Below are 57671 nucleotides of genomic sequence, written 5' to 3'. Positions count from 1 at the left end.
AAGTAGCAAAAATGGATTGTGAAATTGCTGTCATCGTTGGTGGCGGTAATATTTGGAGAGGTAAAACAGGAAGCGATTTAGGTATGGATCGCGGTACTGCTGACTATATGGGCATGTTAGCTACAGTTATGAACGCTTTAGCTTTACAAGATAGCCTTGAACAATTAGATTGCGATACTCGAGTATTAACTTCAATCGAAATGAAACAAGTTGCAGAACCATATATTCGTCGTCGTGCTATTCGTCACTTAGAGAAGAAACGTGTTGTTATCTTTGCGGCTGGAATTGGAAATCCTTATTTCTCTACGGATACTACAGCAGCTTTACGTGCAGCTGAAGTCGAAGCTGATGTCATTTTAATGGGTAAAAATAATGTTGATGGCGTATATTCAGCTGACCCTAAAGTAGATAAAAATGCAGTTAAATATGAACATTTAACACATATTCAAATGTTACAAGAAGGATTACAAGTTATGGACTCAACAGCATCATCATTCTGTATGGATAATAATATTCCATTAAATGTGTTCTCAATTATGGAAGAAGGCAACATTAAACGTGCTGTTATGGGCGATAAAATTGGTACATTAATTACAAAATAATACGAGGTGTAAAAAATGAGTGACATTATTAAAGATACTAAATCAAGAATGCAAAAATCAATCGATAGTTTATCTAAAGAATTAGCTAATATTAGTGCAGGAAGAGCCAATTCTAATTTATTAAATGGTGTAAATGTAGATTACTATGGTGCACCAACGCCAGTGCAACAATTAGCAAGTATTAATGTTCCTGAAGCAAGATTACTTGTTATTTCACCATATGATAAATCATCTGTTGCTGATATCGAAAAAGCTATAAACGCTGCTAACCTTGGTGTTAATCCAACTAGTGACGGTGAAGTAATTCGTATTTCTGTACCTGCTTTAACTGAAGAACGTCGTAAAGAATTAGTTAAAGAAGTTAAAAAAATCGGTGAAGACGCAAAAGTTTCTATAAGAAACATCCGTCGTGACGTAAACGACCAAATCAAAAAAGATGAAAAAAATGGTGACATTACTGAAGACGATTTAAGAAGTCAAACAGACGATGTTCAAAAAGCTACTGATAATTCAATTAAAGAAATTGATCAATTAGTAGATGATAAAGAAAAAGACATTATGTCAGTGTAATTAAACTTTAATGCGATAGTTTCATCTTGCCAGATACAATACATCTGGAGATGAAATTGAAAGACAAAATGATGCTATTTTCATTCTAGTCTAAACTGTACCAAGTAAGACTTTGGTACAGTTTTTTTATTTGCTTATTCAATGCTATAAATGAGTATGATAAAATGGTAGATGATTGTTTAAACAACCTATACTATATTACAGAGATGATCAGGCTCGGAGGAAAGACCATGTTTAAAAAGCTTAGAAATAATAACAAGAGTGAAAATAATCAATTTAATGATTTAGATTTACATAATATACCTGAACATGTTGCTATTATTATGGATGGAAATGGGCGTTGGGCTAAAAAACGCAGAATGCCTCGCATAAAAGGACATTATGAAGGTATGCAAACAATCAAGAAAGTCACAAGAGAAGCTAGTGATATCGGTATCAAATATCTTACCTTATACGCTTTCTCCACTGAAAATTGGTCTAGACCTGAAAGTGAAGTAAACTATATTATGAATTTACCAGTTAATTTTCTAAAAACATTTTTACCTGAATTAATTGAAAAGAATGTTAAAGTAGAAACAATTGGTTTTCAAACAGGGTTACCGAAATCAACAATCGAAGCTATTGATCATGCCAAAGAAAAGACAAAAAATAACACAGGATTGAAATTAATTTTTGCAATTAATTACGGTGGTCGTGCTGAAATTGTCCAAAGTATGAAGATGATATTTGATGAACTTCAAGAAAATGGACTTAATAGTAATGATATTAATGAAACGATGATAGATCAGCATTTAATGACCCAAAATTATCCTGATCCAGAATTATTAATTCGAACTTCTGGCGAACAAAGAATAAGTAACTTTTTAATTTGGCAAGTTTCATACAGTGAATTCATTTTTAATGAAAAATTATGGCCAGACTTTGATGGTGAAGAATTGAAAAATTGTTTAAAAATTTACCAATCTCGCCAAAGACGTTTTGGAGGATTGAGTGAGGAGTAAAGTAGTATGAAAGTAAGAACATTGACAGCAATTATTGCTCTATTAATATTCTTGCCCATCCTATTAAAGGGTGGATTAGTATTAATGCTTTTTGCTAATTTATTAGCATTAATTGCATTAAAAGAACTTTTAAATATGAATATGATTAAATTTGTATCAATTCCAGGGATTATTAGTGCTATTGGATTAATTATCATTATGTTGCCACAAGATGCTGGAAATTGGGTACAAGTCATTCAATTGAAAAGTTTAATTGCTATGAGTTTTATAGTGTTAAGTTATACTGTTTTATCTAAAAATAGATTTAGTTTTATGGATGCGGCATTTTGTTTAATGAGTGTTGCATACGTAGGAATAGGCTTTATGTATTTTTATGAAACACGTTCTGAAGGTTTACATTATATATTATTTGCATTCTTGATTGTTTGGTTAACTGACACTGGTGCTTATTTGTTTGGACGTTTAATGGGAAAACACAAATTATGGCCGGTTATTAGTCCTAATAAAACAATTGAAGGATTTATAGGTGGTATTTTCTGTAGTTTATTAGTACCTCTACTCATGCAATTTTTTGTAGACTTCAACTTAAATGTATGGTTACTATTGCTTGTAACTATTATTTTAAGCATGTTTGGTCAATTAGGTGATTTAGTAGAATCAGGATTTAAAAGACATTTTGGTGTTAAAGATTCAGGAAGAATTTTACCAGGTCATGGTGGTATATTAGATAGATTTGATAGCTTTATGTTTGTATTACCATTATTAAACATTCTTTTAATTCAAATTTAATATCATCAATCATTTTCAAATAAATATAATGTTATAATGGGGGAGTTATTGAAATGTATTATCATTTCTTAACTCCTTTTCATAACTTATACATAACTTTTATGGAAAAATTAGAAATTTTGAAATGCTTATCCAAATTTGTATGCTAAATTTGGTAATCGTAATATAATGTTTTTATTATTGTCTTATTATTAATGGAAGTTATAAATTGAAATATTACTTAAAAAATTGAGGTGTAGCGCGTGAGCTATTTAATTACAATATTAGCGTTCATCATAGTATTTGGTGTACTAGTCACTGTTCATGAATATGGACATATGTTCTTTGCTAAAAGAGCAGGCATTATGTGCCCGGAATTTGCTATTGGTATGGGCCCTAAAATATTTAGTTTTAGAAAAGATGAAACGTTATATACGATACGAATTTTACCTGTAGGTGGGTACGTTCGTATGGCAGGAGATGGACTTGAAGAACCACCTGTCGAACCTGGTATGAACGTTAAAATTAAATTAAATGAACAAGATGAAATTACACATATCATCTTAGATGATCAACACAAATTTCAACAAATTGAAGCAATTGAAGTAAAACAATGTGATTTTAAAGATAATTTATTTATTGAAGGAATTACTTCATATGATGAAGAACGTCATCACTTTAATATTGCTAAGAAAGCATATTTTGTTGAAAATGGTAGTTTAATTCAAATTGCCCCAAGAGATCGTCAATTCACACATAAAAAACCTTTACCTAAATTTTTAACATTATTTGCAGGACCATTATTCAATTTTATTTTAGCAATCGTGTTATTTATTGGTTTAGCTTATTATCAGGGTACACCTACAACAACAGTAGGAGATTTGGCAAAAGGTTTACCAGCTGAAAAAGCAGGTCTAAAAGCTGGAGATAAAATTGTACAAGTCGGCAATCATAAGGTTAAAGACTACAATGATATTAAAAAGGTTTTAGATAAAAATAAATCTGCTAAAACAACTATTAAAGTTGATCGAGATGGCAAGACTAAATCAATTGATTTAGAACCTAAGAAAAGAGAAATCAAACAAACTAAAAATAAATCTGAAACCGTTTATCAAATTGGTTTTATACCAGAGAAAGAACACACCGTATTTAAACCTTTAGTTATGGGTGTTGAACAATTCTTCAAAGCAGGCACTTTAATATTTACAGCTGTTGTCGGAATGATAGCTAGTATTTTCACAGGCGGATTTTCATTTGATATGTTAAATGGTCCTGTTGGTATATACCATAATGTGGATTCAGTGGTGAAATCAGGTATCATTAATTTAATTACTTATACAGCACTATTAAGTGTTAACTTAGGGATTATGAATTTATTACCAATACCTGCATTAGATGGCGGACGTATTTTATTTGTTTTCTACGAAGCAATATTTAGAAAACCTATAAACAAAAAAGCAGAAACGACTATTATTGCAGTCGGTGCTATTTTCGTAATTATTATTATGATCTTAGTTACTTGGAATGACATACAACGATATTTCTTATAAATAGGGAGGCAAAGTTACTATGAAACAATCTAAAGTTTTTATACCAACAATGAGAGAAGTACCTGCAGAAGCAGAAGCTTTAAGTCATAGATTACTATTAAAAGCAGGTTTAATTAAACAAAGTACGAGTGGAATTTATAGTTATCTACCACTAGCAACTCGTGTACTTAATAACATTTCTAAGATTATTCGTGAAGAAATGGAAAGCGTTGATGCAGTAGAAATTTTAATGCCAGCGCTACAACAAGCTGAATTATGGGAAGAATCAGGTCGTTGGGGTGCCTATGGTCCTGAATTAATGCGTTTAAAAGACCGTAATGGACGCGAATTTGCATTAGGACCTACACATGAAGAAGTCGTAACATCACTTGTAAGAGATGAATTAAAATCATATAAGCGATTACCGATAACATTATTCCAAATTCAATCTAAATTTAGAGACGAAAAACGTCCTCGTTTTGGCTTACTACGTGGAAGAGAATTTATTATGAAAGATGCATATTCTTTCCATGCTGATGAAGCTTCATTAGATGAAACATATCAAGACATGTATAACGCATATGATCGCATCTTTAAACGTGTAGGTATCAATGCGCGTCCAGTTGTAGCAGATTCTGGTGCTATTGGTGGTAGTCATACTCACGAATTTATGGCATTAAGTGAAATTGGTGAAGATACTATTGTTTATAGTAACGAGACAGACTATGCTGCGAATATTGAGAAAGCTGAAGTCGTATATCATGCCAATCCTAAAGAATCAAGCGGTAAAGCTATGGAAAAAATAGCTACACCAGGTGTTAAAACATCTCAAGAATTAGCAGACTTTTTAAACAGACCGTTAGATGAGATTGTTAAAACAATGATTTTCAAAGTAGATGGCGAATTTATAATGGTGTTGGTTAGAGGGCATCATGAATTAAATGACGTAAAATTAAAAGCTTATTTTGGTACTGATAATATTGAAATGGCTACGCAAGATGAAATTGTCAATTTATTGGGTGCTAGTCCTGGTTCATTAGGTCCAGTTCACGATAAAGATATAAAAATTTACGCAGATCATTTTGTGAAAGATTTATCTGATTTAGTTGTGGGTGCAAATGAAGATGGATATCACTTCGATAATGTACAATTAGACCGTGATTTTAAAGTAGATGAATTTGGAGACTTTAGATTCATTCTCGAAGGAGAAACATTAGCTGATGGTTCTGCTGCACAATTTGCTGAAGGAATTGAAGTAGGACAAGTATTCAAACTCGGTACTAAATATTCTGAAGCAATGAACGCAACGTTCTTAGATAATCAAGGAAAAGCTCAGCCACTTATTATGGGATGTTACGGAATTGGTGTATCAAGAACGTTAAGTGCAATCGTTGAACAACATAATGATGATAATGGAATTATTTGGCCTAAATCAGTAACACCATTTGATTTACATTTAATCACTATTAATCCTAAAAAAGATGACCAACGCGAACTTGGAGACCAATTGTATAATCAATTAATGAAGCAATATGATGTATTATATGACGATAGACAAGAGCGTGCCGGCGTTAAATTTAATGATTCAGATTTAATTGGATTACCTATTCGAGTTGTTGTGGGTAAACTTGCTTCAGAAGGAATTGTTGAAGTAAAACAACGTTCAACAGGAGAAAGTGAAGAAATTCATATTGATCAATTAGAAGATTACATTAAAGATTTATATTTAACATTAAACTAAATTACGATTAATAAATATTGTATAAGAAATATTTACATTATTTAGTATTCGAGCATTGAGTAGGAGTGTGATAACGAATTCAAATTGAGTTCTTATCCACTCCTTTATTTTCTTTTAAAATTTCAAAATGTAATCAATGAAATATAAGTCATTTAAGCGTATAATATAATATAAATTTGCTTTGAACTTCATAGCATAAATCAGTATAATTTGTAGCATTGATATCATATTAATCATGGGAATTTTCGAGAGAATTATATATTTAAGGTGGTTTTCGTATTGGCAATGACAAATCAGGAAAAATTTAAAGTACTTGCTGATCAAATTAAAATTTCTAATCAGTTAGATTCAGAAATCATAGAGCAAGGCGAGTTAACAAGAATTGATGTCTCAAGTAAAAACAGAACATGGGAATTTCATATTACATTGCCGCATTTTTTATCACATGAAGACTACCTACTCTTTAATCATGCAATAGTAGAAGAGTTTAAAGAAATAGCTACTGTAAAATGCTATTTCACAGTAAAAAATACTGATAATCAAGATGAACATGCTATCAAATATTTTGGGCATTGTATTGACCAAACAGCATTGTCACCTAAAGTTAAAGGTCAGTTAAAACAAAAACGTTTGATTATGTCAGGTAACATTTTAAAAGTAATGGTATCTAATGATATCGAGCGTAATCACTTTGATAAAGCATGTAATGGTAGTTTAATAGCAGCATTTAAAAATTGCGGATTTGATATTGATAAAATTGTGTTTGAAACAGATAATACCAATCATGATGATGACTTAGCGTCACTAGAAGCACATATTCAAGAAGAAGATGAACAAAGTGCACGAGAAGCTACTGAAAAATTAGAAAAAATGAAAGCTGAAAAAGCTAAACAACAAGATAATAATGAAAGTGATGTAGATAAGTGTCAAATTGGTAAACCAATTCAAGTTGAAAATCTACGTTCTATAGAGTCTATTATCGAAGAAGAATTTAAAGTGGCTGTAGAAGGTGTTATTTTTGATATCAACTTAAAAGAGTTAAAAAGTGGACGCCACATTGTAGAATTAAAAGTAACAGATTATACCGATTCATTAGTGTTAAAAATGTTTACACGTAAAAATAAAAATGATTTAGATCATTTCAAAGCATTAAGTGTAGGTAAATGGGTACGTGCACAAGGTCGTATCGAAGAAGATACATTTGTCAGAGACCTAGTTATGATGATGTCTGACATAGAAGAAATTAAAAAATCTCCTAAAAAAGATAAAGCTGAAGTAAAAAGAGTTGAATTCCATTTACATACATCAATGAGTCAAATGGATGGTATTCCTAATATTAGCGGATATGTTGACCAAGCCGCTCAATGGGGACATAAAGCTATAGCTGTTACTGACCATAATGTTGTTCAAGCATTTCCAGATGCCCATGCAGCAGCTGAGAAAAATGGTATTAAGATGATATATGGTATGGAAGGTATGTTAGTAGACGATGGCGTTCCAATTGCATATAAACCTACTGATCGAGATTTAAAAGATGCTACCTATGTAGTATTCGACGTTGAGACTACAGGTTTATCAAACCAATACGATAAGATTATTGAATTAGCTGCCGTTAAAGTACACGATGGAGAAATCATTGATAAATTTGAGAGATTCAGTAACCCACATGAAAAACTATCCGAAACAATCATTAACTTGACACATATTACAGATGACATGTTAACAGATGCTCCAGAAATCGAAGAAGTGCTTACAGAATTTAAAGAATGGGTTGGCGACGCAATATTTGTAGCTCACAATGCTTCTTTCGATATGGGATTCATTGACACGGGTTATGAACGATTAGGCTTTGGACCATCAACTAACGGAGTTATTGATACGTTAGAATTATCACGTACAATCAATACAGAATACGGAAAACACGGTTTGAATTTCCTTGCCAAAAAATATGGCGTGGATTTAACACAACATCACAGAGCCATTTATGATACCGAAGCAACTGCTTATATTTTCATTAAAATGGTACAACAAATGAAAGAATTAGGTGTAACTAACCATATTGATATAAATAAAAAGTTAACCAATGAAGATGCTTATAAAAGGGCAAGACCTTCACACGTCACTTTAATCGTACAAAACCAACAAGGATTGAAAAATCTATTTAAAATAGTAAGTGAATCGCTAGTTACTTATTATTACAGAACACCTAGAATCCCTAGATCGTTATTAAATGAATATAGAGAAGGTATACTTGTTGGAACTGCATGCGATGAAGGTGAGTTATTCACTGCAGTAATGCAACGTGATCAATCTGAAGTTGAAAAAATAGCTAAATATTATGACTTTATAGAAGTACAACCTCCTGCATTGTATCAAGATTTAATCGATCGAGAACTTATCAGAGATACTGAAACATTACATGAAATCTATAATCGATTAATAGAAGCGGGTAAAAGTGCGAATATCCCAGTTATTGCGACAGGTAATGCACATTATTTATATGAACATGATGCTATTGCACGTAAAATACTTATTGCTTCACAACCAGGTAATCCGTTAAATCGTTCGACATTACCAGAAGCACATTTTAGAACAACTGATGAAATGTTAGATGAGTTACACTTTTTAGGCGAAGAAAAAGCATATGAACTCGTAGTAACTAATACTAATGCTTTAGCTGACCGAATTGAACGTGTTGTTCCGATTAAAGACAAACTATATACACCGAGAATGGATGGAGCTAACGAGGAAATTCGAGAATTAAGTTATAGCAATGCTAAAAAGTTATACGGCGAAGACCTACCTCAAATAGTTATTGATCGTTTAGAGAAAGAATTAGATAGTATTATAGGTAATGGTTTCTCAGTTATTTATCTAATTTCACAACGTTTAGTTAAAAAATCATTAAATGATGGTTATTTAGTTGGTTCACGTGGATCAGTTGGATCAAGTTTTGTGGCAACGATGACAGAGATTACTGAGGTTAATCCATTGCCACCTCATTACATTTGTACGCACTGTAAAACGAGTGAGTTCTTTGATGACGGTTCTGTTGGTTCAGGATTTGATTTACCTGATAAGAAATGTTCACAATGTGGTAATGATTTAATTAAAGAAGGACAAGATATCCCGTTCGAAACATTCTTAGGATTTAAAGGGGATAAAGTACCCGATATTGACTTGAACTTTAGTGGTGAATACCAACCCAATGCACATAACTATACAAAAGTATTGTTTGGTGAAGATAAAGTTTTCCGTGCAGGTACTATCGGTACAGTTGCTGAAAAAACAGCATTCGGTTTCGTTAAAGGTTATTTAAATGATCAAGGTATTCACAAACGTGGCGCAGAAGTTGACCGTTTAGTTAAAGGTTGTACAGGCGTTAAGAGAACTACAGGTCAACACCCTGGTGGTATTATCGTTGTTCCAGATTATATGGATATTTATGATTTTACACCAATACAATATCCAGCCGATGATCAGAGTTCAGCTTGGATGACAACACACTTCGATTTCCATTCAATTCATGATAATGTATTGAAACTCGATATACTTGGACACGATGATCCTACAATGATACGTATGTTACAAGATTTATCTGGCATTGATCCTCATACGATACCTGTTGATGATAAAGAGACGATGAAAATCTTTAGTAGTCCTGAAAGTTTAGGCGTTACTGAAGAAGAAATTTTATGTAAAACAGGTACGTTTGGCGTCCCTGAATTCGGTACTGGATTCGTAAGACAAATGCTCGAAGATACTAAGCCAACTACTTTCTCTGAGTTAGTTCAAATTTCAGGATTATCTCATGGTACAGACGTTTGGTTAGGTAATGCACAAGAATTAATCCGTGCAGGCATTTGTGATCTATCATCAGTAATTGGTTGTCGTGATGATATTATGGTGTATCTAATGTATGCAGGGTTAGAGCCTTCTATGGCCTTCAAAACGATGGAGTTTGTGCGTAAAGGTCGTGGTTTGACTGATGAAATGGTTGAAGCTATGAAAGAAAATGATGTCCCAGATTGGTATTTAGATTCATGTCGTAAGATTAAATACATGTTCCCTAAAGCCCATGCAGCTGCCTATGTATTAATGGCAGTTCGTATTGCGTATTTCAAAGTGCATCATCCACTATATTATTATGCATCATACTTTACTGTTAGAGCATCTGATTTTGATTTAATTACAATGATTAAAGATAAAGAAAGTATTAAAAATACAGTTAAAGATATGTACTCAAGATATATGGATTTAGGCAAAAAAGAAAAAGACGTGTTAACTGTTCTTGAAATTATGAATGAAATGGCACATCGTGGTTACCGCATGCAGCCTATCAGTCTTGAAAAAAGTCAAGCATTCGATTTCATAATTGAAGATGACAGTTTAATTCCACCGTTTATTGCTGTTCCAGGACTAGGGGAAAACGTTGCTAAGAGAATTGTTGAAGCGCGAGAAGAAGGACCATTTTTATCAAAAGAAGACTTAAATAAAAAAGCAGGTCTATCACAAAAGGTAATTGAATACTTAGATGATTTAGGTTCATTACCAGGCTTACCTGATAAAGCACAATTATCAATTTTCGATATGTAAATTAAAAATAAGAGTTAATTTTAGTAATCAATTTATAGAATAACTATTTCATTTTAATGAACAACCATAGTGATTATGCTGTGATTTGTTTACAAGTGAAACTTATGATATACTTATATTGCTTAAAAAATTAGTAACTCAGGCAAAAGAGTGGGCATATACCCGCTCTTTTCTATTTGCCTAAAAGGGAGGCCTGTATGAGTAAAATAGCTGAACAAGTAGAACCTATTATTCAACCCGTATTAGATGACCTTAACTTTGAACTAGTTGAAATTGAGTATGTTAAAGAAGGTAAAGATCATTTTTTAAGAATTTCTATAGATAAAGATGGCGGTGTTGATTTAAATGATTGTACGTTAGCATCTGAAAAAATCAGCGAAGCAATGGATGAAAACGATCCTATACCTGAAATGTATTACCTTGATGTTGCTTCTCCAGGTGCTGAAAGACCTATTAAAAATGAAAAAGCACTTAAAGATGCAATTACACATCCTATCTTTGTATCACTTTATGCACCTATTGAAAAAGAAAAAGAATGGTTAGGTATTTTAAAAGATGTCAAAGAGGATATTATACTAATAGAAGTTAAAGAAAAATCTAAAACTAAAACGATAGAAATACCACGCAATAAAATTGCAAAAGCACGTCACGCAGTAATGCTTTAACGTGGTGAGGAGGAAAAATCGTGTCAAGTAATGAATTATTATTAGCTACTGAATATTTAGAAAAGGAAAAGAAAATTCCTAGAGAAGTTTTAATTGATGCAATTGAAGCAGCTTTAATTACAGCATATAAGAAAAACTATGATAGTGCTAGAAACGTGAGAGTAGAGTTAAACATGGATGAAGGTACTTTCAAAGTTATAGCAAGAAAAGAAGTTGTTGAAGAAGTATTCGATGGCAGAGAAGAAGTGGATATTAGTACAGCATTAGTTAAAAATCCAGCATATGAAATTGGTGACATTTACGAAGAAGACGTAACACCTCAAGATTTCGGACGCGTAGGTGCTCAAGCTGCAAAACAGGCTGTTATGCAACGCTTAAGAGATGCTGAAAGAGAAATTCTTTATGATGAATTTATCGACAAAGAAGAAGACATTTTAACAGGTGTTATTGATCGTGTTGATCATAGATATGTATACGTAAATTTAGGCCGTATTGAAGCAGTATTATCTGAGGCTGAAAGAAGTCCTAATGAAAGTTACATTCCAAATGAACGAATCAAAGTATTTGTTAATAAAGTTGAACAGACAACTAAAGGACCTCAAATTTATGTTTCAAGAAGCCATCCAGGTTTACTAAAACGTTTATTTGAACAAGAAGTACCTGAAATCTTTGACGGTACAGTTATTGTTAAATCTGTTGCACGTGAAGCTGGCGATCGCTCTAAAATCAGTGTTTATTCTGAAAATCCTGATATTGATGCAGTTGGTGCATGTGTAGGTTCTAAAGGTGCACGTGTAGAAGCGGTTGTTGAAGAACTAGGTGGAGAAAAAATTGATATCGTTCAATGGAATGAAGATCCTAAAGTATTTGTAAGAAATGCGTTAAGTCCATCACAAGTATTAGAAGTCATTGTTGATGAAGAAAATCAATCAACAGTTGTTGTCGTTCCAGATTATCAATTGTCATTAGCTATTGGTAAACGTGGTCAAAATGCACGTTTAGCTGCTAAACTGACTGTATGGAAAATTGATATCAAATCTGAAAGCGATGCACGTGAAGCGGGTATTTATCCTGTTATTGAAACTGAACCTATTGCGGACGAAGTAGTCAATACAGGTGACGAAGATGTTGAATTTGATGATGTGAATTTAGAAGAATCTAATTTAACAACTGCAGAATTAGCTGCTGAGACAGATGAAGAATTAGAAGAAACAGATGACGTTTCTGTTGAAGATAAAGATACAGAAAAATAGGTTGGAGTGATGATGTAACATGAAAAAGAAAAAAATTCCAATGCGTAAATGTATCATATCGAATGAAATGCATCCTAAAAAAGATATGATTAGAGTTGTGATCAATAAAGAAGGCGAAATTTTTGCTGACGCTACTGGTAAGAAACAAGGACGAGGTGCTTATGTTTCAAAAGATGTCCAATTAGTAGAAAACGCACAACAAAAAGAAGTTTTAGAAAAATATTTTAAAGCGTCAAAAGAACAATTAGAACCTGTTTATAAAGAGGTTATTCGTTTAATTTATAGAGAAGAGATTCCAAAATAATGAATGAGAAGATATTTAATTTTTTAGGGCTTGCAATGAGAGCTGGCAAAGTGAAAACGGGTGAATCAGTTATTGTCAATGATATGCAAAAAGGCAATATAAAATTAGTTATATTAGCTAATGATGCTTCTCCTAACACTATGAAATTAATACAAAATAAAACTTCGAGTTATAAAGTGCCATTAAGGGTATTTGGAACTAGAGAAGAGTTAGGGATAGCTATTGGTAAAGGTGAGAGGGTGAACGTAGGTTTAACTGATCAAGGTTTTGCCAAAAAATTGCTATCTATGATAGATGAATATCATGAGGAGTGATTATATGAGTAAACAAAGAATTTACGAATATGCGAAAGAATTAAATCTAAAGAGTAAAGAGATTATAGATGAATTAAAGAGTATGAACGTTGAAGTGTCAAATCACATGCAAGCTTTAGAAGACGACCAAATTAAAGCTTTAGACAAAAAGTTCAAGCCAGAACAAAGCAAAGAAAACACTAAAAATACTCAAAATAATCACAAAAAATCTGAAAACAAACAACAAAACAATCAGAAACAAAATAATAATAAATCAAATAATCAAAGTGGTCAGAATAAAAACAACAAAGGTAAACAACAAAACAACCAAAATAATCAAAATAACAACAATAATAAGAAAAATAATAAGAATAACAAAAATAATAAAAACAATAAAAAGAACAACCAAAAACAAAACAACCAACAACAAGCAGAACCTAAAGAAATGCCATCAAAAATTACGTACCAAGAAGGTATTACAGTTGGCGAATTAGCTGATAAGTTAAATGTTGAATCTTCAGGTATTGTTAAAAAATTATTCTTATTAGGTATTGTTGCAAATATTAATCAATCATTAGATCAAGAGACATTAGAGTTAATTGCAGATGACTATGGTGTTGAAATCGAAGAAGAAGTTGTTATTGAAGAAGAAGACTTATCAATTTATTTCGATGATGAATCAGAAGATCCAGATGCAATTGAGCGTCCAGCAGTAGTAACAATCATGGGACACGTTGACCACGGTAAAACAACATTACTAGACTCAATTCGTCACACTAAAGTAACAGCAGGTGAAGCTGGCGGTATCACTCAACATATTGGTGCTTATCAAATTGAAAATGAAGGTAAAAAAATCACTTTCCTTGATACACCAGGACACGCAGCTTTCACTACTATGCGTGCACGTGGTGCTCAAGTGACAGATATTACAATTTTAGTAGTAGCTGCTGATGATGGTGTTATGCCTCAAACTATTGAAGCAATTAACCATGCGAAAGAAGCCAATGTTCCAACAATTGTAGCAGTTAATAAAATTGACAAACCAACATCAAATCCAGACCGTGTTATGCAAGAATTAACAGAATATGGTTTAATTCCTGAAGACTGGGGTGGCGATACTATCTTTGTACCACTTTCAGCTTTAAGCGGTGATGGTATCGATAATTTATTAGAAATGATTGGTTTAGTAGCAGAAGTACAAGAATTAAAAGCTAACCCAGAAAAACAAGCTGTAGGTACAGTAATTGAAGCAGAATTAGATAAATCACGTGGTCCAGCTGCATCACTATTAGTACAAAACGGTACATTACACCAAGGTGATTCTATCGTAGTTGGTAATACGTATGGACGTATTCGTGCTATGGTAAATGATTTAGGACAACGTATTAAAACTGCTGGTCCATCAACTCCAGTTGAAATTACTGGTATTAACGATGTACCTCAAGCAGGCGATCGCTTTGTAGTATTTAAAGACGAAAAACAAGCTCGTCGTATTGGTGAAGCACGTCATGAAGAAAGTGTTATCCAACAACGTCAAGAAAGTAAAAATGTTACTTTAGATAACTTGTTTGAACAAATGAAACAAGGTGAAATGAAAGACTTAAACGTGATTATTAAAGGTGACGTTCAAGGTTCTGTTGAAGCATTAGCTGCATCATTAATGAAAATTGATGTTGAAGGTGTAAACGTACGTATCATTCACACTGCTGTAGGTGCGATTAATGAATCAGATGTAACATTAGCCAATGCATCAAATGGTATTATCATCGGATTTAACGTTCGTCCTGATTCAGGAGCAAAACGTGCTGCTGAAGCTGATAATGTAGATATGCGTTTACATCGCGTTATCTATAACGTTATCGAAGAAATTGAATCAGCAATGAAAGGTCTACTTGATCCTGAATTTGAAGAACAAGTGATTGGACAAGCAGAAGTACGTCAAACATTTAAAGTATCTAAAGTTGGTACAATTGCAGGTAGTTATGTTACTGACGGTAAGATTACACGTAATGCAGGTGTACGTGTTATCCGTGATGGTATCGTACAATTTGAAGGTGAATTAGATACACTAAAACGTTTTAAAGACGATGCTAAAGAAGTTGCTCAAGGTTATGAATGTGGTATTACAATTGAAAAATACAATGACCTAAAAGAAGGCGACATTATTGAAGCATTCGAAATGGTTGAAATTAAAAGATAATTTATATTAATGATTTATTCGAGGTTGAGACTGGCGACACTTTTTGAAACAACGTTAAGTTTCTAAAAAGAAAATTGCCTTGATCTCACCTCTTATTTTAACTAAAGAAAAATTTAGAAAGGGTGACAAAGATGAGCAATATGAGAGCAGAACGTGTTGGCGAACAAATGAAAAAAGAAATCATGGATATCGTTAACAATAAAGTGAAAGACCCACGTGTTGGTTTTATCACAATTACTGATGTTGAATTAACAAATGATTTATCTCAAGGAAAAGTTTATTTAACAGTTTTAGGCGATAAAAAAGAAGTCGACAACACATTTAAAGCATTAGAAAAAGCTAAAGGCTTTATCAAATCTGAGCTTGGATCACGCATGAGATTACGTATCATTCCAGAATTATCATTTGAATATGATGAATCCATTGAATACGGAAATAAAATCGAACGAATGATTCAAGATTTACACAAACAAGATAAATAAATATAGCATGACAACACTTAGCCTGGGAAACTTTTTTCTCAGGCTAAATACATATAAAATGACTGAATAGATTTTAAATATCTATCAAACGAATCATATTACTAATTAGTAGTGGTATAATAGCCAAGGATATTAATATTGATAATTAAAAAGGTGTGAAACCATGTATAACGGTATATTACCAGTATTTAAAGAAAGAGGCTTAACTAGCCATGATGTAGTATTTAAGTTAAGAAAAATACTTAATACTAAAAAAATAGGTCATACTGGAACATTAGATCCTGAAGTATCAGGCGTATTGCCTATTTGTGTAGGACCGGCTACTCGTGTAAGCGATTATGTTATGGAGATGGGGAAAGCATATGAAGCAACAGTAACCATTGGAAGAAGTACAACTACAGAAGACCAGACAGGAGAAACAGTTGAACATAAATCAATTACTGAAACTGATTTGACTGAACAACAAGTAGATCATGTTATTAAACAATTCGAAGGTACAATTGAACAGATTCCACCTATGTACTCATCCGTTAAAGTTAACGGCAAAAGATTATATGAATATGCACGTAATAATGAAACGGTTGAAAGACCAATAAGACAAGCCACTATAAAAATTATTAAACGTACATCACCATTACGTTTTGATGGGGAAGAATGTCACTTTGATATAGCAGTTAGTTGTGGTAAAGGAACATATATACGAACACTAGCTACTGATATAGGTGCTAAACTAGGGTATCCTGCTCATATGTCATTATTAACTCGTATTGAATCTGGAGGCTTTAATTTAGAACAAAGTTTGTCATTAGAAGATATTAAAAATTTGCATGAGCATGATTCGTTACAAGATAAATTGTTTCCTATAGAATATGGTTTGAAAGGTTTACCACAACAAATGGTTACAGATGATCAAATCAAACAACGCATCCTAAACGGACAAAAATTTTATAAAAAGCAGTTCGAAAACATTAATGATGATCAATTTGTATTTGTAGATAATGCATCACAAAAAGTGTTGGCTATATATATCATACATCCAGATAAACCAGGAGAATTAAAACCTAAAAAAGTATTTAATTAAAGGAGATTTATTATGAAAGTGATAGAAATTACCCATCCAATTCAAGAAAATCAAAGAATAAATGAAAACGTTGCGATGGCGTTTGGTTTCTTTGATGGTATGCATAAAGGGCACGATAAAGTTTTTCAAACTTTAGATGAACAGGCGCAATCACACGGATTGAAAAAAGCAGTTATGACCTTTGATCCGCATCCATCAGTTGTGTTAAATCCAGAACGTAAAAGAACAACTTATTTAACACCACTTTCTGATAAAATTGACATGATTGAAGCACATGGTGTTGATTACTGTATTGTCATCAATTTTTCATCTAGATTTGCTAATGTTACTTCTGAAGAATTTATAGAAGAATATATTATTAAAAATAATGTTAAAGAAGTTATTGCAGGATTTGATTTTACATTTGGAAAATTCGGTAAAGGTAACATGTCAGTGTTAAATGAGGTAGAAGACTTTAACACTACTATAGTTGGTAGACAAGAATTAGGCGAAGAAAAAATATCAACAACTGCTATTAGAGAAGCATTGCAAAATGGAGAACTACAAAAAGCCAATGAAGAATTGGGTTACTTATATAAAATCAAAGGTACTGTAGTTCAAGGTGAAAAACGAGGCCGTACTATTGGTTTTCCAACTGCAAATGTTCATCCTAGCGATGATTACTTATTACCTAAAAAAGGTGTATACGCTGTAAGTATGGAAATCGGAGCAGAACAAAAGCTGTTCCGTGGAGTTGCTAATGTAGGTGTTAAACCAACTTTTCATGACCCAGCGAAAGCCGAAGTAGTTATCGAAGTAAATATTTTCGATTTCGATGAAAATATTTATGGTGAACGTGTAGTTGTTTATTGGCATCATTTCTTAAGACCGGAAATTAAATTTGATGGTATAGATCCATTGGTTGAACAAATGAATGATGATAAAGCGCGTGCAAAATATTTATTATCAGTTGATTTCGGTGATGATGTATCATATAATATATAAAGTTGATTAAAACGAGTTGATTCGTTTTAACCACAACCTTTTTCTTAGTAGGTCGAGACTCCGACGCCTAACTCGGATAAAGGTGTATATACAATAAAGGAGGAAATTGATAATGGCAATTTCACAAGAACGTAAAAATGAATTAATTAAAGAATACCGTACTCACGAATCAGACACTGGATCTCCAGAAGTTCAAATCGCTGTCTTAACTGCTGAAATCTCAGCTTTAAACGAGCATTTACGTGAGCACAAAAAAGACCACCATTCACGTCGTGGATTATTAAAAATGGTAGGTCGTCGTAGACATTTATTAAACTACTTACGTGGTAAAGATATTCAACGTTACCGTGAATTAATTAAATCATTAGGTATCCGTCGTTAATCTTAATAATAAATTAGGAAAGCACCATTCGATTGGTACTTTCCTTTTTTTATTCTCTAACAAATAAGAACTAATATAAATTGAAAGTAATAAGTGATATGATATAAGTAATAGAATTTAGAGAGGAGATTCATAATGTCTCAAGAGAAGAAAGTTTTTAAAACTGAATGGGCTGGCAGATCATTAACAATTGAAACAGGACAGTTAGCCAAACAAGCTAATGGTGCTGTTTTAGTTCGTTATGGTGATACAGTTGTATTATCAACTGCAACTGCTTCTAAAGAGCCACGTGATGGTGACTTTTTCCCATTAACAGTTAATTATGAAGAAAAAATGTATGCTGCAGGTAAAATTCCTGGAGGATTTAAAAAGAGAGAAGGACGTCCAGGTGATGATGCAACTTTAACTGCACGTTTAATTGATAGACCAATTCGTCCATTATTCCCTAAAGGTTACAAACATGATGTGCAAATTATGAACATTGTACTTAGTGCAGACCCAGATTGCTCACCTGAAATGGCTGCAATGATAGGTTCATCTATGGCATTAAGTGTTTCTGATATTCCATTCCAAGGACCAATCGCTGGTGTAAATGTGGGTTATGTTGACGGAAAATATGTTATCAATCCAACTGTTGCAGAGAAAGAAGTATCACGTTTAGACCTAGAAGTTGCAGGTCATAAAGACGCTGTTAACATGGTTGAAGCGGGTGCTAGCGAAATTACTGAAAGCGAAATGCTTGAGGCAATCTTCTTTGGTCATGATGAAATTAAACGCTTAGTTGCATTCCAACAAGAAATTATTGACCATATTCAACCTGAAAAACAAGAATTTATTCCAATTGAAAGAGATGAAGCACTTGTTGAAAAGGTTAAATCTTTAACAGAAGAAAAAGGTTTAAAAGACACTGTATTAACATTTGATAAACAACAACGTGACATTAATTTAGATGCATTAAAAGAAGACATTGTTGCTGAATTTATCGATGAAGAAGATCCTGATAATGAAACTTTAATTAAAGAAGTTTATGCAATCTTAAATGATTTGGTTAAAGAAGAAGTAAGACGTTTAATCGCAGACGAAAAAATTCGTCCTGATGGTCGTAAACCTGATGAAATTCGTCCATTAGAATCTGAAGTTGGTCTTTTACCTAGAGCACATGGATCTGGTTTATTCACTCGTGGACAAACACAAGCATTGTCAGTATTAACATTAGGTGCTTTAGGAGATTATCAATTAATTGATGGCCTAGGACCAGAAGAAGAAAAACGTTTTATGCATCACTATAATTTCCCTAACTTCTCAGTTGGTGAAACGGGTCCAGTAAGAGCACCAGGACGTCGTGAAATTGGTCACGGTGCATTAGGTGAAAGAGCACTTAAGCACATCATACCTGATACTTCAGATTTCCCTTATACAGTAAGAATCGTAAGTGAAGTATTAGAATCTAATGGTTCATCTTCACAAGCGTCTATTTGTGGTTCAACATTAGCTTTAATGGATGCAGGTGTGCCAATTAAAGCACCAGTTGCCGGTATCGCTATGGGACTTGTTACTCGTGAAGATAGTTATACTATTTTAACGGATATTCAAGGTATGGAAGATGCTTTAGGTGACATGGACTTTAAAGTTGCAGGTACTAAAGAAGGTATTACTGCTATCCAAATGGACATTAAAATTGACGGTTTAACTCGTGAAGTGATTGAAGAAGCTTTAGAACAAGCGCGTCAAGGTCGTTTAGCTATTATGGATCATATGTTACAAACTATTGATCAACCTAGAAATGAACTAAGTGCCTATGCACCTAAAGTTGTTACAATGAATATTAACCCATCAAAAATTAGAGATGTCATTGGACCAGGCGGTAAAAAAATCAATGAAATTATTGATGAAACAGGCGTTAAACTTGATATCGAACAAGACGGTCAAATATTTATTGGTGCAGTAGATCAAGAAATGATTAATCGTGCACGTGAAATAATTGAAGAAATTACTCGTGAAGCTGAAGTTGGTCAAGTATACAATGCTAAAGTTAAACGTATCGAAAAATACGGCGCTTTCGTTGAATTATTCCCAGGTAAAGATGCGTTATTACACATCTCACAAATTTCTACTGAACGTATTAATAAAGTAGAAGACGTGTTGAAAATTGGAGACACAATTGAAGTTAAAGTAACTGAAATTGACAAACAAGGTCGTGTCAACGCTTCACATAAAGCTATAAACGAAAAATAATATTGTTTAAATGATTGGAATCTTTATAAAGGGTTCCAATCTTTTTATATTTCGCTAACCTTTTATATTAAAGCAGTGATGACATTGATTAATAGTGTACATCAAGCCCATTTTAACTTATAATAAATGGTGAGTTTATATATGGACGGGGATAAAATATAGGAGGTAACATTTTGAGTTTAATAAAGAAAAAAAATAAAGACATTCGCATCATACCACTTGGTGGTGTAGGAGAAATTGCGAAAAATATGTATATCGTTGAAGTAGACGATGAGATGTTTATGCTTGATGCTGGTTTAATGTTTCCAGAAGATGAAATGTTAGGCGTAGATATCGTAATTCCAGACATTCAATATGTCATTGAAAATAAAGAAAAATTAAAAGGCATTTTCCTAACACATGGACATGAACATGCAATGGGTGCCGTAAGTTATATATTAGAACAAGTTGATGCTCCTGTTTACGGGTCTAAATTAACAATTGCCCTTGTTAAAGAGAGTATGAAATCACGTAATATTAATAAAAAAGTTCGTTACTATTCAGTTAACCATGAATCAGTTATGCGTTTTAAAAATGTGAATATTAGTTTCTTTAATACAACACATAGTATCCCCGATAGTTTAGGTATCTGTATTCACACATCTTATGGTTCAATTGTATACACAGGTGAATTCAAATTTGATCAAAGTTTAAGTGGACAATACTCACCAGACTTTAAACGTATGGCTGAAATTGGAGAAGAAGGAGTCTTTGCTTTAATCAGTGACTCTACTGAAGCTGAAAAACCAGGATACAATACACCTGAAAACGTGATTGAACATCACATGTACGATGCATTTGCTAAAGTAAATGGACGTCTTATTGTATCATGCTATGCTTCAAACTTTATAAGAATACAACAAGTATTAAATATTGCGAGCCAATTAAATCGTAAAGTATCTTTCTTAGGACGTTCACTAGAAAGTTCATTTAATATTGCACGTAAAATGGGTTATTTTGATATTCCGAAAGATTTACTTATTCCAATTAGCGAAGTTGAAAATTATCCTAAAAATGAAGTCATTATTATTGCAACAGGTATGCAAGGTGAACCTGTAGAAGCATTAAGTCAAATGGCTCAACAAAAACATAAAATTATGAACATCGAAAAAGGTGATTCAGTATTTTTAGCAATTACAGCATCAGCTAATATGGAAGTTATTATCGCTAATACATTAAATGAATTAGTACGTGCAGGTGCACATATTATTCCTAATAATAAAAAGATTCATGCATCAAGTCATGGATGTATGGAAGAACTAAAAATGATGATTAATATTATGAAACCAGAATACTTTATACCTGTTCAAGGTGAATTTAAAATGCAAATTGCGCATGCTAAATTAGCAGCTGAAGCAGGTGTTGCACCTGAAAAGATTTTCCTTGTTGAAAAAGGTGATGTTATTAATTATGACGGTACAAATATGGTATTAAATGAAAAAGTACCTTCAGGTAATATATTAATCGATGGTATCGGCGTCGGTGATGTAGGTAATATTGTATTAAGAGATCGCCATTTATTAGCTGAAGACGGAATCTTTATTGCAGTAGTTACACTTGATCCTAAAAATCGCAGAATTGCAGCGGGACCTGAAATACAATCAAGAGGTTTTGTTTACGTTAGAGAAAGCGAAGACTTATTAAAAGAAGCTGAAGAAAAAGTACGTGAAATCGTTGAAGCAGGATTACAAGAAAAACGTATTGAATGGTCAGATATTAAACAAAATATGAGAGACAAAATTAGCAAATTACTTTTCGAAAGTACTAAACGTCGTCCAATGATTATTCCAGTCATTTCAGAAATATAATCATTATAAATATAATTTAAAGAGGTTGGGACATACTCACATTGTTTTTAGTCATTTGAAATATATGACTTTGAACTTCAATAGACTATTGTAAGTATAAGGAATGATTCGAATACATTCTTTATTTTACGAAATGTTTCTATTATGAGTGTAAGTGTCCTTGCCTCTTTCATCTTATTAAAAAAGCCTTAAATTATTGGCACAAAAGTTATTTATTATACATATGAAAGATTATAAAAAGAAGGTGTACCAATTTGCCACAAGCAAAGAAAAAATCGCCGACAAAGAAAAAAACAAATACAACTAGAAAGAAAACAACCACAAAGAAAAAGCAAACTGAGAGTCCATTAAGATATATTATTGCTATCGTTGTGGTTATTTTAATCATTTTAGGTGCTTTTCAATTAGGCATCATAGGACGAATGATTGATAGTTTCTTTAATTATTTTGTCGGAATGAGTCGATATTTAACATATATTTTAATTTTATTAGCAACAGGTTTTATCACATATTCTAAGAAAATACCTAAAACAAGAAGAACAGTAGGTTCAATTACATTACAATTTGCATTACTATTTATAGCTCAGCTATATTATCACTTTAGTAAAGGTATCGTTTCTGAAAGAGAACCAGTATTGTCTTATGTTTATAAATCATATGAACATAATCATTTTCCAAATTTTGGTGGCGGATTGATTGGCTATTATTTACTAGAAATTTGTATTCCGCTCATTTCTATTGTCGGTGTTATCATTATTACGATTTTACTTTTAGCATCAAGCATTATTTTGCTATTAAACTTAAGACATCGTGATGTATCTAAAAAAATATTAGAAGGTATAAAAACTACTACAGTATCAGCTTCTCAAAATTTAAAAGAAAACCGACAAAATAATAAATCTAAAAAAGAAGAAAAAGCTAAAAATAAAGCAGAAAGAATCGAAAAGCGCCATCGTTCACAAGAAAATGATGTAGTAAAAGACGTTACAGATTTACCAGAAGTACAACAAGACAGTGATATACCTATATATGGTCATAGTGATTCTGAGAAAGAGACAGTACAACCAAAACGTAAAAAACGATTATTTGATCATGAAGCAAATGACAATACACCAAGCAATAAAGAACAACAGACGAATAATGATCGTTCTGAAATAGAACATCAAACTCAATCAAAAAATAATGAAAATGATGATAGCCAAAATGAAAATTCTATTTCTGAAGCTGGAGAAGAAATGAATGTTTCTTATGTAGTACCGCCATTATCATTATTAAAGCAACCAGCTCAGAAACAATCAACGTCAAAAGCAGAAGTTAAACGTAAAGGTCAAGTTTTAGAATCTACAATGAAAAACTTCGGTGTTGATGCAAAAGTTACTCAAATTAAAATCGGACCAGCCGTTACACAATATGAAGTTCAACCAGCACAAGGAGTGAAAGTAAATAAAATCGTTAATTTGCATAATGATATTGCTTTAGCTTTAGCTGCAAAGGATGTACGTATTGAAGCACCTATACCAGGACGTTCAGCTGTAGGTATTGAAGTGCCAAATGATAAGATCTCTTTAGTTGCATTGAAAGAAGTATTAGAAGAAAAATTCCCTTCTAATGATAAATTAGAAGTCGGATTGGGTAGAGATATCTCAGGAGATCCAATTACTATTCAATTAAACGAAATGCCCCATTTATTAGTTGCGGGTTCTACCGGAAGTGGTAAGTCTGTTTGCATTAATGGAATAATTACTAGTTTGTTATTAAATGCTAAGCCACATGAAGTTAAACTTATGTTGATTGATCCTAAAATGGTAGAATTAAATGTGTACAATGGTATTCCGCATTTATTAATACCAGTTGTAACTAACCCACATAAAGCGGCACAAGCTTTAGAAAAGATTGTAGCGGAAATGGAAAGACGTTATGATTTATTCCAACATTCTTCTACAAGAAATATAGAAGGATATAATCAATATATTAGAAATCAAAATAAAGAATTAGATGAAAAACAAGCAGAATTACCTTATATTGTTGTAATTGTAGATGAATTAGCTGATTTAATGATGGTTGCTGGTAAAGAAGTAGAAAATGCTATTCAACGTATCACCCAAATGGCACGTGCAGCAGGTATTCATTTAATTGTTGCTACACAAAGACCGTCCGTAGATGTTATTACTGGTATAATTAAAAATAATATTCCATCAAGAATTGCCTTTGCTGTAAGTTCACAAACAGACTCAAGAACGATTATAGGTTCTGGAGGAGCTGAAAAATTACTAGGTAAAGGTGATATGCTATACGTTGGAAATGGTGATTCAACTAAAACAAGAATACAGGGTGCATTCTTAAGTGACCAAGAAGTACAGGATGTAGTCAACTATGTAGTGGAACAACAACAAGCTAATTATGTTAAAGAAATGGAACCTGATGCACCAGTAGATAAGTCAGAAATGAAAAGTGAAGATGCGTTATATGATGAAGCCTACTTATTTGTTATAGAAAAACAAAAAGCAAGTACATCTTTATTACAAAGACAGTTTAGAATTGGGTATAACCGAGCATCAAGACTCATGGATGATCTTGAGAGAAATCAAGTTATAGGTCCTCAAAAGGGAAGTAAACCAAGACAAATTTTAGTTGATATTGATAAAGATGAGGTGTAATTATGTCGGAAATGAATGCTAAATATAGAGTAAAACAATACATTTTAAATAAAATTAAATCTGGAGAGTTAGAGTATGGAAGTAAATTACCAAGTAATTTATCAATTGCTCGTGAACTTCAAATAAAAACAGATGATGTTTATGATGGGATAAATGAACTTATCACTGAACAAGTGATAGTTGATAATTTTGAAGAGGGTACAAGTGTGAAATCACTGCCCCCTTTCTTTTATCCCTTAAATGAATTGATTAGTATAACTGAAATGATTAAAAGTGCTGGTTTTAAATCTGGGACTGAATATTTAAATTTTGATGAACAACCAGCAACCATTTTAGATGCTAAACGTTTAGGAATTGGCGAAAAACAACCAGTTACTATTATAGAAAGATTAAAAACTGCCAATCACCAACCGGTTGTGTATTGTTTAGATAAAATTGCGAAGGACTATTTAACATGTACGGGTTACCAAGAAAGTAATGGTTCAATGTTAAATGCAATTAAAGATGCAACAGGTCATATAGTAACTTATGCAGAAACTGATTTAGAAGCGGTTAATTATGAACCTCATATATCAGAATTACTTAATGCCTCACCACATGAAGGATTAATGTTACTCAAAGTAACACATTATGATGAAGAAAAGAATCCGATTTTATATTCTTTAAATTATATGAAAAGTAGTTTAGTGAAATTTAGAATTACAAAAGAAAAATAATGATAAAGTCATTGGAGGTAAAGTAGTTGGATAAAGAAAAGCAAAATAATAAAAATAAACATATTCATGTGATGCCAACTGAAAAATTTAAAACTACAACGATAACATTTAAATTTATGGCACCACTTGATTATGAAACAATTACTGAACGATCAGTGCTTAGTAAAGTACTAGTAAGAGCTTCTCAAAAGTGGCAAGACGATAAGGCTTTGAATCGTCGATTGTCTGAACTTTATGGCGCTTATGTGAATAGTTTTGTTTCTAAATTTAAAGATAAACATGTTATTACAATTTCCCTTGAAATCGTAAATGAACGCTATCTCAAAGACCAAACCCCATTATTTGAACAAGGGTTAGATTTATTAAATGAATTAATATGGAATCCATTAATACATAATCAACAATTTGACGAAAAATTTGTTAAACAAGAAAAATCACTACTTAGTAAAAAAATAGAAGCTATGATTGATAATAAAGCGCAATATTCATTCTTAAAATTGTTAGAAAATATGTTTGAAAATGAAGCTTATCAATATTTAGCAACAGGTCAAATTGAACAAATATCTAAAGTGACTCCAAATTCCTTATATAATACATATCAATCAATGATTCAAAATGATTATTGTGCTGTTTATGTTGTAGGTAATGTTAATCAACAACAAGTTATTGACCAAATCAATACTAAATTTAATATTGAGCCATTTATTTTTGAGACAACTTCAAATGATAATAAACAATTAGAAAATGCTAGCAACATACCGAATCCAATTGTTGAGACTGATGATGTTGATCAAGCAAAGCTAAATTTAGGATATCGTTTCCCAACGCATTATGGTAAAAATAATTACTATGCTTTTATAGTGTTTAATATTATGTTTGGCGGAGATCCTTCATCTGTACTATTTAACGAGGTACGTGAAAGACAAAGTTTAGCTTATTCTATTCATTCACAAATTGATGGTAAAAATGGTTATCTATTTGTGCTTAGTGGTGTATCAGCAGATAAATATGAAGTTGCTAAACAAACAAATTTAGAAGAGTTCGATAAATTTAAAAAAGGTGAATTTGAAGAAGGTAAAATTGAATTAGCTAAAAAAATCATTACGTCCCAAAGACACGAATCTACAGATAGACCCAAAAGTATTATAGAAATATTACATAATCAGATTCTGTTAGATGAACCACAAACTGACGAAGACTTTTTGAATAACATAAATCAAGTTACTAAGAAAGATATCGTAGATCTTGTAAATGAAGCAGTTTTAGATTCGATTTATGTATTAACGAAAGGGGGGAATGAGTAGTGAAACAACATTACTATGAGGTCATAGATGAAAAAGTTTATGAACATGAATTACAAAATGGCTTACGTTTATTTGTCATTCCTAAACCTGGATTTCAAAAAACATTTGTAACGTATACTACTCAATTTGGCTCACTAGATAGTCGTTTTAAACCTCTTGGCCAGAATGAATTTGTGACAGTCCCTGATGGCGTAGCACATTTTTTAGAACATAAATTGTTTGAAAAAGAAGAGGAAGATTTATTTACTGCTTTTGCTGAAGACAATGCACAAGCGAATGCATTTACAAGTTTTGATCGTACAAGTTACTTATTTAGTGCTACTGATCACTTAGAAAATAATATTAAACGATTACTGACTATGGTTGAGACGCCTTATTTTACAAAAGAAACTGTAGATAAAGAAAAAGGTATTATTGCAGAAGAAATCAAAATGTATCAAGAACAACCTGGCTATAAATTAATGTTTAATACATTAAGAGCGATGTATACAAATCATCCAATTAGAGTGGATATTGCGGGTAGTGTTGAAAGTATTTATGACATTACTAAAGATGACTTATATTTATGTTATGAAACATTCTACCACCCATCTAATATGGTACTTTTTGTTGTAGGTGACGTAGATCCAGAATATATTGTTGATATTGTAGAGGAACATGAAAATCAGCGAGATAAAACAAATCAACCTGAAATCGAACGTGCTAAAATTGATGAACCTCAATCTGTGAATCAACATTTTGTAACTGAAGAAATGAAACTACAATCCCCTAAATTGATGCTTGGATTTAAAAATCAACCATTAGAAGAATCTCCTGAAAAATATGTACAACGTGATTTAGAAATGACATTTTTCTATGAACTTATTTTTGGAGAAGAGACTGAATTTTATCAAGAATTACTTAATAATGATTTAATTGATGAAACATTTGGATATCAATTTGTTTTAGAACCGACGTATAGTTTTTCTATAATTACAAGTGCCACAACTAATCCAGATCAATTAAAACAATTGCTTTTAAATCAATTGAAACAAAATCAAGGTAATCTCTCAGATATTGAAGCTTTTGAATTACTGAAAAAACAATTTATCGGCGAATTTATTTCGAGTCTTAATTCTCCTGAGTACATTGCGAATCAATACGCAAAGCTATACTTTGAAGGAGTTAGTGTCTTTGATATGTTAGATATTGTTGAAAATATTACGCTTGAAAGTGTCAACGAGACATCACAACTATATTTAAATTTAGATGAAATCGTTGATAGTCGCTTGGAGATTAAACCATAATGAGAGCTCTAGTATTAGGTGGTTCAGGTTCAATAGGAACAGCAATTGTTGAACAATTATTAATTGATGGATATGAAGTCGATCTACAATTTAACACGTCCGATGAGACCCAATTAAAGGCACAGTATCAAAATAAAAAAGTTAATTTAATTCAATGCGATTTATCAGGTAATGTTAATTTAGACCATTTATTTGGGCATATTCAGCAACTTGATTGTATTATTTATGCTGCAGGAAATGCATTATACGGTATGCTTCAAGACATGACTGATGAACAAATTGACATGACTTATCAGATTCACGTCCACCAACTCATCAGAATAAGTCGTTATTTTGTAGATACATTGAGACAAAGTGAAAATGGAAGAATCATTGTTATTTCTTCAATTTGGGGAGAAACTGGTGCGAGTATGGAAACAATTTATGCGACAATGAAAAGTGCTCAGCTAGGGTTCGTAAAATCATTAAGTCAAGAATTATCACAAACATCAGTGACTGTTAATGCAATTACGCCAGGTTTTGTATCAGGTAATATGAGTGACAAATGGTCTGAAGATGAACTCAACCAAATTTTAGATGAACTTCCTCAACACCGTATGATTGCACCTAATGAAATAGCTTATGCTTGTTCATATTTATATCATCCTATGGCTAAAAGTATTACTGGCACCATTCAAAAAGTTAACGGTGGTTGGTATTTGTAATAACTACTTGAAAGCTCCAAATTTTTGCATGAACTTTGTAGTACATGATATTGAATTCGATGTTATAATGTGAGTATTATTAATCAAAGTATAGTCTATTTTATAGTTGTGTTTAAACAAGGGGTGGATTCTCGTGTCAGTGGCTGAGAGAAGAAAAGAATGGTATCTAGAATACGAAATTACAATGAATCGTGCTGGTTTGCTAGGAGACGTTTCGAGTTTATTAGGGATGTTAGGCATTAGTATCGTTACTATTAATGGCGTTGATCAAGGTAAACGTGGATTATTAATTAAAACTGATAAATTAGAAAAATTTCAACGATTCGAACAAATCGTTAAAGAAATTAATGAAATCGATATAACTAAATTACGTGTACCTGAATTGCGAGACAGATTAGCTGTTAGACACGGTCGTTATATCGAACAGGATGCCGATGATAAAAAGACATTTCGTTTTGAACGTGAAGATTTAGGTTTACTTGTTGACTTCTTAGCAGAATTATTCAAAGAAGAAGGACATAAATTAATCGGAATTCGTGGTATGCCACGAGTTGGTAAAACGGAATCAATCGTTGCAGGTAGTGTTTGTGCCCATAAACGATGGTTATTTATCAGCTCAACATTAATTAAACAAACAGTTAGAAGTTCATTAATTAAAGGCGAATATGATTCGAACCATGTTTATATTATAGACGGAGCAGTTACAGCTCGAGAATCTAATACGAAACACCAAGATTTAGTTAGAGAGATAATGACACTTCCTTCAGTGAAAGTAGTGGAGCATCCAGATTTATTTGTTGAATCATGTGACTATAGCATGGATGATTTTGACTATATTATTGAATTACGTGAAAATAAAGATCAGGAAATTCAATATGAAGAAATGAAGAAACAAACAGCTCAAACTAAAAGTAAAAATAATTTAGATTTTGGTGATCCATTTGGTGGAGGATTTGGATTTTTTGAATAGGATTTAAGGAGGCATATTTTTGAAAACGATAGGCGAAGTATTAAAAGGTAGACGTGAAAGATTAGGAATGACTCTTAATGAATTGGAGCAACGAACGCAACTTAAACGTCATACACTAGAACAAATAGAAAACAATGAATTTAATCAATTACCTAATAGTAATTATGCTGAAGGTTTCATTCGAAAGTATGCCAATGTTGTTAATATTGAACCCAACCAACTAATCCAAGCACATCAAGATGAAATACCCCAACATCATATTCAATTAGACGACATGATAACTTCGTTCGCTAATAAAGAAGCGCCTCCTTATCGAAGTAAATCTATGGAACCATTGCAAGTTGCAGCTATTATTGTTTTAGTTACATTAGTAACATTAGCTTTATGGATTTTAGCAGTATTATTATTTTAAAGAAAAATGTATTAAGAAATGAGGTTGAAAAATGAATATACCGAATCAGATTACGGTATTCAGAGTTATACTTATACCAGTGTTTATCTTATTTGCTTTAGTTAATTTTGGTTTTGGGAAAATGTCATTTTTAGGCGGATATGATATAAAAATAGAACTATTTATCGGAGCAATTATTTTCATTATTGCATCATTAAGTGATTTTGCCGATGGATATTTAGCACGTAAATGGCAGTTAGTAACTAATATGGGTAAATTTTTAGATCCTTTAGCTGATAAATTATTAGTTGCTAGTGCATTGATTGTATTAGTTCAATTAGATTTAACTAACTCTGTTGTAGCAATTATAATAATTGCACGAGAATTTGCAGTTACAGGTCTTAGATTACTACAAATTGAACAAGGCTTTGTAAGTGCTGCAGGGCAACTAGGTAAAATTAAAACTGCAGTAACAATGGTTGCTATTATTTGGATTTTATTAGGTGATCCATTAGCAACTTGGATTGGTTTCCCAATTGGACAAGTTTTATTATATATCGGTGTATTCTTTACAATTCTTTCTGGTATTGAATACTTCTACAAAGGCAGAGATGTATTTAAACATTAAATAATTAACGAGTTGAAATGGTATCGTTTCAACTCGTTTTTTTATATTTTACAACAGATTCAGTATCTTGTTTGATGTGGAATCCTCATTCTTAGATTTTACTATTATAAACGTTTATAATAGTGATATTGCATACATTCGAGAATTAAAGGGGAGTAATGTGTTATGAATATTTCGATTATAGCTGTTGGATCAGAACTACTGTTAGGACAAATTGCAAATACTAATGGACAATATTTGTCTAAATTATTTAATGGTGTTGGAAAAAATGTTGTAGAACATACAGTTATTGGTGACAACCCAGAGCGTTTAGAATATATTATTCGTCAAGGTTTAGAACGTTTTGACATGCTTGTTCTGACAGGCGGCTTAGGACCTACAAAAGATGACTTAACGAAACATACAGTCGCAAAAGTTTTAAACAAAGATTTAGTTACTGATGAAGCCTCATTAGATTATATTAAAAGTTATTTTGAAGACCAAGGTCAAGAAATGACACCTAATAATAAACAGCAAGCATTAGTAATAGAAGATTCAATTGTTCTTCCTAATAGAAATGGAATGGCACCAGGTATGTTAGTTGAAAATGAAGGTAAAAAGGTAGTATTATTACCCGGACCGCCAAAAGAAATGAAACCTATGGCTAAAAATGAATTACTACCATATATTCTTGATGATGATAAAGTTATTTTTTCAGAACAACTTAAATTTGCTGGCATTGGCGAATCTAAAGTAGAAACAATCTTAATGGATTTAATTGATAAGCAAACAAATCCTACTATTGCGCCACTAGCCGGTTCTCATGAAGTATATATCAGATTAACAGCAAATGCTGAAACCCAACAGCAATGTCGAGATTTAATTCAACCAACAAAAGAAGAAGTATTAAATCGCATTGGCGAATATTATTATGGTTCAGACGATACAACATTAGAAGCGGCTGTAATGAATCACATGGATAGTACATTTTCAATTTATGATGGTGTTACCAATGGAGCATTATATACACGTTTAAAAAATGAAGATACAGAAGATCAATTAAAAGGCGCATTACCAGATTCACCACAATTTGTTGATCATGAACTAGATATAAATGAACAATTATATATGACTGCTAAATATGTAAAAGATTTATTTAAAACAGAGAAGGGTATTACTTTATTGCATAATGAAAAAGATGTTTATTTGGGTATCCTCAATGATGATAAATTAGATATTGAATCATTTAAAATGTCTCAAAATAGAAATTTATTAAGAAGCAGAAGTCAAAATTATGCATTAATAAAATTATTAAAATGGCTAGAACAATAAAATTATATTAGTTTCTGTACTATTTTATAGTACGTTTGTTCGTTTTTGTTTGTGTGTTTTATAAAATAACACGAACAAATATTCGCAAATCGCTTGTAATTTTATTTAAAAGCTTGTATAGTATGAATTAAGATATTAAACAGAAAACATTCGCAATTTAGGAGGTCTCGCTTTGGATAACGAACGTCAAAAAGCTCTAGATACAGTAATAAAAAATATGGAAAAATCATTTGGTAAAGGTGCAGTAATGAAATTAGGCGATAATAAAGGCCGTAGAGTTTCAAGTACATCAAGTGGTTCAGTTACGTTAGATAACGCATTAGGAGTAGGTGGCTATCCTAAAGGAAGAATTATTGAGATATATGGTCCAGAAAGTTCTGGTAAAACAACAGTAGCATTACATGCTATTGCTGAAACACAAAAAAATGGCGGCGTTGCAGCATTTATTGATGCTGAACATGCTTTAGATCCTGTATACGCACAAGCATTAGGTGTGGATATTGATAATTTATATCTTTCACAACCTGACCACGGGGAACAAGGCCTTGAAATTGCAGAAGCTTTTGTTCGTAGTGGTGCAGTAGATATCGTTGTAGTCGATTCAGTAGCTGCATTAACACCTAAAGCTGAAATTGAAGGTGAAATGGGAGACACACACGTTGGTTTACAAGCTAGATTGATGTCACAAGCGTTACGTAAATTATCTGGTGCTATTTCTAAATCTAACACTACAGCTATTTTCATTAACCAAATTCGTGAAAAAGTTGGTGTTATGTTTGGTAACCCAGAAACAACTCCTGGTGGTAGAGCGTTAAAATTCTATAGCTCTGTTCGATTAGAAGTTCGTCGTGCTGAACAATTAAAACAAGGACAAGAAATTGTTGGTAATAGAACTAAGATTAAAGTAGTTAAAAATAAAGTTGCGCCACCATTTAGAGTTGCAGAAGTTGATATCATGTATGGTCAAGGTATCTCTAAAGAAGGAGAACTTATTGATCTTGGTGTTGAAAATGAAATTGTAGATAAATCAGGTGCATGGTATTCATACAATGGAGATAGAATGGGACAAGGTAAAGAAAATGTTAAATCCTACCTTAAAGAAAACCCACAAATTAAAGAAGAAATTGACCAAAAATTACGTCAAAAACTTGGAATTTTTGATGGCGACGTAGAAGAAAAAGAAGAAGAGGCGCCAAAGTCTTTATTTGATGAAGAATAAAATAAATTGGATTTTTCAAAAGCAGTTTCTATAGATATTATATAGAAACTGCTTTTTATTTATCATTAACTGAAATAAATCAAAATAACATTTTGTAAAATAACAACTCAATTTCTTTATAATACTTATAAGTTAGCACTGATATCTTGACACTTCTGAGTGTAAAACCGTACAATTAGTATGTATGATTCTTATATAATTTCATATAATCATATTGATTTTGATATACAGAGCAAACCCTAGATAAAGGAGGTGTTTATGTGAATTTATTAGGCCTCCTACTCATTTTGCTGGGTATAATTCTAGGCGTTGTTGTAGGGTATGTTGTTGCCCGAAATTTATTGCATCAAAAGCAGGTTCAGGCTAGACAGACAGCCGATGATATTGTCAATCAAGCGCACAAAGAAGCCGACAACACTAAGAAAGAAAAATTGCTTGAGGCAAAAGAAGAAAATCAAATTTTACGAGAACAAACTGAAAATGAACTACGTGAAAGACGTGGTGAATTACAAAGACAAGAAACCCGACTTCTTCAAAAAGAAGAGAACTTAGAGCGTAAATCTGATCTATTAGATAAAAAAGATGAGATTTTAGAGCAAAAAGAATCAAAAATTGAAGAAAGACAACAACAAGTAGACGCAAAAGAGAGTAGTGTTCAAACATTAATAATGAAGCATGAACAAGAATTAGAACGCATCTCCGGTCTCACTCAAGAAGAAGCTGTAAATGAGCAACTTCAACGAGTAGAAGAAGAACTGTCACAAGATATTGCTATACTTGTTAAGGAAAAAGAAAGAGAAGCTAAAGAAAAAGTTGATAAAACAGCAAAAGAATTGCTAGCTACTACAGTACAAAGGTTAGCAGCAGATCATACAACTGAATCAACTGTATCAGTTGTAAACTTGCCAAATGATGAAATGAAAGGTCGAATAATCGGTCGTGAAGGACGAAATATTCGTACACTTGAAACACTTACGGGCATCGATTTAATTATCGATGACACTCCAGAAGCTGTCATTTTATCTGGTTTTGACCCTATTAGACGAGAAATCGCTAGAACAGCATTAGTTAACTTAGTTTCTGATGGAAGAATTCATCCTGGTCGTATTGAAGATATGGTCGAAAAAGCTAGAAAAGAAGTAGACGATATTATTAGAGAAGCTGGTGAACAAGCTACATTCGAAATCAATGTTCATAACATGCATCCTGACTTAGTTAAAATACTTGGACGTTTAAATTATCGTACAAGTTATGGACAAAATGTGCTTAAACATTCTATCGAAGTAGCACATTTATCAGGAATGTTAGCAGCAGAACTAGGTGAAGATGTTACGTTAGCGAAACGTGCTGGATTACTTCATGATGTTGGTAAAGCCATCGATCACGAAGTTGAAGGTAGTCACGTTGAAATAGGTGTTGAATTAGCTAAAAAATATGGTGAAAATGAAACAATTATTAATGCTATTCATTCCCATCATGGTGATGTTGAACCAACATCAATTATCTCGATTTTAGTTGCAGCAGCTGACGCATTATCAGCCGCTCGTCCTGGCGCTCGAAAAGAGACATTAGAAAATTACATTCGTCGATTAGAGCGTTTAGAAACACTTTCAGAAAGTTATGATGGTGTTGAAAAAGCATTCGCAATTCAAGCAGGTAGAGAAATTCGTGTAGTAGTTTCACCTGAAGAAATAGATGATTTAAAATCATACCGATTGGCTAGAGATATTAAAACTCAAATTGAGGATGAATTACAATATCCAGGTCATATCAAAGTGACAGTTGTTCGAGAGACTAGAGCAGTAGAATATGCTAAATAAGTTAAACCCCTAATTACTCATTGTGTAGTTAGGGGTTTAATTATTATCAAAATTTGTGATTATATAAAAAAACTGACGATTGATGTTAAATAAATCAATCGTCAGATATTCGTATAATCATAATGTTGTATTAAACATTTTACTTCAATTGTAAATCTGTTTTCTTCAATTCTTGAATAATTTCAGCTGTGTCATAGCAATTAGTAGCGATATTAGCGTATCTTTCTGCTAAACGGTATGCATTGATGTATAATTTTAAACTTTCTTTAGCAATATCTTCTGCATCTTCTGATTTAGATGGGTTAGAACTTACTACTAATTCTGCAAACTTTTCAGGATCGATATTAATAGACATTTATTATTTACAACTCCTAAATATTTTATAAACATATACTAACATAATATATATTGATAAAAAAGCAAAGACAGTTAATATTCAGATAAATAATTTTACAAAGAGTACTTTAAATAAAGTGTTCTATCTATTAAACTTAATGATATGAGAGGATGAACAAGGCATGAGAATATTATTTATTGGAGATATTGTAGGTAAGATTGGCAGAAACGCAATAACTACATATTTACCTAAATTAAAACAAGAATATCGTCCTACTGTATCCATTGTAAATGCTGAAAATGCAGCACATGGTAAAGGACTAACTGAAAAGATATATAAGCAATTGCTTCGTGAGGGTGTCGATTTTATGACTATGGGTAACCATACTTATGGTCAACGTGAAATATACGAATTTATTGATGATGCTAAAAGAATGGTTAGACCGGCCAACTTTCCTGATGAAGCACCTGGAGTAGGGATGCGCTTTATTCAAATTAATGAAATAAAATTAGCTATAATTAATTTGCAAGGAAGAGCGTTCATGCAGGATATAGATGACCCTTTTAAAAAAGCTGACGCACTAATTGAAGAAGCTCAAAAAGTAACGCCATATATATTTGTTGATTTTCATGCTGAAACAACATCAGAAAAAAATGCAATGGGATGGTATTTAGATGGTAGAGTAAGTGCAGTAGTGGGTACACATACTCATATTCAAACATCTGATAACCGTATTTTACCAAGTGGAACAGGCTATATTACTGATGTAGGCATGACAGGTTTTTATGATGGTATATTAGGCATCAATAGAGATGAAGTGATAGAGCGCTTTATTACGAGTTTACCACAACGTCATGTTGTACCAGATAATGGACGCAGTGTTCTTTCTGGTGTTATCATTGATTTAGATAAAAATGGTAAAACAACAAATATTGAAAGAATATTAATTAATGACGATAATCCTATGAAATTATAAAGTAAATGTTTGTGACATTATAGTTACAAAAGACTATCGTCCATTAGTATGAAATTATAAACATGCCACTGTTTACATAGTAATACGGTGGTTATTTTTGTTATCATTTAATATGAATTAAAAACCACAGGAGGCTTATGATATGAAATCACAAATATCATGGAAAGTGGGCGGACAACAAGGTGAAGGAATTGAATCAACTGGAGAAATATTTGCTACTGCAATGAATAGAAAAGGCTATTTCTTATATGGTTATAGACACTTTTCTAGTCGTATAAAAGGTGGACATACTAATAATAAAATTAGAGTCTCTACTTCTCCAGTACATGCTATTAGTGATGATTTAGATATACTTATCGCATTTGACCAAGAAACTATAGAAGTTAATCATCATGAAATGCGCGAAGATAGTATCATTATTGCTGATTCAAAAGCAAAACCAGTAAAACCTGATGATTGTCAGGCACAACTTATAGATTTACCGTTTACTAGTACTGCAAAAGAATTAGGAACTGCATTAATGAAGAACATGGTAGCTATTGGTGCTACATCTGCATTAATGAACCTAGATACATCTACATTTGAAGAATTAATTACAAACATGTTCACTAAAAAAGGTGACAAAGTTGTTGAAATGAATATACAAGCTTTAAATCAAGGTTATCAATTAATGAAAGAATATTTAGAAGATATTCAAGGCGATTTCGAACTTCAAGAAAGTAGTGAAAATCCTCATCTTTATATGATTGGTAATGACGCAATTGGATTAGGTGCAATTTCTGCTGGATCAAGATTTATGTCAGCTTATCCAATTACGCCAGCTTCTGAAATTATGGAGTACATGATTGCTAATTTACCAAAAGTTGGCGGAACAGTTGTTCAAACTGAAGATGAAATTGCTGCTGCGACAATGTCTATCGGTGCTAATTATGCAGGTGTTCGTGGATTTACTGCAAGTGCTGGACCAGGATTATCTCTAATGATGGAATCAATTGGCTTATCTGGTATGACTGAAACACCGTTTGTTGTCATAAATACACAACGTGGAGGTCCTTCTACAGGTTTACCAACTAAACAAGAACAATCTGACTTAATGCAAATGATTTATGGTACTCATGGTGATATTCCAAAAATTGTAGTAGCCCCTACAGATGCGGAAGATGCATTTTATTTAACAATGGAAGCATTTAATTTAGCTGAGGAATATCAATGTCCAGTAATTATTTTAAGTGATTTACAATTATCATTAGGTAAACAAACAGTTAAAGAATTAGACTATGATAAAATCAAAATTAAACGTGGAGAATTAATTCAATCTGATATCGAACGTGAAGAAGATGTCAAATCATATTTCAGAAGATATGCATTAACAGGAAGTGGCATTTCACCTAGACCAATACCTGGTACTAAAGGTGGTATTCACCATGTTACTGGTGTTGAACATAACGAAGAAGGTAAAACAAGCGAAGCTGCACAAAATCGTCAACAACAAATGGACAAACGTATGCGCAAAACTAAAAATCTTCTTATAGAAAAACCAGTAGACTATACTGAAAATCACGAACAAGCTGATATTCTATATATTGGTTTCATTTCAAGTAAAGGTGCTATCGAAGAAGGTGCACAACGATTAAATAATCAAAATATCGCAGTGAATACACTACAAATCAGACAATTACATCCATTCCCAACTGAAACGATTCAAAGTGCGATTGATAAAGCACAAAAAGTTGTTATTGCAGAACATAACTATCAAGGACAATTAGCAAATATTATTAAAATGAACGTGAATATTCAAAATAAATTAGTAAATCAAACTAAATATGATGGTACACCATTCTTACCACATGAAATAGTTGATAAAGGTATCGAAGTTGCAAAAGAAATAAAGGAGTTGGTCTAATTGGCTACATTTAAAGATTTTAGAAATAATGTTAAGCCAAACTGGTGCCCAGGTTGTGGTGATTTCTCTGTTCAAGCTGCTATACAAAAAGCAGCCGCAAATGTAGGGTTAGAACCAGAAGAAGTTGCACTTATTACAGGCATTGGTTGTTCAGGTAGATTATCAGGCTATATAAATGCCTATGGTGTACATGCCATACATGGTCGTGCTTTACCGTTAGCACAAGGCGTTAAAATGGCTAACAGAGATCTTACAGTTATTGCTTCTGGCGGTGACGGTGACGGTTATGCGATTGGTATGGGTCATACTATTCACGCCTTACGTAGAAATATGAACATGACTTATATCGTTATGGATAACCAAATATATGGTTTAACTAAAGGACAAACTTCACCGTCTTCAGCGGTTGGATTTGTGACTAAATCTACACCTAAAGGTAACATTGAAAAAAATGTAGCGCCTTTAGAATTAGCATTATCTTCAGGAGCGACTTTTGTAGCACAAGGTTTTTCAAGTGATATTAAAGGATTAACAAAACTTATCGAAGATGCTATTAATCACGATGGATTTTCATTCGTAAATGTATTCTCACCATGTGTTACTTATAACAAAATTAATACTTATGATTGGTTCAAAGAAAATCTAACAAGTATTGATGACATTGAAAATTATGATACGACGGATAAACAATTAGCTATACAAACAGTTTTAGAACATGAATCTATGTTAAAAGGTATTGTTTATCAAGATACAGAAACACCTTCATATGAATCACAGATTGAAGAAATGGAAGGAACGCCATTAGCTAAGAAAGATATTCATATATCAGAAGACAAGTTTAATGAATTAACTAAACAATTTGTATAGAGAGGATAGCTGTCAATTCCATTAATAGAATGGTATTTGGCAGCTATTTTATTATTAGCTTATAAGCAAACAACATATTAATCTATAGAATTAAATTATAAATTTTCTGTAAATATACATTAAAATACTGTACATTGTGGAATAGATAATAAAGGTCATATAAGGAGAAGGTATATGGACAAATTTATTTCTATGAAAGAATTACAAGAAAATACAATAGAAGATAAAGATTGGCATATTGAAACTGAAGATAATAACAGTGACATTACAATATTAGCTATACACGGTGGAGGTATCGAACCTGCAACTAGTGAGCTTGCTTTTGTGACTGCACAAACCAACGAATATAACTATTTTACCTTTAAGGGAGATAGACGACATGGTAATAATGAGTTACATGTCACATCAATTCACTATGATAATGAAATAGCACAAGACTTAACTCAAAAAAGTCAACGCGCAATCTCATTACATGGTTGTACAGGCCAAGAATCAATCGTTTACATAGGCGGTAAAGATAAACAGTTAATTAAGTTAATAACTTCTGAATTAAAAGATATTGAAGTAGACGTTCAACATGCCCCGCATACGATGTCGGGTAAACAAAAGGAAAATATAGTTAATCAAACTCAAATACAAGCAGGAGTTCAACTTGAAATAACGCATGCATTAAGGAAACATTTTTTTAAAGATGGAAAATTAAATCGTAAAAGCAGAGAAGATCAAGATAATTGGGATGAATTTTTATATACATTTGCAAATGCTTTGGTAAAGGCAGTTGAAGGATTACATGATTAACTTAATAAAAATGTTAAACTAGTATTATAAATAAAGATAAGATGGGAGCTAAATTAAATGGTTGATACATTAATGAGTATTCAAATTATACCTAAAACACCAAATAATGAAGACGTCATTCCTTATGTAGATGAAGCAATTAAGATTATAGATCAATCGGGAATGCACTATCGTGTCGGACCACTTGAAACATCCGTACAAGGAGATATGAATGAATGTCTAATATTAATCCAAAATTTAAACCAACGTATGGTAGAATTAGAATGTCCTAGTATAATTAGTCAAGTTAAGTTTTATCATGTACCAGAAGGTATTGAAATTGAAACATTAACAGGAAAGTATGACGAAGCATAGATTTATGACAATTTTATAATCATTGTGATAATAATCTTACTTTTAGAATTAGATAGACTAAAGTAGAGGCTAAGGCATCAATGTTGTCTTAGCCTTATTCATTGTGAAGTAAATATTGATAAGACGCTTTTTGCACTTTGTGGTTAAATTTAATATAATGTAGAAATGATATATGGGCATATAGAAAGGATTTTTAATAGTGAATGAAGAGCAAAGAAAAGCTGGTTCGATAAATATTTTAGCAGAACGTGATCGTAAAGAAGAAAAGGATTATAGTAAATATTTTGAACAAGTGTATCAACCACCTAGTTTAAAAGAAGCTAAAAAACGTGGTAAACAAGAGATAAAATATAATCGAGACTTTCAAATTGATGAAAAATATCGAGACATGGGTAAAGGACGTTCATTTTTAATTAAAACGTATGGCTGTCAAATGAATGCACATGATACTGAAGTAATGGCGGGGATATTAGAAGCTTTAGGATATAGTGCAACATCAGATATTAACACAGCAGATATTATATTAATTAATACATGTGCGATTCGTGAAAATGCTGAAAATAAAGTATTTAGCGAAATTGGTAATTTAAAACATCTTAAGAAAGAACGACCAGATTGTTTAATAGGTGTATGTGGCTGTATGTCACAAGAAGAATCTGTTGTTAATAAAATTTTAAAATCATACCAAAATGTAGATATGATTTTTGGAACTCATAATATTCATAAACTACCAGAAATATTAGAAGAAGCTTATCTATCTAAAGCAATGGTTGTTGATGTATGGTCTAAAGAAGGAGATGTCATTGAAAATCTTCCTAAAGTTCGTGACGGTCATATTAAAGCATGGGTGAATATTATGTATGGTTGCGATAAATTCTGTACATATTGCATAGTACCTTTTACAAGAGGTAAAGAACGTAGCCGTAGACCAGAAGATATTATTGATGAAGTAAGAGAATTAGCTAGAGAAGGCTATCAAGAAATTACATTGTTAGGACAAAATGTTAATTCTTACGGAAAAGATATAGAGGGACTTGACTATGGATTAGGTGATTTATTAGAGGATATCTCAAAAATTGATATTCCTCGAGTAAGATTCACAACTAGTCATCCTTGGGACTTTACAGATCGCATGATTGAAGTGATTGCTAATGGAGGAAACATTGTACCTCATATTCATTTACCAGTACAATCAGGAAACAATGCTGTGCTAAAAATTATGGGAAGAAAATATACGAGAGAAAGTTATTTAGACTTAGTAAACCGTATTAAAGAAGCAATTCCTCAAATCGCATTAACGACTGATATCATTGTAGGTTATCCAAATGAAACTGAAGAACAGTTTGAAGAAACATTAACTTTATATGATGAAGTTGGATTCGAACATGCATACACATATCTATATTCTCAAAGAGACGGTACGCCTGCAGCTAAAATGAAAGATAATGTACCAACTGATGTAAAAAAAGAGAGACTTCAACGTTTAAACAAAAAAGTTGGAGAATACTCACAAAAAGCAATGAGTCAGTATGAGAACGAAATTGTGACGGTTTTATGTGAAGGATCAAGTAAAAAAGATGATACAGTTTTAGCAGGCTATACTGAAAAAAATAAACTTGTTAACTTTAAAGCACCAAAAGAAATGATTGGTAAATTAGTTGATGTTAAAATAGATGAAGCGAAACAATATTCATTAAATGGTACTTTCGTAGGAGAACATCAAAAAGAATTGGTGATGCAATAATAATGTATAATAAAGAGGACATACTATCGAATGCTGATCAACTTGCCCAAAAAATAAAAAATCTTGAAGTAATTAAAGACTATCAAACAATCGAAACACAAATTCACAATAATAAAACCATTGAAAAGAAAATGAACCGATTGAAAAAGCAACAAAAACAATCAGTAAACTTACAAAACTATGGTAAATCAACAGCATTTAATCAATCAGAGAACCAAATTCATCAGTTGGAAAACGAAATAAATGAATTACCAATAGTTGAAGAATTTCGTACATCTCAATATGAAGCCAATTATCTTCTACAAATGATGATTAAAACAATGGAAAACCGTTTGAATGAACATAATGAAAGTTATCATAACAAATAAATTGGATAAGGAGACAATGCATTGAATATTAGAAAACTTACAATAACAGCGCTATTAATAGCAATAAATGTCATTTTAAGCAGTATCATTGTCATCCCTCTTGGTCCAATCAAGGCAGCGCCTATGCAACATCTAGTAAACGTACTTTGCGCAGTGTTCGTAGGACCATGGTATGGACTTGCACAAGCTTTAATTTCTTCCATTTTACGTGTTACGTTTGGTACTGGAAGTGTATTTGCATTTCCAGGCAGTATGATAGGTGTATTCTTAGCTAGCCTCTTTTACATGTATCGTAAACATATATTTATGGCAGCAGTTGGAGAAGTTCTTGGAACAGGCATCATTGGAAGTTTAATATGTATTCCATTAGCATGGATACTTAATTTACAAAACTTCTTTGTTAAACCATTAATGACTGCATTTATCGTGTCTAGTATTATAGGTGCCGCAATTAGCTACATGTTATTAATTATATTAAAAAAACGTGGTCTTTTAGATAGATTTCAAAAATAGTAATTAAGTACGTACAATACATAGTGAAACTGAAATGACTCAGTTCAATGTTTGTACGTACTTTTTTTAATTATCAAATTAACTTCATAGGCTAGAATATATTCAATATGTTAAAATAGATGAGTTAAAAGAACGTAAAAATTACATAAAATGATTCAATTCATAAAAATAAAAAGACTATAAAATAAGGGTTGTGAAGAACTTTATGTCGAATGTGACACCAATGATGCAACAATATTTAAAAATTAAATCAGAATATGATGACTGTTTATTATTTTTTAGACTCGGAGACTTTTATGAAATGTTCTTCGAAGATGCTAAAGAAGCATCAAGAGTATTAGAAATCACGCTTACTAAAAGAGATGCCAAAAAAGAAGACCCAATACCGATGTGCGGTGTACCTTATCATTCCGCTGATAGTTACATTGAAACATTAATTAATAATGGCTATAAAGTAGCTATCTGTGAACAAATGGAAGACCCTAAACAGACAAAGGGTATGGTTAAAAGAGAAGTTGTTAGAATAGTAACGCCAGGTACAGTAATGGACCAAGGTGGGGTTGATGAGAAGCAAAACAACTATATTTTAAGTTTTATTAAGCAAGGGCAAGAATATGCATTAAGTTATTGTGACATTTCAACAGGTGAATTAAAAGCTACACATTTTAAAGATGAAGCTACTTTACTAAATGAAATTACAACGATTAATCCTAATGAAATTGTAGTAAATGAAACTTTATCTGAAAACATGCAACGACAAATTAATATGATTACTGAAACGATAACAGTTCGTGAGGATATATCTAACCAATCATTTTCCGTAAACAATAATGAACATGAAGGTATGTATCAATCTACTCAATTATTATTAGATTACATCCATCATACTCAAAAAAGAGACTTATCACATTTAGAAGAAGTGCAACATTATGCTGCTATTGATTTCATGAAAATGGATTTCTATGCTAAAAGAAACTTAGAATTAACTGAAAGTATAAGATTGAAATCCAAAAAAGGAACACTTTTATGGTTAATGGATGAAACAAAAACGCCAATGGGAGCAAGACGTCTTAAACAGTGGATAGATCGTCCTTTAATTTATAAACAGCAAATTGAAGAGAGATTGAATATAGTTGATGAGTTTATTAACCACTTTATTGAACGTGATACCTTAAGAAATTATTTGAATCAAGTCTACGATATTGAAAGACTTGTAGGTCGAGTGAGTTACGGTAATGTTAATGCACGTGATTTAATACAATTAAAACATTCAATTAGTGAGATTCCTAATATCAAACAATTATTAAGTCAGCTTGAAAGCGACAAGATAACTCAATTTGATGAGTTAGAACCATTAGATGATTTATTAGAAGTGCTTGAAAATAGCTTAGTAGAAGAGCCTCCTATCTCAGTTAAAGATGGCGGATTGTTCAAAACAGGTTTTAATCAACAATTAGATGAGTATTTAGAAGCATCTCGTAATGGTAAATCTTGGCTTGCTGAATTACAAGCAAGAGAAAGAGAACGCACAGGTATTAAATCTCTTAAAATTAGTTTTAACAAAGTGTTTGGTTATTTTATAGAGATTACTCGCGCCAATTTACAAGGATTTGAACCTTCTGAATTTGGATATAATCGTAAACAAACTTTATCTAATGCTGAACGTTTTATTACTGATGAATTAAAAGAAAAAGAAGATATTATTCTAGGCGCAGAAGATAAAGCTATAGAATTAGAATATCAATTATTTGTAAAATTGAGAGAACATATTAAGTCGTATACAGAACGACTTCAAAAGCAGGCAAAAATCATTTCAGAATTAGATTGTTTACAAAGTTTTGCGGAAATTGCTCAAAAATATAATTATGTTAGACCACAATTTAGCGTTAACAAAACATTAAAACTTGAAAACTCTAGACATCCAGTTGTAGAGCGTGTGATGGATTATAACGATTATGTTCCAAATGATTGTGAATTAGATAATGATACATTCATTTACTTAATTACAGGTCCTAATATGTCAGGGAAATCAACGTATATGAGACAAATCGCTATTATTAGCATTATGGCTCAAATGGGTGCTTATGTTCCTTGTGAATCAGCAGTGCTACCAATTTTTGATCAAATATTTACACGAATTGGCGCTGCAGACGATTTAGTATCAGGTAAAAGTACGTTCATGGTAGAAATGTTAGAAGCGCAAAAAGCATTAACTTATGCTACAGAAGATAGTTTAATTATCTTTGATGAAATAGGTAGAGGGACTTCAACATATGATGGTTTAGCACTCGCACAAGCCATGATAGAATACGTTGCTCAAACATCTCACGCTAAAACACTATTCTCTACACACTATCATGAACTTACAACTTTAGATCAGTTATTACCTTGTTTGAAAAATGTTCATGTTGCTGCAAATGAATATAAAGGTGAACTTATCTTCTTACACAAAGTAAAAGATGGTGCTGTTGATGACAGTTATGGTATTCAAGTAGCAAAACTTGCTGATCTACCTGATAAAGTGATTCAAAGAGCACAAGTTATATTAGATGAATTCGAACAGAAGTCTGATAATCCAGAACCAATGATTGTACAAAGTGAAGTAAAAGATGATGCTATAGATTCAAACTCAAATAGTGAGACACAAGATGCAGTACAACATACTAATAATCAAGAAAATACGTCTTCATTTGAACAAGCGGCATTTAATTTATTTGATGCAGAAGTACAACAAAGCGAAGTAGAAGCACAAATCAAATCTTTAAATTTATCAAATATGACTCCAATAGAAGCTTTAGTAAAATTAAGCGAATTACAAAATCAATTAAAATAGAGGTGTTGTAAATGGGAAAAATTAAAGAACTACAAACCTCCTTAGCTAACAAAATTGCAGCTGGCGAAGTAGTCGAAAGACCCAGTTCGGTTGTAAAAGAATTATTAGAAAATGCTATTGATGCCAAGTCAACCGAAATTAATATAGAAGTGGAACAATCAGGTATAGCTTCAATACGTGTTGTAGATAATGGAACTGGTATTGAACAAGATGATTTAAGTCTGGTGTTTCACAGACATGCTACTAGTAAATTAGATGCAGATGATGATTTATTCCATATTAGAACATTAGGATTTCGTGGAGAAGCATTAGCGAGTATTTCTTCAGTATCCAAAGTGACTTTACGTACATGTACAGATAATGAAAGTGGTCATGAAATATATGCTGAAAATGGTGTGATTAAAGATCAAAAACCAGCTAAAGCTAAAAAAGGGACAGATATACTTGTTGAGTCATTATTCTATAATACGCCAGCTCGGTTAAAATATATTAAAAGTTTATATACAGAACTAGGCAAAATTACAGATATTGTTAATAGAATGGCAATGAGTCATCCTGATATAAGAATTTCATTAGTTTCTGATGGTAAAACACTTTTAAAAACTAATGGTTCTGGTAAAACAAATGAAGTTATGGCAGAAATATATGGAATGAAAGTAGCAAAAGATTTAGTACATATCACTGGTGATACAAGCGATTATCATCTTGAAGGTTATGTTGCTAGACCTGAGCATTCAAGAAGTAATAAACATTATATTTCTATTTTTATCAATGGTAGATATATCAAAAACTTTGTTTTAAATAAAGCAATTGTTGAAGGTTATCATACATTATTAACAATTGGTCGATACCCTATTTGCTACATCAATATCCAAATGGATCCCATACTAGTAGATGTTAATGTTCATCCTACTAAACTTGAAGTCAGATTATCTAAGGAAGAACAATTATACAAATTAATTGTTGAAAAAATTCAAGAAGCATTTAAAGATAAAATTTTAATACCTAAAAATGATCTAGACCAACATTCTAAGAAAAACAAAGTGTTAAATAGTTTTGAACAACAAAAGTTAGACTTTGAACGTAGACAAAAAGAAGAAGCAAATAATCATAACGGTATGAATGACTCTGAAAATAAATCAGATCATGCCACAAATGAACAACGGTATAACGAAGAAACAAGCCAAAGCCTTTCATCCAATGTACAAGAAAATGATGAAAGTGAATCATTTAATTCCTCTAATAATATTAACCGTGATAATGATGATAATTACTTCGAAAATCAAAAAGAAATTTTAAACGAATTAGATAATAACGATAATACATTTGAATTAGATGATGAAGTTAAAGATAATCAAGACATTAAAGGTGCTATAAGTGCTTCAACGAGACGTCGTGTACCATATATGGAAGTTGTTGGACAAGTTCATGGAACATATATCATAGCTCAAAATGAAAATGGTATGTTTATGATTGACCAGCATGCTGCACAAGAGCGTATTAAATACGAATATTTTAGAGATAAAATTGGAGAAGTATCAAATGAAGTACAAAACTTATTGATACCAATGACTTTCCATTTTTCTAAGGATGAACAATTGATTATAGACCAATATAAAGAAGAACTAGATAGAGTCGGTGTACATCTTGAACATTTTGGAGGTCATGATTATATTGTTAATAGTTATCCAGTGTGGTTTCCAAAAGCAGAAGCGGAAGAAATTATTAAAGATATGATTGAATTAGTTTTAGAAAATAAAAAAATAGATGTTAAAAAAATGCGTGAAGATGCAGCGATTATGATGTCATGTAAAAAATCAATTAAAGCTAATCATTATTTAAAAAATAACGAAATGGCAGATTTAATTGATCAACTGCGTGAAATGGAAGATCCATTTACTTGTCCGCATGGACGTCCAATTATTATTAACTTTTCAAATTACGAATTAGAAAAATTATTTAAACGTGTCATGTAGAGAGGAGCAATGCTTTGAAAGAAAATATACTCCCAGCAATTAGAAATATGAAAGATTTAGATAACCTCATTAAAACGGAATATAAATCATGTGTATTGTTAGACATGCATATAGGTCATCTAAAAAGCATTTTAGACTTATTAAAAAATAATGGAATTGAATGTTATATCCATATTGATTTAATAAAAGGTCTTAGTCATGATGAATATTCATGTGAATATATTATTCAACAATATAAGCCTAAAGGTATCGTATCTACTAAAACGAAAGTCATTAAAAAAGCGAAATCGCTCAATACTTTAACTATCTTTAGAGTATTTATTATTGATAGCCAAGCTTTAAGTAGAAGTATTGAATTAATTCAAAAGGTTCAACCAGATTTTGTCGAAGTACTTCCAGGTATTGCTCATAAAGCAGTAAGATGTATTCAAGAAGAAACCGATACAGCTGTAATTGCTGGTGGATTAATTAGTGATGTTTCTGAAGTAGATGAAGCTATTAAAAATGGCGCTAAATATATTACGACTAGTAATCAAAAATTATGGTAAATAAAAACTTATAAAGAATAAGTAGAGGGATTAATGGTGAAATAATGATCTATTAATCCCTCTATTTTTTATAAATGTTTGGTCAATTTTATTGAATATAAGTTTGATATTTTTGACAAATTTTCAACAAAATCATTGACAACGCTTACAACGTAATTGTAATATATAAACAAGTTATTAAAAGTTAATATTAGAACAGAGAAGGGGAGATTTCTACAGCTTTATCGCTTTGTAGGGGTCTCCCTATCTATTTTGGGAGGAATAATTATATGAATGCTTATATAGCAGAGTTCTTAGGTACAGCCATCCTCATACTTTTCGGTGGTGGCGTTTGTGCTAACGTTAATTTAAAACGTAGTGCAGGTAATAACGCTGACTGGATTGTTATCGCTACAGGATGGGGACTAGCCGTTGCCATGGGCGCATTCGCAGTTGGTAAATTCTCAGGAGCACATTTGAATCCAGCCGTTACAATTGCGTTAGCTATGGATGGAGGATTTAGTTGGGCGCAAGTGCCTGGATACATCATTTGTCAAATGCTTGGTGGTATTGTAGGTGGTGCACTAGTTTGGTTAATGTATTTACCACATTGGAAAGCAACAGAAGATCAAGCCACTAAGTTAGGTGTATTCTCAACTGCACCTGCAATCAAAAACTATTTTGCTAACTTTATGAGTGAAATCATTGGTACAACTGCATTAACTTTAGGTATATTATTTATTGGTGTTAATAAAATTGCTGATGGATTAAACCCATTAATTGTTGGGGCTTTAATTGTCGCAATTGGTTTAAGTTTAGGCGGAACAACAGGTTATGCTATTAACCCAGCACGTGACTTAGGACCTCGTATCGCTCATGCGATTTTACCAATCGCTGGTAAAGGTGGTTCAAATTGGTCATATGCTATCGTACCTGTACTTGGACCAATCGCTGGTGGTATGTTAGGTGCTGTCATTTACGAAGTATTTTACAAACAAACATTTAATGTAAGTTGTGCAGTGGGCATTATTTTAGTTATCATAACATTAGTATTAGGTGTAGTTTTAAATAGAGCGTCTAAAAGCAATGACATCGAATCTATCTATTAAAAGAGAACTTAAGTAGCATCGTTAGAATTAATTTTAGAAAATAAGCATAGAATATAAACATGATTCGTGAATATAAAATATAAATGATTAGTATTAATCATCTTTTATCTATATTTATGACATCAAAAGGAGTCAAATAATTATGGAAAAATACATTTTATCAATAGACCAGGGAACAACTAGTTCAAGAGCGATTTTATTTAATAAAGACGGAGAAATCAAAGGTGTAGCACAACGAGAATTCAAACAACATTTTCCACAATCTGGTTGGGTAGAACATGATGCTAATGAAATTTGGACATCTGTATTATCTGTAATGGCAGAAGTCATGAATGAACAAGATGTAAGAGCTGAGCAAATTGAAGGTATAGGTATTACAAACCAGCGTGAAACAACAGTTGTATGGGATAAAAATACTGGCCGTCCAATTTACCATGCTATTGTATGGCAATCTCGTCAAACTCAAAGTATTTGTCATGATTTAAAAGAACAAGGTCATGAAGATTTATTCCGTGATAAAACTGGTCTTTTATTAGATCCGTATTTTGCTGGTACAAAAGTAAAATGGATTTTAGATAATGTTGAGGGTGCAAGAGAAAAAGCTAATAACGGTGATTTACTGTTCGGCACAATTGATTCTTGGTTAGTATGGAAGTTATCAGGTAGAGAAGCGCATATTACTGACTATACTAATGCTAGTCGTACATTAATGTTTAATATCCATGAATTAAAATGGGATAAAGAATTATTAGATATTCTAGAAGTTCCCGAAAACATGTTACCTGAAGTTAAACCTTCTAGTGAGGTATATGCACATACAGTGGATTATCACTTCTTTGGTCAAAATGTACCAATTGCTGGTATCGCAGGTGACCAACAAGCTGCTTTATTCGGTCAAGCATGCTTTGATCGTGGAGATGTGAAAAACACTTATGGTACTGGTGGTTTCATGTTAATGAACACTGGTGAAGAAGCGGTAAAATCTGACAGTGGTTTATTAACTACAATTGCATACGGTCTTGACGGTAAAGTAAATTATGCTTTAGAAGGATCAATCTTTGTTTCCGGTTCAGCAATTCAGTGGTTACGTGATGGATTAAGAATGATTAATTCAGCGCCACAAACTGAAAACTATGCTACACGTGTAGATTCAACTGAAGGTGTATATGTAGTTCCAGCATTCGTTGGTTTAGGAACACCTTATTGGGATTCTGAAGCAAGAGGCGCTATCTTTGGTTTAACACGTGGTACTGAAAAAGAACATTTCATCCGTGCAACATTAGAATCACTTTGTTATCAAACACGCGATGTTATGGAAGCGATGTCTAAAGACTCAGGCATCGAAGTTCAAAACTTACGTGTAGACGGTGGTGCAGTTAAAAATAACTTTATCATGCAATTCCAAGCTGATATTGTTGATACACCAGTTGAACGTCCAGAAATTCAAGAGACAACTGCGTTAGGTGCTGCTTATTTAGCTGGTTTAGCTGTAGGCTTCTGGGAAAGCAAAGATGATATTGCTAACAGATGGAAACTTGAAGAAGAATTCGAACCAAAAATGGAAGAAGAGCAACGCGCGAAACTATATAAAGGTTGGAAAAAAGCTGTAGAAGCTACACAAGTATTTAAACTAGAAGACTAGGAATTAAGATATTAATAATTTGTAAGCATAAGATAGACTTGATTTTCTTATTTATGTTATACTTAAAATAAGTTAATAAAGAAATCGAGACATGAGAGATTTATTCGTACAATTAAATGGTAATTGTGGGATAAGTCTCTCTTTTTTTATACTAATTAGGAGGCGTTGAATTATGGGTTTATCAACACTTAAAAGGGATCACATAAAAAGAAATTTAAAAAATGAAGAATATGATGTTGTCATCGTTGGTGGCGGAATTACAGGTGCAGGGATTGCACTTGATGCAAGTAACCGTGGAATGAAAGTAGCATTAGTAGAAATGCAAGACTTTGCACAAGGTACAAGTTCTCGTTCTACTAAATTAGTACATGGTGGGTTACGTTATTTAAAACAACTTCAAGTAGGTGTTGTAGCTGAAACAGGTAAAGAACGTGCCATTGTTTATGAAAATGGTCCACACGTAACAACTCCAGAATGGATGTTATTACCAATGCATAAAGGCGGTACATTCGGTAAATTTACTACTGCTATTGGTTTAACAATGTATGACTTTTTAGCAGGCGTTAAAAAATCAGAACGTAAAAAAATGCTATCTAAACAAGATACGCTTAATAAAGAACCATTAGTTAAACAAGATGGCTTAAAAGGTGGCGGTTATTATGTTGAATACCGCACAGATGATGCAAGATTAACAATCGAAGTTATGAAAAAAGCTGCCGAAAAAGGTGCTGAAATCATTAACTATACTAAATCAGAACATTTCACTTATGACTCAAATAAAAAAGTAAATGGTATTGAAGTCGTTGATATGATCGATAATGAAACTTATCCTATTAAAGCTAAAAAAGTGATTAACGCTTCAGGACCATGGGTTGATGAAGTAAGAAGTGGAGACTATGCAAGAAACAACAAACAATTACGTTTAACTAAAGGTGTGCATGTTGTTATTGATCAATCTAAATTCCCATTACAACAAGCAGTATACTTTGATACTGAAAAAGATGGCAGAATGATTTTTGCTATTCCTAGAGAAGGAAAAGCGTATGTTGGTACAACTGACACATTTTATGATAATGAGAAAGCTACACCATTAACAACTCAAGAAGATAGAGATTATTTAATCGAAGCTATTAATTACATGTTCCCATCAGTTAAAGTTAAAGATGAAGACATCGAATCAACTTGGGCTGGTGTACGTCCATTAATTTTAGAAGAAGGTAAAGACCCTTCAGAAATTTCTCGTAAAGATGAAGTATGGGAAGGCGAATCTGGATTACTAACTATCGCTGGTGGTAAGTTAACAGGATACCGTCATATGGCATTAGAAATTGTAGATTTATTAGCTAAACGTCTTAAAAAAGAATACGGTTTAACATTCAAACCATGTGCAACTAAAGAATTAAAAATCTCTGGTGGTGACGTAGGCGGAAGTAAAAACTTCGACAATTTCGTTAAACAAAAAGTTAACGCAGCTAAAGGATTTGGCATTGACGAAGACGTTGCTTATCGTTTAGCAAGTAAATATGGTTCTAACGTTGACGATTTATTCAATATTGCTCAAACAGCACAATATCATAACAGTAAATTACCATTAGAAATTTATGTTGAATTAATTTATGGTATTCAACAAGAAATGGTATTTAAACCAACTGACTTCTTAGTACGTCGTTCTGGTAAATTATACTTTAATATTGATGATGTACTTAATTACAAAGATGCAGTTATTAATGTTTTAGCAGATATGCTTCAATATAGCGATGCTCAAAAACAAGCTTATACTGAAGAAGTAAATAAAGCGATTGATGAAGCACAATCAGGTAATAACCAACCTGCAGTTAAAGAATAAATATCATGATGTTGAACTACTAGTATTGAGATATACTCTCAATACTAGTAGTTTTTTTATGCGAAATGTTATACTTTGTAATACAACTTTTTTTAATCAAAATAAACATATTATAAGTAGATAACTATTTATTATGCATACAATTTGATTACAATGTTATCAAAAGGTATATTGAATATAATATGGTTGTTTAACGTAAATAATATAAATGAACTTTAGAAATTTTGGGGGTATATATGTGAGTCAAAGTCAATTCAATATCACAGTGGAAGATGGAACAATGATTGAAGTGAAAATAGACAAAGCAAATAATGAAACTATAGGCATTGTTCATCTTTTTCATGGTATGGCTGAACATATGGATCGTTATGATGAATTAGTCAAAGCTTTAAATTTACAAGGCTATGATGTTATCAGACATAATCACAGAGGACATGGTAAAAATATTGACGAAAAAGAAAGAGGTCATTTTGATGATATGTCTCAAGTCGCTGCCGATGCATACGAAATAGTTGAAACGTTATATGATAGTCATTTTGAATTACCATACATTATTTTAGGTCATTCAATGGGCTCAATCATTGCAAGACTATTTGTAAAACAATACCCTCAATTTGCAGATGGTCTTATATTAACTGGTACAGGTATGTTCCCAAAATGGAAAGGCATTCCAACAATGATATTGTTAAAATTACTTACAATTGTTGCTGGAAAACGTCGTCGTATTAGATGGGTTAATCGATTAATGAATAAATCATTCACCAAAAAAATTGACCAACCTGAGACAGAAAGTGATTGGCTTTCTACAAAAAGAGAAGAAGTTAATAAATTTATTGATGATGAATATTGTGGCTTCAGAGTATCTAATCAACTTATTTATCAAACCGTTAAATACATGATGGATACTGCAAATGTAAAATCGTTAAAACAAATGAATCACAATCTGCCTATTCTTTTAATATCAGGAAAAGATGACCCCTTTGGTGAATACGGGAAGGGAATTAAAAAATTAGGTAAAATTTATAAAAAAGCGGGTATTAAACATATCACCGTACAATTATATAAAAATAAACGTCATGAAATTTTATTTGAAGACGATTATTTGTCAACTTGGCAACATATGTTTGAATGGATTAAAAAACAAATTTTAAAGAAAAATAAAGTGAGTGAATAGCATGAATAGTACAGATAAACCATTTCTAATCGTCATTGTTGGACCAACAGCATCCGGTAAAACAGAATTAAGTATAGAATTAGCCAAACGATGTAATGGCGAAATCATTAGCGGTGATTCAATGCAAGTATACAGACACATGGATATCGGTACTGCTAAGGTTACTAAAGAAGAAATGGATGGTATTCCACATCACTTAATTGATATATTAAATCCAGATGAATCATTCTCTGCTTATGCATTTAAAGAAAGAGCAGAAGCATGTATCAAAGATATAATTAATAGAGGTAAAACACCAATCATTGCAGGTGGTACAGGATTATATATTCAGTCTTTACTTTATAACTATCAATTTGAAGACGAAACAGTATCAGAAGAGAAAATGAATGAAGTTAATACTAAATTAAAAGAATTGGAACAATTAAATAATATTGAATTACATGACTATCTAAATACATTTGACCCTGAATCTTCTTCGAATATACATCCAAATAATAGAAAAAGAGTATTGAGAGCGATAGAATATTATTTAAAAACAAAAAAACTTTTAAGTTATCGCAAGAAAGTTCAACAATTCACCGAAAATTATGATACATTATTATTAGGGATTGAAATGTCGCGTGAAACATTATATAAAAAAATAAATAAACGTGTTGATATTATGTTGAGCCACGGATTATTTAAAGAAGTGCAATACTTAGTTGAACAAGGTTATGAGTCAAGTCAAAGTATGCAAGCAATTGGATACAAAGAACTTATACCTGTTATTAAAGGGAACATGGATAAAGAAACAGCCATTGAAAAGTTAAAACAAAATTCGCGAAAATATGCGAAACGTCAATTGACTTGGTTTAAAAATAAAATGAACGTTCACTGGTTAGATAGAGAGAAAATGTCGCTTCAAATGATGTTAGATGAGATTACACCCCAAATAAATAAAAGGAGTACTGAACATGATTGCAAACGAAAACATCCAAGATCAAGCACTAGAGAACTTTAAATCAGAAAAAACAGAAGTTACTGTCTTCTTTCTAAATGGGTTCCAAATGAAAGGAACTATTGAAGATTTCGATGATCAGGTAATTCGTCTGGTTTCTCAAGGAAAACAACATCTGATTTACAAACATGCGATCAGCACTTTCATGATTGATGACGAAAATGAATCAACATCAGAAGAATAAGTAATAATTGAAGTGCATTAAAGCACAACTTTCAATGAACGTAGCAATAGTTACATACTAGTGGGAATGGTAACAGCACAATATTGGATTATTTTTGTTTCTAATATCATTCTCATGCGTGCTTTATCGTATTTGTATTAATTCATGTAAAAAAGCTTCAGTTAAAGCTGGCAGAGCTAACATTTAGCTCACGAAACCAACTTTAATTGAAGCTTTTAAATTTATAATTTTATTTTAGTAATCTGATTAAAGTAATTTTTCAATTTCATTTTCTAATTGTGCTGGTTTTTTCTGTGGAGAGAAACGTTTAACCACATTACCATTACGATCAATTAAAAATTTTGTGAAATTCCATTTAATTTTTTCATTAAACATACCGTGTTGAGCATCTGTTAAGAAACGGAATAATGGATGTTGATTATCACCTTTAACATCGATTTTTTGATGAATAGGGAAAGTAACACCATAATTCAATTTACAATTCTGTGCAGCTTCTTCACCTGAACCAGGTTCTTGCCCACCAAATTGATTACATGGGAATCCTAAAATAATAAATTTTTGATCTTTATATTTTTCATATAGATGTTGTAATCCTTCAAATTGAGGTGTGAAACCACACTCACTTGCAGTATTAACGATTAACATAACATAATCTTTATAATCTTCTAACTTGTATGTTTCACCAGTATTTTTTTCTACTACGAAATCATAAATATTTTCCATAATACCACCCTTTCGAATTACTTACAATTTAACATAATATGGACGAATAGTCTTTATATTGGCACTATGATAAAATACTTAAGAAGAAAATATAAAGGAGATGTATATCATGGCACAGCTATCAACGCATGATACAAAGAAAAAATTGGAAACGGCTGTACTAATCGGTGTACATGCTCAAAATGATAATCAATTTAATTTTGAATCAACAATGGAAGAATTAGAAGCTTTATCAGAAACTTGCCAATTAAATGTAAAAGGTCAAATTACTCAAAATAGAGAACAAGTAGACCATAAATACTATGTTGGAAAAGGGAAAATTGAAGAAATACAAGCTTTTATAGAATTTCATGATATTGATGTCGTAGTAACGAATGATGAATTAACGACAGCTCAATCTAAAACATTAAATGGTAATTTGGGCATTAAGATTATCGATAGAACACAGTTAATACTTGAAATATTTGCACTAAGAGCTAAAAGTAGAGAAGGTAAATTACAAGTTGAACTCGCACAACTTGATTATTTATTACCTAGATTACAAGGACATGGACGTAGCTTATCACGTCTTGGTGGTGGAATTGGAACTAGAGGTCCTGGTGAAACGAAACTTGAGATGGACCGTCGGCATATTCGCACTAGAATGAATGAAATTAAACATCAATTACAAACGGTAGTAGAACATAGAGACCGTTATCGTAGTAAACGTGAACAGAATCAAGTATTTCAAATTGCTTTAGTAGGTTATACCAATGCTGGTAAATCATCATGGTTTAATGTACTAGCTAATGAAACAACTTATGAAAAGAACCAATTGTTCGCCACATTAGATCCTAAAACAAGACAAATTCAAATCAATGAAGGCTTTAACTTAATTATTTCTGATACAGTTGGATTTATACAAAAGTTACCTACTACATTAGTTGCTGCTTTTAAATCAACGTTAGAAGAAGCAAAAGGTGCAGATTTATTATTACATGTGGTAGACGCTAGTCATTCAGAATATCGCTCACAATATGATACGGTTAATCAATTAATTAAACAATTAGATATGGATCAAATTCCACAAGCCTTTATTTTTAATAAAAAAGACCAGTGTGATAGTCAAATGGATTTACCAGTTTCAAACAATCCATATGTATTTGTATCAAGTCGCTACGATAGTGACAAAGATAAAGTTAAAGACTTATTAATTAATCAAATTAAAGATAATTTAACTTACTATGAAGAAACTGTACCAAGTTCGGATGCTGATCGATTA

General features: G+C 32.1%; 49 protein-coding genes (2 of these 49 cut by a window edge). 47 read left to right on the top strand and 2 right to left on the bottom strand.

The genetic code is table 11. The features are described 5' to 3' along the window. From pyrH to rny, 29 genes are all read left to right on the top strand, one after another. Window positions 1-602 carry the 3' portion of a UMP kinase gene (gene pyrH / locus Q4528_RS07205; RefSeq protein WP_017638377.1) on the top strand. It extends 121 nt beyond the left edge of the window, so only the last 602 of its 723 coding nucleotides appear in the window; the start codon falls outside the window, past its left edge; it ends in the stop codon at window positions 600-602. Between the two features lie 15 nt (window positions 603-617). Next, window positions 618-1172, top strand: coding sequence for a ribosome recycling factor (gene frr / locus Q4528_RS07200; RefSeq protein WP_017638376.1), 555 nt, complete (start codon window positions 618-620; stop codon window positions 1170-1172). A gap of 230 nt (window positions 1173-1402) precedes the next feature. Next, window positions 1403-2173, top strand: coding sequence for an undecaprenyl pyrophosphate synthase (gene uppS, locus Q4528_RS07195; protein WP_046466612.1), 771 nt, complete (start codon window positions 1403-1405; stop codon window positions 2171-2173). A gap of 6 nt (window positions 2174-2179) precedes the next feature. Next, window positions 2180-2962, top strand: a complete 783-nt coding sequence (locus Q4528_RS07190) for a phosphatidate cytidylyltransferase (RefSeq protein WP_017638374.1) — start codon at window positions 2180-2182, stop codon at window positions 2960-2962. Window positions 2963-3204: 242 nt separating this feature from the next. Further along, window positions 3205-4491 carry an RIP metalloprotease RseP gene (gene rseP, locus Q4528_RS07185; protein ID WP_017638373.1) on the top strand — a complete coding sequence of 429 codons (1287 nt, stop codon included), beginning with the start codon at window positions 3205-3207 and terminating at the stop codon, window positions 4489-4491. Between the two features lie 19 nt (window positions 4492-4510). Continuing rightward, window positions 4511-6211: a proline--tRNA ligase gene (locus Q4528_RS07180; RefSeq protein ID WP_017638372.1), complete on the top strand. Its 1701-nt coding sequence runs from the start codon at window positions 4511-4513 to the stop codon at window positions 6209-6211. A 285-nt stretch (window positions 6212-6496) separates the two neighbouring features. Next, window positions 6497-10807 (top strand): PolC-type DNA polymerase III, encoded by a 4311-nt coding sequence (locus tag Q4528_RS07175; RefSeq protein WP_303521134.1) that lies wholly within the window; start codon window positions 6497-6499, stop codon window positions 10805-10807. 197 nt (window positions 10808-11004) lie between these two features. Continuing rightward, window positions 11005-11472, top strand: coding sequence for a ribosome maturation factor RimP (gene rimP / locus Q4528_RS07170; RefSeq protein ID WP_017638370.1), 468 nt, complete (start codon window positions 11005-11007; stop codon window positions 11470-11472). Window positions 11473-11492: 20 nt separating this feature from the next. Next, the gene (gene nusA / locus Q4528_RS07165) at window positions 11493-12725 is read left to right on the top strand and encodes a transcription termination factor NusA (protein WP_303521071.1); all 1233 of its coding nucleotides are present in this window, start codon (window positions 11493-11495) and stop codon (window positions 12723-12725) included. Window positions 12726-12744: 19 nt separating this feature from the next. After that, on the top strand, window positions 12745-13029 hold the full coding sequence (gene rnpM / locus Q4528_RS07160) for an RNase P modulator RnpM (protein WP_017638368.1): 285 nt from the start codon (window positions 12745-12747) through the stop codon (window positions 13027-13029). After that, window positions 13029-13343 carry a L7Ae/L30e/S12e/Gadd45 family ribosomal protein gene (locus tag Q4528_RS07155; protein ID WP_398573681.1) on the top strand — a complete coding sequence of 105 codons (315 nt, stop codon included), beginning with the start codon at window positions 13029-13031 and terminating at the stop codon, window positions 13341-13343. Before rnpM ends, Q4528_RS07155 begins: the two co-directional genes overlap by 1 nt. Before the next feature lie 4 nt (window positions 13344-13347). Next, window positions 13348-15522 (top strand): translation initiation factor IF-2, encoded by a 2175-nt coding sequence (gene infB, locus Q4528_RS07150; RefSeq protein ID WP_046466616.1) that lies wholly within the window; start codon window positions 13348-13350, stop codon window positions 15520-15522. A gap of 131 nt (window positions 15523-15653) precedes the next feature. Continuing rightward, window positions 15654-16004, top strand: a complete 351-nt coding sequence (rbfA, locus tag Q4528_RS07145; protein WP_017638365.1) for a 30S ribosome-binding factor RbfA — start codon at window positions 15654-15656, stop codon at window positions 16002-16004. A 163-nt stretch (window positions 16005-16167) separates the two neighbouring features. Next, on the top strand, window positions 16168-17085 hold the full coding sequence (gene truB, locus Q4528_RS07140; protein ID WP_029055439.1) for a tRNA pseudouridine(55) synthase TruB: 918 nt from the start codon (window positions 16168-16170) through the stop codon (window positions 17083-17085). Window positions 17086-17097: 12 nt separating this feature from the next. Further along, window positions 17098-18069, top strand: a complete 972-nt coding sequence (ribF, locus tag Q4528_RS07135; RefSeq protein ID WP_029055438.1) for a riboflavin biosynthesis protein RibF — start codon at window positions 17098-17100, stop codon at window positions 18067-18069. Window positions 18070-18181: 112 nt separating this feature from the next. Then, the gene (rpsO, locus tag Q4528_RS07130) at window positions 18182-18451 is read left to right on the top strand and encodes a 30S ribosomal protein S15 (RefSeq protein ID WP_046466617.1); all 270 of its coding nucleotides are present in this window, start codon (window positions 18182-18184) and stop codon (window positions 18449-18451) included. A 135-nt stretch (window positions 18452-18586) separates the two neighbouring features. Continuing rightward, window positions 18587-20686, top strand: coding sequence for a polyribonucleotide nucleotidyltransferase (gene pnp, locus Q4528_RS07125; RefSeq protein WP_017638361.1), 2100 nt, complete (start codon window positions 18587-18589; stop codon window positions 20684-20686). Between the two features lie 173 nt (window positions 20687-20859). After that, window positions 20860-22533: a ribonuclease J2 gene (rnjB, locus tag Q4528_RS07120; RefSeq protein WP_046466618.1), complete on the top strand. Its 1674-nt coding sequence runs from the start codon at window positions 20860-20862 to the stop codon at window positions 22531-22533. Window positions 22534-22787: 254 nt separating this feature from the next. Continuing rightward, on the top strand, window positions 22788-25190 hold the full coding sequence (locus Q4528_RS07115) for a DNA translocase FtsK (RefSeq protein WP_108016798.1): 2403 nt from the start codon (window positions 22788-22790) through the stop codon (window positions 25188-25190). A gap of 2 nt (window positions 25191-25192) precedes the next feature. After that, window positions 25193-25906 (top strand): GntR family transcriptional regulator, encoded by a 714-nt coding sequence (locus Q4528_RS07110; protein ID WP_017638358.1) that lies wholly within the window; start codon window positions 25193-25195, stop codon window positions 25904-25906. A gap of 26 nt (window positions 25907-25932) precedes the next feature. Continuing rightward, window positions 25933-27210 (top strand): EF-P 5-aminopentanol modification-associated protein YfmF, encoded by a 1278-nt coding sequence (gene yfmF / locus Q4528_RS07105; protein WP_439848926.1) that lies wholly within the window; start codon window positions 25933-25935, stop codon window positions 27208-27210. Continuing rightward, window positions 27210-28496 (top strand): EF-P 5-aminopentanol modification-associated protein YfmH, encoded by a 1287-nt coding sequence (gene yfmH / locus Q4528_RS07100; RefSeq protein ID WP_046466621.1) that lies wholly within the window; start codon window positions 27210-27212, stop codon window positions 28494-28496. The genes yfmF and yfmH overlap by 1 nt, the downstream gene beginning before the upstream one ends. Then, window positions 28496-29200, top strand: coding sequence for an elongation factor P 5-aminopentanone reductase (gene ymfI, locus Q4528_RS07095; protein WP_017638355.1), 705 nt, complete (start codon window positions 28496-28498; stop codon window positions 29198-29200). The genes yfmH and ymfI overlap by 1 nt, the downstream gene beginning before the upstream one ends. Before the next feature lie 133 nt (window positions 29201-29333). Further along, window positions 29334-30170: a YmfK family protein gene (locus tag Q4528_RS07090; RefSeq protein ID WP_017638354.1), complete on the top strand. Its 837-nt coding sequence runs from the start codon at window positions 29334-29336 to the stop codon at window positions 30168-30170. Window positions 30171-30189: 19 nt separating this feature from the next. Beyond that, the gene (locus Q4528_RS07085) at window positions 30190-30582 is read left to right on the top strand and encodes a helix-turn-helix domain-containing protein (RefSeq protein ID WP_017638353.1); all 393 of its coding nucleotides are present in this window, start codon (window positions 30190-30192) and stop codon (window positions 30580-30582) included. A 31-nt stretch (window positions 30583-30613) separates the two neighbouring features. Beyond that, entirely contained in the window at window positions 30614-31189 is a 576-nt protein-coding gene (gene pgsA / locus Q4528_RS07080; RefSeq protein ID WP_017638352.1) for a CDP-diacylglycerol--glycerol-3-phosphate 3-phosphatidyltransferase, read from the top strand. Window positions 31190-31354: 165 nt separating this feature from the next. Continuing rightward, on the top strand, window positions 31355-32500 hold the full coding sequence (locus tag Q4528_RS07075) for a CinA family nicotinamide mononucleotide deamidase-related protein (protein ID WP_303521062.1): 1146 nt from the start codon (window positions 31355-31357) through the stop codon (window positions 32498-32500). 172 nt (window positions 32501-32672) lie between these two features. Next, the gene (gene recA, locus Q4528_RS07070; protein WP_017638350.1) at window positions 32673-33719 is read left to right on the top strand and encodes a recombinase RecA; all 1047 of its coding nucleotides are present in this window, start codon (window positions 32673-32675) and stop codon (window positions 33717-33719) included. Window positions 33720-33979: 260 nt separating this feature from the next. Continuing rightward, on the top strand, window positions 33980-35539 hold the full coding sequence (gene rny / locus Q4528_RS07065) for a ribonuclease Y (protein WP_017638349.1): 1560 nt from the start codon (window positions 33980-33982) through the stop codon (window positions 35537-35539). A gap of 139 nt (window positions 35540-35678) precedes the next feature. Here rny and Q4528_RS07060 read toward each other — a convergent pair whose 3' ends face one another. After that, a complete protein-coding gene (locus Q4528_RS07060) occupies window positions 35679-35894 on the bottom strand; it encodes a hypothetical protein (protein WP_017638348.1) in 216 nt (71 codons plus the stop codon). Window positions 35895-36057: 163 nt separating this feature from the next. Here Q4528_RS07060 and Q4528_RS07055 point away from each other — a divergent pair, with 163 nt between their 5' ends. From Q4528_RS07055 to hfq, 17 genes are all read left to right on the top strand, one after another. Next, window positions 36058-36852, top strand: a complete 795-nt coding sequence (locus Q4528_RS07055; RefSeq protein WP_017638347.1) for a TIGR00282 family metallophosphoesterase — start codon at window positions 36058-36060, stop codon at window positions 36850-36852. 142 nt (window positions 36853-36994) lie between these two features. Continuing rightward, window positions 36995-38755 carry a 2-oxoacid:acceptor oxidoreductase subunit alpha gene (locus tag Q4528_RS07050; protein ID WP_046466622.1) on the top strand — a complete coding sequence of 587 codons (1761 nt, stop codon included), beginning with the start codon at window positions 36995-36997 and terminating at the stop codon, window positions 38753-38755. Further along, complete coding sequence (locus Q4528_RS07045; protein ID WP_017638345.1) at window positions 38756-39622, top strand: 2-oxoacid:ferredoxin oxidoreductase subunit beta; 867 nt, start codon at window positions 38756-38758, stop codon at window positions 39620-39622. 174 nt (window positions 39623-39796) lie between these two features. Beyond that, on the top strand, window positions 39797-40420 hold the full coding sequence (locus Q4528_RS07040) for a poly-gamma-glutamate hydrolase family protein (RefSeq protein ID WP_017638344.1): 624 nt from the start codon (window positions 39797-39799) through the stop codon (window positions 40418-40420). Window positions 40421-40477: 57 nt separating this feature from the next. Then, window positions 40478-40774 carry a thiamine-binding protein gene (locus Q4528_RS07035; protein ID WP_017638343.1) on the top strand — a complete coding sequence of 99 codons (297 nt, stop codon included), beginning with the start codon at window positions 40478-40480 and terminating at the stop codon, window positions 40772-40774. A 199-nt stretch (window positions 40775-40973) separates the two neighbouring features. Continuing rightward, window positions 40974-42518, top strand: coding sequence for a tRNA (N6-isopentenyl adenosine(37)-C2)-methylthiotransferase MiaB (gene miaB, locus Q4528_RS07030; RefSeq protein ID WP_017638342.1), 1545 nt, complete (start codon window positions 40974-40976; stop codon window positions 42516-42518). Between the two features lie 2 nt (window positions 42519-42520). After that, on the top strand, window positions 42521-42886 hold the full coding sequence (locus tag Q4528_RS07025) for a YlbF/YmcA family competence regulator (RefSeq protein ID WP_017638341.1): 366 nt from the start codon (window positions 42521-42523) through the stop codon (window positions 42884-42886). A 21-nt stretch (window positions 42887-42907) separates the two neighbouring features. Continuing rightward, window positions 42908-43399: an energy coupling factor transporter S component ThiW gene (gene thiW / locus Q4528_RS07020; protein WP_046466624.1), complete on the top strand. Its 492-nt coding sequence runs from the start codon at window positions 42908-42910 to the stop codon at window positions 43397-43399. A 205-nt stretch (window positions 43400-43604) separates the two neighbouring features. After that, complete coding sequence (gene mutS / locus Q4528_RS07015; protein ID WP_046466625.1) at window positions 43605-46232, top strand: DNA mismatch repair protein MutS; 2628 nt, start codon at window positions 43605-43607, stop codon at window positions 46230-46232. Between the two features lie 11 nt (window positions 46233-46243). Further along, a complete protein-coding gene (mutL, locus tag Q4528_RS07010; protein WP_017638338.1) occupies window positions 46244-48208 on the top strand; it encodes a DNA mismatch repair endonuclease MutL in 1965 nt (654 codons plus the stop codon). A 14-nt stretch (window positions 48209-48222) separates the two neighbouring features. Then, a complete protein-coding gene (locus Q4528_RS07005) occupies window positions 48223-48756 on the top strand; it encodes a glycerol-3-phosphate responsive antiterminator (RefSeq protein ID WP_029055427.1) in 534 nt (177 codons plus the stop codon). Between the two features lie 269 nt (window positions 48757-49025). Further along, window positions 49026-49844 carry an MIP/aquaporin family protein gene (locus Q4528_RS07000; protein WP_046466626.1) on the top strand — a complete coding sequence of 273 codons (819 nt, stop codon included), beginning with the start codon at window positions 49026-49028 and terminating at the stop codon, window positions 49842-49844. A 142-nt stretch (window positions 49845-49986) separates the two neighbouring features. Further along, a complete protein-coding gene (gene glpK / locus Q4528_RS06995) occupies window positions 49987-51486 on the top strand; it encodes a glycerol kinase GlpK (protein WP_017638335.1) in 1500 nt (499 codons plus the stop codon). A gap of 172 nt (window positions 51487-51658) precedes the next feature. Beyond that, on the top strand, window positions 51659-53332 hold the full coding sequence (locus tag Q4528_RS06990) for a glycerol-3-phosphate dehydrogenase/oxidase (RefSeq protein ID WP_046466627.1): 1674 nt from the start codon (window positions 51659-51661) through the stop codon (window positions 53330-53332). A 238-nt stretch (window positions 53333-53570) separates the two neighbouring features. Next, on the top strand, window positions 53571-54506 hold the full coding sequence (locus Q4528_RS06985; RefSeq protein ID WP_017638333.1) for an alpha/beta hydrolase: 936 nt from the start codon (window positions 53571-53573) through the stop codon (window positions 54504-54506). Between the two features lies 1 nt (window position 54507). After that, window positions 54508-55506 carry a tRNA (adenosine(37)-N6)-dimethylallyltransferase MiaA gene (gene miaA / locus Q4528_RS06980; protein ID WP_108000150.1) on the top strand — a complete coding sequence of 333 codons (999 nt, stop codon included), beginning with the start codon at window positions 54508-54510 and terminating at the stop codon, window positions 55504-55506. Beyond that, complete coding sequence (gene hfq, locus Q4528_RS06975) at window positions 55460-55687, top strand: RNA chaperone Hfq (protein WP_017638332.1); 228 nt, start codon at window positions 55460-55462, stop codon at window positions 55685-55687. Before miaA ends, hfq begins: the two co-directional genes overlap by 47 nt. Before the next feature lie 246 nt (window positions 55688-55933). Here hfq and Q4528_RS06970 read toward each other — a convergent pair whose 3' ends face one another. Then, on the bottom strand, window positions 55934-56410 hold the full coding sequence (locus tag Q4528_RS06970) for a glutathione peroxidase (RefSeq protein WP_029055424.1): 477 nt from the start codon (window positions 56408-56410) through the stop codon (window positions 55934-55936). A 109-nt stretch (window positions 56411-56519) separates the two neighbouring features. Here Q4528_RS06970 and hflX point away from each other — a divergent pair, with 109 nt between their 5' ends. Next, on the top strand, window positions 56520-57671 hold the 5' portion of the coding sequence (hflX, locus tag Q4528_RS06965) for a GTPase HflX (RefSeq protein ID WP_303521051.1). Its footprint extends 90 nt past the window's final position; 1152 of the gene's 1242 nt are visible here — the first part of the coding sequence; the start codon lies at window positions 56520-56522; its stop codon lies beyond the right edge, outside the window.

Origin of the sequence: Staphylococcus pasteuri (genome assembly GCF_030547725.1) — a bacterium.
GTDB lineage: Bacteria > Bacillota > Bacilli > Staphylococcales > Staphylococcaceae > Staphylococcus > Staphylococcus pasteuri.
The sequence above is the reverse complement of the archived record's forward strand: the minus strand, read 5'-3'. Positions and strand labels throughout refer to the sequence as shown.

Bases quoted from the DNA above. Each gene is read 5' to 3' on its own strand.
- frr (WP_017638376.1), top strand. From the start codon at position 618: ATGAGTGACATTATTAAAGATACTAAATCAAGAATGCAAAAATCAATC.
- uppS (WP_046466612.1), top strand. From the start codon at position 1,403: ATGTTTAAAAAGCTTAGAAATAATAACAAGAGTGAAAATAATCAATTT.
- Q4528_RS07190 (WP_017638374.1), top strand. From the start codon at position 2,180: ATGAAAGTAAGAACATTGACAGCAATTATTGCTCTATTAATATTCTTG.
- Q4528_RS07180 (WP_017638372.1), top strand. From the start codon at position 4,511: ATGAAACAATCTAAAGTTTTTATACCAACAATGAGAGAAGTACCTGCA.
- Q4528_RS07175 (WP_303521134.1), top strand. From the start codon at position 6,497: ATGACAAATCAGGAAAAATTTAAAGTACTTGCTGATCAAATTAAAATT.
- rimP (WP_017638370.1), top strand. From the start codon at position 11,005: ATGAGTAAAATAGCTGAACAAGTAGAACCTATTATTCAACCCGTATTA.
- rnpM (WP_017638368.1), top strand. From the start codon at position 12,745: ATGAAAAAGAAAAAAATTCCAATGCGTAAATGTATCATATCGAATGAA.
- Q4528_RS07155 (WP_398573681.1), top strand. From the start codon at position 13,029: ATGAATGAGAAGATATTTAATTTTTTAGGGCTTGCAATGAGAGCTGGC.
- infB (WP_046466616.1), top strand. From the start codon at position 13,348: ATGAGTAAACAAAGAATTTACGAATATGCGAAAGAATTAAATCTAAAG.
- rbfA (WP_017638365.1), top strand. From the start codon at position 15,654: ATGAGCAATATGAGAGCAGAACGTGTTGGCGAACAAATGAAAAAAGAA.
- truB (WP_029055439.1), top strand. From the start codon at position 16,168: ATGTATAACGGTATATTACCAGTATTTAAAGAAAGAGGCTTAACTAGC.
- ribF (WP_029055438.1), top strand. From the start codon at position 17,098: ATGAAAGTGATAGAAATTACCCATCCAATTCAAGAAAATCAAAGAATA.
- rpsO (WP_046466617.1), top strand. From the start codon at position 18,182: ATGGCAATTTCACAAGAACGTAAAAATGAATTAATTAAAGAATACCGT.
- pnp (WP_017638361.1), top strand. From the start codon at position 18,587: ATGTCTCAAGAGAAGAAAGTTTTTAAAACTGAATGGGCTGGCAGATCA.
- Q4528_RS07110 (WP_017638358.1), top strand. From the start codon at position 25,193: ATGTCGGAAATGAATGCTAAATATAGAGTAAAACAATACATTTTAAAT.
- ymfI (WP_017638355.1), top strand. From the start codon at position 28,496: ATGAGAGCTCTAGTATTAGGTGGTTCAGGTTCAATAGGAACAGCAATT.
- pgsA (WP_017638352.1), top strand. From the start codon at position 30,614: ATGAATATACCGAATCAGATTACGGTATTCAGAGTTATACTTATACCA.
- Q4528_RS07075 (WP_303521062.1), top strand. From the start codon at position 31,355: ATGAATATTTCGATTATAGCTGTTGGATCAGAACTACTGTTAGGACAA.
- Q4528_RS07060 (WP_017638348.1), bottom strand. From the start codon at position 35,894: ATGTCTATTAATATCGATCCTGAAAAGTTTGCAGAATTAGTAGTAAGT.
- Q4528_RS07055 (WP_017638347.1), top strand. From the start codon at position 36,058: ATGAGAATATTATTTATTGGAGATATTGTAGGTAAGATTGGCAGAAAC.
- Q4528_RS07050 (WP_046466622.1), top strand. From the start codon at position 36,995: ATGAAATCACAAATATCATGGAAAGTGGGCGGACAACAAGGTGAAGGA.
- Q4528_RS07040 (WP_017638344.1), top strand. From the start codon at position 39,797: ATGGACAAATTTATTTCTATGAAAGAATTACAAGAAAATACAATAGAA.
- Q4528_RS07035 (WP_017638343.1), top strand. From the start codon at position 40,478: ATGGTTGATACATTAATGAGTATTCAAATTATACCTAAAACACCAAAT.
- Q4528_RS07025 (WP_017638341.1), top strand. From the start codon at position 42,521: ATGTATAATAAAGAGGACATACTATCGAATGCTGATCAACTTGCCCAA.
- mutS (WP_046466625.1), top strand. From the start codon at position 43,605: ATGTCGAATGTGACACCAATGATGCAACAATATTTAAAAATTAAATCA.
- mutL (WP_017638338.1), top strand. From the start codon at position 46,244: ATGGGAAAAATTAAAGAACTACAAACCTCCTTAGCTAACAAAATTGCA.
- Q4528_RS07000 (WP_046466626.1), top strand. From the start codon at position 49,026: ATGAATGCTTATATAGCAGAGTTCTTAGGTACAGCCATCCTCATACTT.
- glpK (WP_017638335.1), top strand. From the start codon at position 49,987: ATGGAAAAATACATTTTATCAATAGACCAGGGAACAACTAGTTCAAGA.
- Q4528_RS06990 (WP_046466627.1), top strand. From the start codon at position 51,659: ATGGGTTTATCAACACTTAAAAGGGATCACATAAAAAGAAATTTAAAA.
- miaA (WP_108000150.1), top strand. From the start codon at position 54,508: ATGAATAGTACAGATAAACCATTTCTAATCGTCATTGTTGGACCAACA.
- hfq (WP_017638332.1), top strand. From the start codon at position 55,460: ATGATTGCAAACGAAAACATCCAAGATCAAGCACTAGAGAACTTTAAA.
- Q4528_RS06970 (WP_029055424.1), bottom strand. From the start codon at position 56,410: ATGGAAAATATTTATGATTTCGTAGTAGAAAAAAATACTGGTGAAACA.